Origin of the sequence: Limnohabitans sp. Jir72, assembly GCF_003063575.1 — a bacterium.
GTDB lineage: Bacteria > Pseudomonadota > Gammaproteobacteria > Burkholderiales > Burkholderiaceae_C > Limnohabitans_A.
This window is the reverse complement of the sequence record NZ_NESC01000006.1, coordinates 227,964-278,285: the sequence shown is the minus strand read 5'-3', so window position 1 is coordinate 278,285 and position 50,322 is coordinate 227,964. Positions and strand designations below refer to the sequence as shown.

The window sequence follows — 50,322 nt, the reverse complement described above, 5'->3', positions numbered from 1 at the left end:
ATGAGGAGTTGACTATGATCGAAAACAGATTGAATCACCGACCCAGAAAGCGGCTCGGATTCAAGACGCCCCACGAGGTGTTTCACGCCTCGTTAAACCGTGTTGCACCTCGTACTTGAATCCGCCTGACCAATGCATCATTTTGATGTGCAATCAAATTCCAAAATTTCTCCTTCTTGGACTTGGAGATAATGTTTTAGGAATTTATTGGATTAATAATGAAGAATGCTTTGCCAAAATTTCTCAAGTTAATAGCGCATTTTATAAGTATGAAACCTTCAAGGAGCTTTACCAAGAAGCCTTCGATGAATTTTCAGGTGTTAACAGCATTATTTCAGATATGAGTTACGAAGATGATGTGTTAATGAGTATTTCAGCTGATTTTCAAGATGATTTTTTAGATGTGCTTTCTTTCTCTCGCTTTGAAAAAATTTACTTTGAAGTTCCAAATGTACTCAAACGGATGACGAAGGCTCTTACTAATGCCGGTGAACTCACTCGCCATGATCTGTAAGTCTCGATATACACAAGGATTTCCCATGAGCACTTTTTTATAACAGCCAAAAATCTTAAGCAGCGTACATCAACCCAGCCCTACAGCCAAGCCAATGATCCATCCGGGCTTGAGGCTATTCGTGCCAGTTCACCACCGGCTGTAGGGCTTGTTTTCGGTATCCCGCCAGAGTGCCGGGCTATCGGTTGTCCATAACGCCACTCTGAAAACACACTGTGTCCATAGCAACCAAACAAGGACACCGCAATGGACACGAACACACAGGCCGAACTGATGGCACTTGAAGCAAAGTCGGTACGAGACAAAGCACGCAAACGCCTGCAATCAGCTATTAACACGCTTCAGCGTTCGATGTATGACTTGGAGTGCATTTTGGAAAAACTGGATGAAGCACAAGATGACTCCAAGCGTGCGCGGCATATGAACGCTGCGATCAATCACTTGGTCTGCAACATCCAGCCCAATCTGCGCATTGACCTGCTGGCCAACAGTCAAGCCGAGCTGGCAGTTCTGGCTGTACAGGGAGCAGCGGAATGAAGGATTTTGACCCTGCAGCACTGTCCCAATTTACGGGCACTGAGCGCTACTACCGCATTGCGCCCAAGTTCCTGATAACGGACGGCGTGAAATACTTGGCTGAAAATGCGGGCTGCTACTGGCTGTTGGATGCTGCTGTGAGTCACCTTGCACAGCTGGGCACTGCAGATTGGTTTGTGCTGGTCAGGCTTGAGGTGCAGGATGGTGCTGCGGTGCTGACACTTGAGGATGGGAATGGCCGAGTGCACCGCAAGCAGGCCATCCCTTACACCGACTTCCCTGCACCCCAACAGGTCTTGTATGCCTGCTGGGATGGTCAGCATTGGGTGCTGATGCTGACTGGGGAGTATTGAGGCTTAGTAGCAACTAGGGCAAGTAGGTGCCCAAATATATTTCGTCTCTAACATCCCTGGACGATTAGGCATATGCCCCGACAGATGAATGCTTTTGTAATATGGATCAACTGGGTCGACTACAGAGAAATTTGTTATCCCGGTTCCACTCTTAAGAATCAATTTCCATTCATCACTTAAAGTCGTCAAGCTTGTCGAGTGAATACCCAACTCAGAAACTACACCGCTTCCAGCTACCCATTCAAGACTTGGGTAAGAAATTGCACCAGATAAAATTGAGTAATTAACGACAGATGGCAATACTGCTTGAGAAACCTCCAATTCAGTGTATGCAGGCGCCGTTGATCTAGTATAAATTACTCCAATTGAATTGACATTACCTGACAATGGTGCAACATCACTAGAGAAAAATGTGATTTTTATCGGATTAGAGTTATCTGCAAACAAATTTACATTTGGATTTGGAATCATCTTTAAGTAGTTATTTGCAGAAACCCCATCAATATTGAATATACCTTTAGCAGCACCACCAATATTCGTTAAAGTAGCAAGGTTTTCACAAACATCCGCCAAGTTACATACATCTAAACGAGCCGATTTAATTCTAACTTGTCCTATATCATTATTGGCAAAATTCCAATCGTCATGTGCCCCTACATATATCTCCAATCCAGCAAATTTTGTCACCGCGTTTTGCAATAAAGAATCAACCCTAATTGTTGTTTTAATAGCTGGTTGAATAACTATTTCAAATGGATGCTGATTTCCTACCAATACACATTTATCAAAAAAATTATCCTTCTTCACCGTCAAAGCATAGTCAGTTATATATTCATTAGAATTAGCATTGCCCAACTGTATGCTAAATTGCAAATTTCCATTACTATCCAGACCTGCAAATATTGGCATCGACACACTAAATCCACTTACAGAAATCTGAAGAAATTCATTCATGAATAGATCCTTATTCCTGCCTGACTCCAAAAACTGAGCGTCATATAGAGATGAATTTGTTGTGAGTTGCTGGCTTGTTAATCCGTTTAAGAAATTAGAGCACATAGCAATAGGCAGGGTATTCATCTGTGCAATAGCATTCGAGTCAAAGGGAATAGCTAAAATGGACAACGGATCTACCTGTGTAATGACTCCTGTCATTTTGTTAATAATACTGATTGTTCCAGTGCTTGAAAGCTGAATTCCAATCGAATCCAATACCAAATCTAATCCGGTATGGTCTGTTGAAAATGTCTTAGATAAGAAATCAGTTGCATTGCTTTGACTTGTCGCCGCTAGCAAGGCGCTAAACAGTGTTGCAGTCTGAGTCCTAGCAGTGCTCAACGCAGCATCACTAATTGGAGTTGTGATCGTGGAGGGATGGCCACCTGCTGCCAATGTTAGTAGCGTGGTAGTTATGGGATTAACAGGAATACCGACTTGATCCACAGACTTTATATATCCATAATAAGTCCACTGTTTATTCGCAGATGTAGCTTTAACAACAGCTGGCAGCTTTGTTCCAGAAGGAATCGTAAATTTTCCATCTGTATCTGCAGTAATAATGACTTCTGCATTGCTACCTGATGGTAATGGCTGGATGCTAATCGATGCGTTTGCCATCGCAGCACCAATTGCAGCACTTCCTGCATTTGTGGCAAATACCGCACTGGAGCCATTGGTGGCCCCATTAGTGCTTCCGCCCCCTCCACAGCCCGCCAATGCCAAAATCGAAATTACTATTAGACTTTTGAAGTTCATATCAACTCAATTCAATTAATGATATGAACAGCATAATTGGTATGAAATCCATAAGTCTATCGAAATTAACTGCAAAGATTGCAGGCAATATTGGTAGGAATTTTCGTGCTCTGAAAATAAGCTGCTGCTATCCAGTAGTAGCAGATGAGCAGCAGCACAGATTTAATCAATGCATTCCACTTCCCACATTGCGTCATCAGCATTCGCAATTGGGAGGATGCACATTTGCCGCTCAGTCAAAGCCGCATTGCTTTTGACCTCTTTATGCTGATTGGCCACAGTGCCCACGATGACCAGCCTTTGACCCTCAAACAACTGTTCAACTCACTCAAATACAGTGAACGCGGCATTCGCTATGTGCTCGAACAGTTCATTGACGGGGGCTGGTGTGAGGTTGTTGGTCAGACGGAGGACCGCCGATTTCGGCTCATAGTTGCCACACAAAGGCTCATCGACAAGCTTCGTGAGTACGAGCAAGTTGTCTTGACCAAATACAGCGCGGCACTGATCGAGCAGTCATAGCGACTGCACCTTTATTGTGTTGCGTAATGCATACACAGTGCCCCCAAATCCGGCCATCGCCCACGCTTCAAATCAGCCCTGCAACCCCTCTGACAAGTTTTCCGGGCTTGAGGCTATCCGCGCCAAGTAGTCACTGCTTGTAGGCCTTGCTTTCCTAAAGAAAGGATCAGCTGCGCTGAGCGTCGATTTGATTGACGCTTGTGTTGACGTTTAAAACGACACTTGGTGTGCGGCGCTCAAATCAACCCTACAGCGCGAGATCGCAGCACCTCGCTGGTTCTGGGTGCTGGTTGGCCTGATCGCAGCTTGTAGGGCTTGCTGCAAAGTCTCATTTTGAGAGTTCGATAACGAACATTACCTAGCAACTTGATAGAAACAAGCGTCAAGGCAATCGACACATGACTTGACGTTTTAAACGACACCCATTGCCCAATCCCTCAAGTGCGCTTTCCCTGCAGCAAGTCGATGTTCATCTCGGCGGTCAAGTTGCTGGCATAGAACCGCTCAATCATCTCCACCGAAGTGCGTGCATTACGTGCCAGTGTCAGCAGATCAATCTTCCCCCCATACAACAGCCTGAATGTCATGGCTGTGTGCCGCAGGCTGTAGATGGTTCGTGTTTGGCCGTTGGCCGCATTGGCCTCGATGCCCGCCAGACTTTGCAGATACATGAACTGCCAGCCGTAAGCCACCAACAGCCATTTCCGGTCCTGCAAGTCGGGCAAGAACACGTAGTCATCTGGCATTCCATAGCCCTCTGCCTTTTGCTTGGCCAGCAGCCGTTCATAAACGAACACTGCGGGCTGCAGCGTCACGATGGGTTTGTCGTGCTTCTTGGTTTCGGGCAGGTTCAGTCTCAAGTAGATGTGTCGGCCCCGAACGATGGTCACGTGCTTGTGTTTGAGGAACTTGATGTCACCGGGTCTCATGAAGCCATTGACCATGAAACGGATGAGCCAATGTAAATCCGCATTGATCACGCCGTGCCGTTCAAGAATCTCACTGCTGCTGCGGTATTTTTTGGAAAACGCTTGGGGCACGGGTTGGCCGATGCGCTGCCGAGCCAAACGCACAAGGTCTCTGTATTCGGCAACTGTAAAACTGCCACGAGGCTTGTCGGCGACTTTGATGACCGGGAACTTGGGAAGATTCTGGATGATGTTATTGCCGTGTGCGTGCGCAAACACCTTGCGTATGGCCACCATGTGCTGATGCACTGTTGTGGCAGTCAAATCCCTGTTGCTCATCATCTCCATAAAAGCCGACAACTCTTTGTAGCCAATTTGGTCCATGCTCATATCGCCAAAGTAAGGCAGGATGCTGTTGTGCATGCGTTGCAAAAAGATGGGGATGTTGGCTGCAGCGAACTCGCCTCGCTTGACCCTGCCTTGCAAGCCTTGGACAACGGCTGGCAGGAGGTCGGCAAACTTGGGGCTCCGATCGCTGCGTGCCTGAATCCTGTCGGCATACAGCTCAGCAGTCTTGATGTGGAAGAACTGCTTGGCCTGACTGATGGCCGCTTGCTTGTTTGTTGTCTTGAGGCTTTGTGTGTAGGTCCTGCCTTTTAGAAAACAACGCACTTGCCAATACCTGCTGGCCATGGTCTTGAAAATGCGCAACTTTGAGGGGTAGTTGGCAATGGGCGTGATGGACGCCAAGATGGGCAGTGTGCGATGTCGTGGCGGGAGATACTGGGTGTCGTTTGCTGCCTGCTGTTTTTCCAATTCCTGCATAGCCACAAGCGTAGTTTCGGCCACGCGGTCAGGGCAACCTGAATTTGAAATTTGTAGCTAACCTGGCGGTGTAGCGTGGGGCACGCTGCCAATCAGGCTCTAAAACGGTCCAACACACTGCCGTCAACCAGCCACTGCCCAGCGTCAAAAGTCTTTACGCTTGTGCCATTGCCCAAGCCATTCACCACCCATAAAAAGTAGCACACCGAAAGGTTAGCTACAAATGCGAAAAAACAATGGCTGGTGAATGGCACAGGGACTGGAACACCTGAACTGCGAACACTGGAACGCCCTGCACTACACAATGGCCAAGCTTCAACAGGCATAAACTACCCAGAATGAAGCTACTACGGACGGTGACTGGCACGCTGCGGAATGTTAGAAGCACAGTTTTTTTAATACTTTGATACGCTTAAAACTGGAGCAGCTACTACGCCATGGCGGTGATTGAATTGGCAGAAGCTGTGGCGCGGGAATTCAAGAACACGCCTTGACGAGTCAAAATTCAGCTTAACTTACTCATTTTTCACTTGGCCCAAAGTTTCATTTGACAAGTCAGAGGCAGCATTCATCTATTCCAATTTGCAAATCAAAAATATATCGCCGGTTTAGCACTCCTGAGCATCAGCACACTGGCCTCGGCACAAGAAGTTGACAAAGTGATTTCCTCAGCACAAGTCATTTAGCAAGTATCAGTGCCACGCCAAGTTTTCTCACAAGAGCAAGTGGCCGTCCGACAAAACAAGAACGGCGCTGACGGCGTGTTGGGCAATCAAATTGGCGGAGGAAGTGGCGAGGCGACAGCGACAGCAACAGCACTGGGCATCTTCGGTGGCGCGATTTTGGGCAACAACATTGAGGGTGCACCACCCGCACAAACGCAGACCGTCCAAAACTGCACGACTCAGAACATCATTGAAAACTGGGTGACGGGCTACAACGTCACATACAAGTTCAACGGCAAAGTAATACAACGTGCAGCTGCGACGCGATCATGGCCTGACCATCTGAATTTGAAAGCGATCAGAAAGCCCTTGAATTTGCCATCAGCGAAATCAATGCAATTGGCATTGTGGATTTCATCGAGAGCCCGCCTGCTACTCTTCATATCTGCCATGCATCATCTCAAGTGCTTTAAAAAACTTGCTGTATCAAACGGTGGATGAGCGCGGTCCAGTCCTCTTGGTTCATCTGTTCATTAACGATGTCATCAACAATCATGCCCAAGGTATAGGCTTGAATCAGTACTGCTGCACTGCGAGAGTCGACCCCCTTGAACATCCAGCCACGGTTCTGCGCTTCACGAATAAGGTCTGTGATTGCGTCGGTCAATCTTTGCTGCTCGCAAGCTAGCGCTGCGGCCAACCTAGGGTTGTCCTCGCCAAAGACAATGAGCCTTGCACGCTGGAAACGGATAGCCCGTAATGATTTTTTCTGGGTTGCATCTGTGACCTTGGTCAACTCGCTGAGCATGTCTTCACGGTTGCGGGCGTTTTCGAGGATTTGCGCAAACTTCACCAAGCTTTTGTCGACCAAGGCCGCAAATGACTGCACCAGTGCCACCTCTAGCAATTCAGAGACGTCGTCAAAGTGGTAATAAAGCGAACCACGCGAAATGCCGCTGAGCTCTAGCACCATCTGCGCCGTGATGTTCTGAGGCAAATTTGTGGCCAGCAGTTGCACTGTGGCCGCCAAAAGCTTGTCACGCGTTGGGTGCGAACCACTCTTGGTCGAGACCGTATGAGGTTTGAGTGTGCTGATCTTTTTTGCTGTTGCCATGCTGTAGTTATACAACATAGTTTTTTAATAAATAAATATCCAAAAAAGTAATCTTCATCGTTGGCATGAAAAAATTAGACATCATGTCTATACTAGATGTACAAAATTCAACAGAGATTCGCCATGCCTAGCAGCAACAGAAACAAGACCACCACCAACGGAAACGATGTCTACAGCTCCAGCGATGCTTGGATTGACGGCCTGGCTGGCAATGACTGGCTCGCGGGAGCCGCTACTGCACAAACTCTGATTGGCGGCCTCGGTAACGACACCCTTCGAGGTATGGGCGGTGATGACATCCTTTGGGGCAACACCACCAACCGTGCAGCACCAGCCTCAAGCAAAGGGAACGATGTATTTGTTTTTGAAGCTACGCGCCAAGCAAACGGATTTGACACGTTGATGGACTACCACTGGTCTGACAATAAGAAATCAGAGCGTGATGTGCTAGACCTAAGTCTGGCACTCAAGAACTTCAAGCCGCAAAACGACATCCACCAATACGTTTGGCTGGTTGCCAGCGATAAGGGTGCCGTTCTGTGGATTGATCAGGACGGCCAGGGCAGTGGGGGAGCCCAGTCGTGGGCACGTCTGGAAGGCGTAATCGCAGGTGACAAGGTGCGCATCCAGATCAAGAGCGATCACAGCGAAGGTGACTACACATTGGACGTGCATCCCGGCGGCCCAGTCGCACCGCCGCCCGACAGCACTGCCCCGTCCTTCACATCGGCCACAGAATCACTGAACTACCAAGAAAATCAAAGTGCCGGTGCCACCGTGGCGACCATCACCGCAGCCAGTGACAACCTTGGCGTGACGCAATACATGTTCGTGCACTCGAACACCACCCACTCAGCCACCTCGGAAGACGGGTACTTCAGCATCAACGCTAGCGGCCAGGTTCAGATCACCGCTGCTGGTGCAGCTGCACATGTCAACAATTTTGAAGCAGGCGCATCCAACGCTCATGACTACAACATCGTGGCAGGCGACCTGGCAGGCAACTGGTCAACGGCAGTGGCCGTTACCCTCAATGAAACCAACGACACCAGTGACGACGCATCAGCCTTGTCACTCTGGGTCGCCCAATCGGGTGACAACATCTGGAATGCAGCCGGTACAGCCATCATCACGGCCACCGACTACATCATGATCAACAAATTCCCAGATGGCACCGCATACCACTTCTTTGTGAATGGCACAGAACTAGGCACCCCAACTGAACTGCAATTTGGCCAAAGCAGCACCGTTGCTGTCTGGGATGACGATACTCAGTTCCGAGCTGGCGATGTGGTCAAGGTTGTAGCCACATTCAATGGCATCGACTACAGCTCAGAAGTGATCGCAAGTGGAGACAATGTCGGCGCTCCATTACCCGACAGCACTGCCCCGTCCTTCACATCGGCCACAGAATCACTGGACTACCAAGAAAATCAAAGTGCCGGTGCCACCGTGGCGACCATCACCGCAGCCAGTGACAACCTTGGCGTGACGCAATACATGTTCGTGCACTCGAACACCACCCACTCAGCCACCTCGGAAGACGGGTACTTCAGCATCAACGCTAGCGGCCAGGTTCAGATCACCGCTGCTGGTGCAGCTGCACATGTCAACAATTTTGAAGCAGGCGCATCCAACGCTCATGACTACAACATCGTGGCAGGCGACCTGGCAGGCAACTGGTCAACGGCAGTGGCCGTTACCCTCAATGAAACCAACGACACCAGTGACGACGCATCAGCCTTGTCACTCTGGGTCGCCCAATCGGGTGACAACATCTGGAATGCAGCCGGTACAGCCATCATCACGGCCACCGACTACATCATGATCAACAAATTCCCGGATGGCACCGCATACCACTTCTTTGTGAATGGCACAGAACTAGGCACCCCAACTGAACTGCAATTTGGCCAAAGCAGCACCGTTGCTGTCTGGGATGACGATACTCAGTTCGGCGCTGGCGATTTGGTCACAGTTGTTGCTACCCTCAACGGTATCGATTACACGAGTAGCATCATCGCTAGCGGAGATACTGTGGGCACCCATTCGGTGATACCTGCCTGAATTGCAGCTGTATAAGCCCAGTCTGTACAGCAAGTTGTGAAATATTGATGCGCAGAAAGCGTCAATTCAGCAGGTTCTGGGCACGCTGCCCATAGTGCTATTGAACGGTCCAGCAGACAGCCGTGAATCAGCCACTGCACAGCGTCAAAAATCGTTACGCTTTTGGCACTGCCAAAGCCATTTGCCGACCATTCAAACTAGCACACCGAAAGGTTAGCTACAAATGCGAAAAAACAATGGCTGGCGAATGGCACAGGGAATGGAACACTTGAGCTGCGTGCTGTGGAGTGCCCTGCCCTGTGCAATGGCTAAGCTGCGTGACACTCGAACTACCCAGAACGAAGCTACTACGGACGGTGTCTGGCGCCCTGCGGCATGTTGAGAGAACCGTATTTTTAAACGCTTTAATACGCTTTAAACTGGATTGGTTATTACGCCATGGTGGTCATCGAGCTGGCAGAAGCTGTGGCGCGGGAAATCAAGAACACACCTTGACCTTCAACCCAATACCGATTGAAAGTCGGCATACAGTTGAGGAATGAATTTCACTGTTCGTGCTTCTCAATTTCGGATTGGCTTCATGGCTGGCTTCATGGCTGGCTTACTGGCCATGGCCATGGCCATGTCTGCCCAAACCGCCCATGCGACCAGCTTGTTTGGTGACCATTCTTGCCAGTCCTGGCAGGGCCTTGGCTACGGCGAAAAGCGGGCATGGACGAATGCCTTTTTAGCACCGTTGAGTTTGACGCTCAAGGGGCTTCAAAAAAGCAAAGAAGACAAATACAACGACGATCCCAAGGCCTATGAGCCCGCCATCATCGGCATTGATGCGTTTTGCCAAAAGCATCCGGAGTTGGGCGCAGCCGATGGTGCGGGCCGCTATCTGAAAAAGTTGTTTGACATGCCGCCAACTGGATGATCAGACAGCACACCAGCCTTTGAGTTTCTCCATAATTCAGCTTGATTTCATGCGCATTGAAACTCATCGCGGCGGCATTGCAGAGGTTTTCCAACTGCAGTCGGTCGCCAAGCATGCCCACAAATACCCTAGACAACCATGAACCCCCTGAACCCCCTGAACCCCAAAAAACTGTTGCTGAGCAAATGGACTGCCGTCAAACCTGCGGCCAAGCAAAAGCACTTTTTGATCAGCCGAGTGATTCAGCCTGAACTGCCCACCGACCCCATTGAGTTGGTGGAAATCGAAGCGGTATTTTCCAAGGCGGTGCAGGTGATTGCTTGGCGGGAATTGCAAGATGACAGCGTTTGGAGGCAAGGTTGGGTTTGATTTTTCATCGTCACCACATGTCACGAAGAAATCTGCGCATTGGTGACACCGCCTAGACCAAGGCACTCACAAAATCAAATGCACAAGCAGGAGACAAGCCATGAATCAATCCTTTAGAAAATGGATTTTGTGCGTTGGGCTTTGGGCCTTGTGTAGCGTAGCCACACAAGCGCAACCGACCGTCAGCCCCTCCGTACCCGCCCGAATCGAGGTGCACCCACTCGCAACACAAACACTCACGGGCGATGAGTTTTTAAAAGGAACGAACAAAGGGCAGTCACATCTTTTGGCTGCCGAGTTGCGAATTCCGCAAGGCCAAAAAGCCAAATTTCCCGCTGTTGTCTTGGTTCATGGCAGCGGCGGCATCAGCGGCAGTATGGACTTGTGGGTGCATGCGCTGAACCAGGCGGGCATTGCCACATTCGTCATCGATACCTTTTCAGGGCGGGGCGTCACCAGCACCGTTCAAGACCAAACCTTGCTGCACAGTTTGGCGATGATGGTGGATGCTTATCGCGGCTTGGATTTGCTGGCCAAGCATCCCCGCATTGAACCTTCCAAAATCTCCATCATGGGCTTTTCCAAAGGGGCAGTGGCATCGGTTTTTTCAGCCTCCACTCGTTTCAAAGCGATGTATGGCAGCTCGGCCAAGTTTGCCTCACACATTGGGCTCTACACCCCCTGCAACACGCGCTTCATGGGTGACACAGATTTGACGGGTTCACCCATGCGGTTTTTTCATGGCACCACAGACGACTATGTCAACGTGGTGCCTTGCCGCGCCTATGTGGCAGAGCTCAAGGCCAAGGGGGTCGACATCAGCCTGACCGAGTTTGCCAACACACAACATGGCTACGACAGCCCACTTGCCCCGGAGAAGTTGGCCGTGCCATCAGCGCAAAGCACACGCAATTGCCAGTTCATTGAAAAATCAAAGGGCGAATTGTTCAATGCACAAAGTGGCATCCCTTTCAGCTACAGCGACCCTTGTCTGGCCCTGGGCGCGCACGTAGGTCACAACCCCGACTCCACGGCAAAAACAGTCAAGGGTGTCGTTGAGTTTTTACAGTCTCTTTGATGCACATCTCTGCAGAAAGCACATCATGAAATTTCATCCCATTGCCGCCGCGCTGTTGTCGTCTTCACTTGTGTGCATTGCGCCCGTTGCGCAGGCCGCCACCAGCGTGCTTTTTATTGGCAACAGTTTCACCTACGGTCACGGATCGGCAGTTCGTTTTTACCGTGCCGATACGGTCCGTGATTTGAACCGTGAAGGCCAAGGTGGTGTACCTGCCTTGTTCAAGTCTTTCACGCAACAAGTGGGGCTGGACTATGACGTCGCCATTGAAACCCGAGGCGGGACTGGCATTGACTGGCATGTGCTCAATCGATTGAGTGTGATCACGCAACAACCATGGGACATGGTGGTGGCCCATGGCTTTAGCACTTTGGATGCTAAAAAACCGGGCAATCCAGATCAGTTGGTGAAAACTGCTTTGGAGTTGGCGCAGGCCTTACAAGCCAAAAACCCCAAGGCCGATTTACGTTTAGAGGCGACGTTTCCAAGAGCCGATGAAACTTACGGACCGAAAGGGGCTTGGTATGGCAAGACGATTGGCGACATGGCCAAGGATGTCAGGGCAGGCTATGACTTGGCAGCCAAATCGAGTCCGGTGATCAAAGGTGTGATTCCAGTGGGCGAAGCCTGGGTCCGCGCGATGGACGCAGGGGTGGCTGACAACAACTCCTTGGATGGTATTGACCCAGGCAAGTTGAATTTATGGACCTATGACCACTACCACGCCAGCGTGGCGGGTTACTACCTCAAGGGCTTGGTGGTGTTTGGTGCATTGACTTTGCAAGACCCCCGTGCGTTGGGTGGCAATGAGTGCTCAGGTTTTGAATTGGGATTGTCGGTCCCGCAGATCAAAGCGTTGCAGCAAGTGGCTTATGAACAGTTGAAGTTGTCTTACCCTGTCAAAACGGCACCTCTGGAAAATCTGGCCGTCGAAACACCACAACGTTGTTTGCCTGCCCGCTAAACAGTCGTCCCTGCAAAACCAAATGACGCACGAAGAAAAATCATCACCAACCTACCTCTGTCGCCTTTGCTGTCAGTACGAGCTCCAGAACTTGGCAAGGTCATCATTGCCGATGGCTACCACCGACTTTGCGCTGTATATGCTTTGAACGAAGATGCATTGATCCCATGCAAGATCGTCTGATCAGGTGCTCACGGCACCCTGTGCTTTTTTCATGGCCGATCTTCCTCATCTGCATTTCTTGGATCATGGTTCATCAATTTTCCGATTTTCTGTTCAAGCCAATTCCCCATCAGCAGAGATAGGCCAACTGCAGTCAATGCCATGAAGGGCATGATGAACAAGCCCCGGCCAAAAGCAGCGCCCAACACTGTAGTCGTCCAAATACTGGCGGCCGTGGTTAGGCCTTGAATGCGCTTGCCTCGAGCGTTGTGCATGATCACACCGGCTCCTAAAAAGCCTATACCGGCCAAAATTCCTTGCACCACTCGGCTGCTAGCCTCCAGTGCCGCCGTAACTTGACCATCAAAACCATTACCTGGCAAAACAGCCATGACAGCTGTAGCTGAACCAATAGCCACTAAGGCATGGGTTTTTACACCGGCTGATTTGTGATGCAACCAACGGTTTAGGCCGAGACAAATACCCGCCAGTGCAGCGCATGCCACACGCATCAAAATCTCAACAGGATCGTTCATACGTGCAATCATCTGGGATACAACAAATACTCTCAAGGCTTCAAAGATCATAACGAATCTTGATTACCTCTTGTGAAGCACCAGGCTTCAAGGCTACGAATCGTCATGCGGATGATCTTGCCGCGATAGACGATCTAGAACCCCTAACAGGCTTAACAGCGGGTATGGCTCAGATGGTCAGCATTGGGGCTGATGCTGACCGGGAAGTATTGACGTCTTGACAACAACGTGTGGAGGCAGGTACCCAAATATATGGGGGCTCCGGCATTCCAAGTCGACCGTTGCTGCACCATGGCGGTGATTGACGTGGCCGAGGCGGTGGCGCGTGAGGTCAAGAACACACCTTGATCCTTGAGGCAAACCAACACTGAGCGGCTGTCGCCGGACACTTCATCTGAATCAACTCCACAGATGACCCGTCTTCACAAAAATGGTGCACCCCTCTTTGCTGAAGGGTTGGTGCAAGCTCATGTGGGGACTCCTGATCCATGAGCCGGCCGGATAGCGGCCATGCTCATCTTCAAACACGCCATCGACCACGAAAATCTCTTCGCCTCCATAGTGTCTGTGTGGGTTGAAATAGGTTTGAGGCGCCCACCTGACCAAAGTCGATCCACTGCCTTGTTGCATGAGCGGCATGACGTTCAGTCCTGGCACCAGTCCTTGAAACCACGGCGCTGTTGCCGTGTTCACCACCTCTCGCTCCACTTGATCTGTCCCCAGGTGGCGCAGCTTCACAAAAAGAATGCAGCCTGTTTGGCTATGGGGTGCATGAGAAGAGCTAGGCGGATTCATGATGTAGGTGCCAGCGGGATAGTCGCCCGTCTCATCACTGAAAACCCCATCCAACACCAAGATCTCTTCACCCCACTCATGGGTGTGGGTTTGGAATTGAGATCCGGGTTGATAGCGAACAATGGAAGTAGCTTTGGCGACCTCGTCGCCTGTGCGCTCAAGCATCCGCCGCTCAACCCCTGATGCCGGGCTGGAAATCCAAGGCAAATCATGGTGATTGATCACGACCCTTTGGCTGTAGTCAGCGTTGATATCCATGGATGACATTTCATAAGTTTTGGAAACACACCAAAGCATAACAAGCAAATGTTATGGCGATACTGCCTGACCTGCTGTCACTGAGTCGGGCCAACAAATTGGCCCTAGGTGCTGGTGGCGTGAATCAATTGGAGGGTGCCATTCGAGCCCACGAGAATTTTGTCGAATACGTGCCCCTCGGGTTGATCTTGCCCAGAAGACACCATGGCTTGGAACACGGCTTCGGCTGGCAGGCACACCACTGCGGCCACCGTGGATGCGCAACTGCACATCAGTTTCCAATTCGCCGATCACGCCTGTTCATCATTGGCGACTGGCATGTCTGCAGGACGGCGTTAACTGTGGATGGCCCCGTCAAATCGACCGCTAGGCTGTAGCCTGAACGCCAGAGCCACCACGAAGTTCCTTTGTAAACAACGTCCCATAAATGAGGCGTTTTTTGCAATTGGAACCCTGCTGGCGTCACCAACCAGCTCTGTCCGTCTTGTTGTACCGTGTTTAAAGACTGCACCTCTTGGAGCACTTGACCTGCAAGAGGATCGAAGTCAGCACCTTCAAAAAATATTCGTCGCCAGTCGTCAACTGCGGTCTTTCTTGCAATAGCCCAATCTTGAACAATCAAAATCGGCTGTTGCAAGTTGCTTTCAAACGAAAGGTCGTGAGGGAAGTCTCCAGCGACATAGACGCGATCACCACTGTAGAAATTGCAATGCAGAACATGCGCGACGTCCAAGCTGGCATCCTTCAGACTGTTGTACCGAGCCAGAAAATTGGCACCTACAGCAGTCAATGCACTCAAAGCACAGACAGACCAAAACCAAATCGCGCTTGCTTTTGTGTTTGCCGTGATTCGCTCCCAGCTGTCAACAACCAACAGCGCCACTGGTGGAATGGCGGGCAAAATATATCCCACCAGTTTGGATTGAGGTATTGAAAAGAAAAGCAAAATGACCAGAAACCAAATCCAAGGCAGCGCGGTCCATCGGTCAATTTGGATGCACCGGACATTTTCAAAATTGAACCCGGCTTTTAGTCGATTGATCAAATCCCAGGCAACAAGAAAAAACCATGGAAACATGAAGATGGCAATGACTGGCAGATAAAACCACCAAGGCTGTGGATTGTTGAAATGAGTACCTTTGAAGCGCGCAAAGTGCTGCTCAATGATGAAGTAATTCAAAAAATCCGGAAATTGACTTTGAACCCGGACCAACCAAGGCAGTGCAACACCGAAAAACAATAACAATCCACTGCACCACGGAAAGTCCAACAGCCTGCGAATTTGGCCGGTGACAAGCAACCAAGTGAAAATCACCAGCCCGGGCAAAGCAACGCCGATCAAGCCTTTGCTGAGAAATCCGAAACCACAGGCTACAAACCCCAGTCTGGCCAAGAATAAATTTGTCTTTTCTTGTGACTGAAAAGCCAACGCAAAGAGACCTGTAGCAACAGTCATCCATGTTGCCACTAAGAAATCGTGATTTAGGAACTGGCCCCCAATTAAAAATCCAACACTGCAGCCCAATACAAGAACCACTTTTCGTGCAAAGTTCTCTCCCCTGATTTGTCTTACCCCCAAGTAGAGACAAACCAGCATGACCAAGGCGTGTCCCGCAACGACCAGCCTTGCTGTCCACACGTGAACACCAGTGAAATGGAACACTGCCGCTTGAAGCCAATACAACAAAGGCGGTTTATGAAAAAATGGGATCCCGTTAAGCTTGGGGATGAGCCAGTCACCTGACATGAACATCCAGCGACCCACGTCACCATAACGGCCTTCATCTGGAAGAGACAATGGCCTGATGGCGGCAAGAATCAGTAACACAAGCCAAATACTGCCAATCGCCACCCAAGACTTTTTACGCTCGTCCATAGATCTTTCTGATTTTTAAAGCCCAACCCATCCCATGGGAACAATGTATCGCATGCGTCAAAATCATTTGGCTCGTTGCCTCATGACCGTGCTGGCGCAGGCAACGGTGGTCGCGCAAGAACTCAAAACAATGCACTGAATACACATGCTGTCAGTTCAAGGATAAGGCTTTGCTCAAAGTCAGCTTGAGGTCAACACCCAAACATCACAAAGTCAAATCACCTCCACCCTCGATTCTCATGCCTGAAATGGTGGTGGAGCGCAACGCACCGACCATTGAAATGGCCGTAGTCCCTCCGCATTCAGCTGTCGTGGCCATGCAGGAGTTCAATTTCCGTTATGAGTGAGGCCTCATCTGCTGCAAACGATGTGCGCCGCTCGAGACCTGAGGATTGCGCAACCTGTCATTGGCCGTGCGCTGTCATGGCCTTGCCTACTTCCAGCGTGCCTTGCGCAGCGCCTGACAATGGCACGGTCTCACCTTGCCGATCGGTCACTTGAGCCAAGGCTGCCGCCAGGCGCTCAGGCGTATCAGGGGTCAGGCCCAAGTGCACGCCTTGGGTCAAGGTGATGTGGGCCACTTCAAAGCTGCCTGCGCCTGCACAGATGATGGTGCGGTTGGGCGCGTCCTCGCTGGCCATGACCAGCATGGCGGGCACCACGGCCTGGGGCTCCAGGGCTTTGAGCACGGCTTCGGGCATCAGGCCTTCGGTCATGCGGGTGGCGGCGGTGGGGGCCAGGCAGTTGACGCGGATGTTGTTCTTCTCACCTTCGATCGACAGGGTCTGCATCAGGCCCGCCAGCGCCATCTTGGCCGCGCCGTAATTGGCCTGGCCAAAGTTGCCATACAGGCCGCTGGATGACGTGGTCATGACGATGCGGCCATAGTTTTGTGCCTGCATGATGGGCCAGACGGCCTTGGAGCAATGCACCGCGCCCATCAGGTGCACATCGACCACCAGACGGAAGTCGGCCAAGTCCATCTTGGCAAAGCTCTTGTCGCGCAGGATGCCCGCGTTGTTGACCAGAATGTCGACCCGGCCCCACGTGTCCATGGTCTGCTGGACCATGGCCTGCACGGCAGCAAAGTCGGTCACCGATGCGCCGTTGACGATGGCCTCACCACCGGCAGCGCGGATTTCATCGACCACGGCCTGCGCGGCGGACACCGAGCCGCCCACGCCGTGCACATCACCGCCCAGGTCGTTGACGACGACTTTGGCCCCACGGGCGGCCAGCGCCAGCGCGTGTTGTTTGCCCAAGCCGCCGCCTGCGCCTGTGACGATGGCCACGCGGCCTTTGAAATCGATGTTCATGAAAATCTTCCTTGTGAAATGCTGGGGTTCAGTCGGTGACAGGTCTGCTCACAGCCATCTGCTAATCTGAAGCCATGAACACACGCCTGTTTGCAGACCACTGTAAATCAGCCCGAGCTCTGCCTCTGTTACCCGCTTGACACCCTGCCCCATGGAACTGAACACCGACATCATCACCACGCCCCCTGCAGACGCCGCCACCGTCGTTTTGCTGCGCGACACGGCCAATGGCCTGCAGGTTTTGCTGCTCAGGCGTCATCAGGCCTCCAATGTGTTGGGCGGGGCCTATGTCTTTCCAGGCGGCAAGCTGGACGCAGCCGATCAGCATCCTGATATCTTGTCGCGTTTGAGCCAAGGCAGTGAGCACCTGCATGCGCGGCTGGCAGAGCCCGAATTGCCCCATGCCAAAGCGGGCGGCCTGTTTGTGGCGGCGATGCGCGAAGCCTTTGAAGAATGCCGCGTCTTGCTCGGCCAGACCGAAAATGGCAGCGCCGACTTGAGCGCCCTGCAAACGAGCCTGGCCAGCGGTCAAAGTTGGTCTGAGGCTTTGCAAGCCCACGCCTTGACACTGAAAACCGAAGCCCTGGTGCCTTGGACCCGTTGGATCACGCCCAAGCAGGCCTCGGTGACCAACAAGCGCTTTGACACCCGTTTTTTCATCACGCAAGTGCCTGCGGACCAAACCGCTCGCCACGACGAGCACGAAACCACCGAAACCCTGTGGATCGGCCCGCGCGAAGCCCTGCTGCGTTATTGGAACCATGAGATCGAGCTGGCCCCGCCACAAATCATGAGTCTGGTTCACCTGTCTCGGCATGCCCATGCCCAAAGCGCTCTGGCCGAAGCCCGAAACCGCAAACCGCCGGTGGTGCAGCCCGAGCCTTTTGACCAGGACGGCATCCGGACCATCTGCTACCCAGGCGACCCACGGCACTCGATAGCCGCGCCCGCCTTCCCCGGACCCAGCCGTTTGATGTTCAAAAACAAACGCTTCGAGCCCGAATTGGGACTGGCCGCATTGCTTGACTAGAATACGGACTTCAAACGTTTCATTTTGTAACGTCCATTTAAGCCTTAAAACTTCACCCATCCTGTATGAGCAAGTCTGCCGCCCCCATCTATCTGTCCGTTGAAAGGGCCATGGAATTCATCGGGGACGCCAATGGGGTACTGAGCTTGCTCAAAACCTTGCAGCAAACCCTGAGCACAGATTTGCCCCGAATCATTGAGTTGCTGAACAAAGATGATGTCCATGGTGCCCACCGGGTGTTACACCAGCTCAAAGGTTTTACACCTGTTTTTTGCGTAGACAGCTTGGTGGAACGCGTGGTCGCACTTGAGCAATTGAGCAAGCATGGCGAGCCCGCCGAAGTGCGCAGCGCTTATGGCCAACTGGCCCCGCAACTTGAACAGTTGCGCACCGAAGTGGCCCAGCACTTGGCGCTGAACCCCATCGCCTGAACCTACGGGTGCGGCCTGCAGGCTGCACGCCCCTGTGCATCAAACGGCGGGCGCCATCATTTCCTGACGCGCCAGCCACTGCGCCATCAGCGCAGGATCGTGGATCAGACGCAACGCATCAAACGCCTGCTGCGCCTCGGGGTAAACCTTGCGCAGGTAATTGAGCCACTGCTTGAGGCGCCCTGAGCGGTGTCGGGGTGCCACCCGCAGGCTGACCCCCACCCAAAACAACTGCAGCAAACCAGCGATCACCGGCCAAGGTACGGCGCGGCCTTCTTCGCCCTCGGACAGGCCCGCATCGTGTCTCGCAATGGCCAGCGCCAACCCGGGGTCCGACACCATGCCGCGCCCGATCATCAAACGGTCACACCCGGTCACTTCACGACAGCGCAAAGCGTCGGCCACCGTCCAAATTTCGCCATTGGCCACCATGGGCAAGCGCACATGCTGGCGCAAGTCGGCAATGCGGTCCCAATACGCCGGGGGCCGGTAGCCATGGGCCTTGGTGCGGGCATGCACCACCAGATCGCTGGCGCCAGCCGCCTCGATGGCCTGGGCGCAGTCTTCGGCGCGGCTGTCGTCGTTGAAGCCCAAACGCATCTTGGCCGATACAGGAATGTGCGCGGGCACCGCCTGGCGCACGGCCGCCACGATTTGCCCCACCAGCTCGGGCTCGTCCAGCAAGACCGCCCCACCCCGGTGCTGGTTCACGGTCTTGGCAGGGCAGCCAAAGTTCAGGTCAATGCCATACGGCTCCAGCTCGGCCAAAGCCGCCGCATTGTCGGCCAGGCAGATCGGGTCAGAGCCCAGCAATTGCACCCGCACCGGCACGCCCGCCACGGTGCGGCTGTTGTTGAGCAACTCGGGTGCCACCCGGATGAAGGCCCTGCGCGGCAAAACCGTGTTGGTCACCCGGATGAACTCGGTCACGCACAAGTCCACCCCGCCCACCCGCGTGAGCATGTCGCGCAGCGTGTGGTCAAGCAGGCCCTCCATGGGCGCCAAAAGGAGTCTCATAAGTCGGGAAACCTCAACGGCGCGGCGGCTGAGTGCTTCAGCCCAGCTTGCGCTTGAGGCGGACTTCTTCCACCTTCACGCCGCCCAAGGGCACGGTGCGGGCGGTGTTCATCTCGCGCTTGAAGCCCGCCAATTCGTGAAAGCGCAGGGTCTGCTCGTGCAGCAAAGGCAACCACACGGTCACATCGGTGCAGTCTTCGTCCTGCAGGCCTTCACGGGCGGCATCCCACAGGGCCAGTCCCACGCCTTGGCCGATGCGCTCGGGCGCAGCATAGATGGCCCAGATCTCGCCAGTGGTGTTTTTGGATTTCGGATCGCGCGAGCGGTCAAAGCCCACAAAGCCCACGATGTCCTTGCCGTCCAACGCCACCATCACCTGGGGTTCGCCGTATTCAATGGCTTCTTTCCAGAACGTCACGCGCTTGGCCATGGGCGTGGCGGCCCAATGCTCGTCAGGCACCTGACCGGCATAGGCCATGCGGCAAGCGTTCAGGTGCAGGGCGGCCACTGCGGCAGCGTCTTGTTGGGTGGCAAATCGGACTTGGATATCGGACATGTTCTTGGAATTCGAAAGGGTCACAAAGCGCTTGGCGTGGCCTGCACAACCAAGCGGAAAACCCGATATTGTCGCCGCATCGGTTATCTTCAGTGCATGAGGTTATTTTTTTCACAAATGAAGTCCCCGTTGCGCCTTGTCGCCTGGACACTGAGCGGCATCTTGGGCCTCACGGCCATCGCCGCGCAGGCCCAGACCCCCGCCCGGTTTGCCGACAACATGGCCGAGCGCACCCGCGCCTGCATGGCCTGCCACGGCGACCAAGGCCGCGCCGGGCCCGATGGCTACTACCCCCGCCTGGCCGGCAAGCCAGCCGGGTACCTGCACAACCAACTGCGCAACTTCGCGCAGGGCCGCCGCCACTACGAGCTGATGGCCCGCCTGATCGATCCGCTGACCGACGAGTACCTGGGCGAGATGGCCCGGTATTTCTCATCGCTGGACTTGCCCTACCTTCCCCCCAGCGCCAGCAATGCGATCACGCCCGAGCGCCTGGCCAAAGGTCAACAACTGGTCACGCAAGGCGACGCCAGCCGGGGCCTACCCGCCTGCACGCAGTGCCACGGTGCGCGCCTGACCGGTGTGCAAGCCAACGTGCCCGGCCTGCTGGGCCTGCCCCTGGATTACCTGAACGCCCAGCTGGGTGCCTGGCAAACCGGTCAGCGCAAAGCGTTGGCGCCGGACTGCATGGCCGAGGTGGTCAAACGCATCCCAGCCGAAGACCTGATCGCAGTCTCCAGCTGGCTGGCGCGCCAGCCCTTGCCTGCCGACACCCACCCTGCGGCAAAAGCGCCCCAGGGCAAGCCATTGCCCGAAGCCTTGCGCTGCGGCAGCGCCCCTGAACTGCAGGGTGCTAAACCATGAAAACAGGCACGTCACGCATCGGCATTGGCCTGTTGGGCATCCTGCTGGCCTTGACGGTTTATGTGGCCGTGGACAACTGGGGCAGCCACTGGTTTGGGCGCCCAGACGTAGCCACACCTGCACCCACAACGGCATCTGCGCCCGCATCCACACCCGGCAACGCAGCACCAAACGCAGCGCAGATCGAGCGCGGCCAATACCTGGCGCGGGTGGGCAATTGCATCGCTTGCCACAGCGCCAAAGGTGCCCCCCCCATGGCGGGCGGCAGGCGCATCGACACGCCTTTTGGCGGCGTCTACAGCAGCAACCTCACCCCCGACCCTGCGACCGGTCTGGGCCAGTGGAGCGCAGACGATTTCTGGCAAGCCTTGCACCATGGCCGATCCCAAAACGGTCGCCTCTTGGTCCCGGCATTTCCCTACAACCACACCAGCGTGATCACCCGCGAAGACAGCGATGCGCTGCTGGCCTGGCTGCACAGCCTTGCGCCCGTGCAACAAGCCCCCACGCCCCACACCCTGATGTGGCCCGTGGGCACGCAGCCGGCCTTGGCGGTTTGGCGCAGCTTGTTTTTCAAACCGTCGCCCTTCGTGGCAGATGCCAAGCAAAGCGCCGAGTGGAACCGGGGCGCCTACCTGGTTCAGGGCTTGGGCCACTGCGCGGCCTGCCACAGCCCACGCAATGCCTTGGGCGCCAGTGGCCCAGTCGATGACCTGTCGGGTGGGCTGATGCCCATCGTCAACTGGTATGCCCCTGACCTGACCCGCGACCGTGAGACCGGATTGGCCAGCACGCCGCTGGCCGAGATCGTCCGCCTGCTGGGCACCGGCACCTCGGCCCATGCCCAAACCAGCGGCCCCATGGCCGAGGTGGTGCAGCACGGCACGCAATACACGACCCCGGCCGATTTGCAGGCCATGGCGGTGTACCTCCAGTCACGGGCGCAAAAAGCACCCGCCACTGACACGCCTGCGGCACGTGCCCCTGTGAGCCTGCGCGTGGCCGAGATGGGCCTCAAGACCTACGAGCGGCATTGCGCCCAATGCCACGGCGACCAAGGCCAGGGCGTGCGCACCGCGAACGGCCAAGTGGCCTACCCTGCCCTGGCGGGCAACCGCACCGTGCAGTTGCGCGACCCGACCAACCTGGTGCAGATGGTGCTGCATGGCGGCTACTCACCAGCCACAGCGGGCCACCCCCGCCCCTTTGGCATGCCGCCCTTTGTGCTGGAGCTGGACGACCGCGACATCGCGGCGGTGCTGACGCACCTGCGCACCCAATGGGGCAATCAAGGTGGGGAGGTCACCCCCTTGCAGGTCAACCGTATACGGGCTTCACAAGACCAGTGAGGCACTTCAAGCGCCCAGCACCTCAGCACCCAACACCTGCACCCGCCAGACGCCGTCCTGCAGGAGTTTGGCGTATGGGCCCGGCACATCCGCACGCCACTGCCCCTGGCGAACGGGTGTGTCGTATTGGCAAATCGTTTGTCCTTGCAAATCCTCGATCTTCCAGCGGACACGCTGGCCGTCGGGCAAGGCGCTGTCAGCGCCGATGCTGCTGGACGACAGATTGCAGCCCACATGAAAGTCCAGCCCCAAGTCTTGCGCTTCGTGGGGCGGAAAGTCCTGCCCGCCCATGAAACCAAAGACCGGATCGTGTGACAACAGGCTTTGCTTGACGGTGGGCCAGATGTGCATGCGCAAGAAATGCTGGTCCACCACACGGGCGCCCAGGTACTGGCCTTGAGCGATGTACTGCACCATCTGCTGGCGCACATTTTTGAAAATGCCGCAACAGCCGCCCCACATGCCCGCCAGCAACAACTCGGTGTGAGAGAAATAGTCGCGCATCAGGTGAAAACACTGGCCGCTTTGCAACCAGGCCTCGATGGCGGCCACCTCGCGCCGCGAGATCAAGGAGTCGGCATCCCGGATCAAAAAGCGGTCCACGCCCGCGTCTTCCAACACCAAAAATCGCCACATCAAACCACTGAGTTCTTGCCGGTCCTGTGGGCTGACCTCGTGCACCTGCGCGCCCAGCGCCAGCAAGCCCGAGCGCACTTGTGCGGGCACGGTCTCGTCCACGTAAAAGCGGCAAATCCACTGCGGCAGCAACTGCTGCGCCACCATGGCATTGAGCTTGGCCGTCTCGCCATAGCGGGGGTTGTCACCAAACAGGCTGAAGGCGATCACCTGGCGCAGACGGTCGGCCGTGGGCACGGCAGACTGTGCAGGCACAGGCATGGGGGTTTGGCCCTGCGTCAGGGCATCCTTGAGTTGCAAACTGCGCAGGCCGTGCTCACGCACTTCGGCATGGCGCCCCAGGTGACCACACACCTCCGTCAAACCATCCCACAGGTTCACATCTTGCGGCCCCAAAGCGCAGGCTTGGCGGTACAGCGCATAGGATTTGTTGTATTCGCGCAAACGCAAATGGCACAAAGCCGCATCGCCCAAAATTTGCGGGTGCTCGGGCATCAGGGCGCGGGCCTGCGCATTGACCGCCAAGGCTGCCGCATGATCGCCCTGGGCACAAAGCTGCACAAAACGCTGACCCAAAGCGCTCAGGCTTTGGTTCAAACGGGCAATGTTTGAGGGTGAACGTGGCTTGGCTGGCATGTGTGGTCGCGGCAAAGCGCCAAGCATACCCAAACAAACACTTTGGCATGGATTGAAATCGAAAAGCATTCTCCAAAGAATTAGTGAGCCAAGCAGACCGAGAACCTCGGCTGTCATCTGCGCTACTGCCAAATGGCTTGGGCTTTTGCGCTTGTAGCCCACACCGACTAGCATCTGAGCCTATGCAAAAACACCTCTACATTTTGACTGGTGCCTCGCGCGGCATGGGCTTGGCCATCGCCGAGCAATTGCTGCATCCCGAGCATGTCCTGGTCTGCATCGCACGCCACGCCAACCAAGATCTGGCCGCCAGCGCCAGCCAGGCACAGACTTCCTTGAGCCAATGGCACCATGACTTGAGCGACGGACAAGGTGCCAGTGAACGCTTGGGACTTTGGCTGACGCAACAGGGCCCGGCACCTTGGGCAAGCGCCACCCTCATCAACAACGCGGGGATGATCCCGCCCATCGAACCTTTGAGCCACGCCAAGCCGCAGGCTCTGGCCCAAGCGCTGCGCGTTGGCCTTGAGGCCCCCATGCAACTGTGCGCCGCCTTTCTTGGGGCCACCGAAAGCTGGGGCATGCCACGCAAAGTGCTCAACATTTCATCGGGCCTGGGCCGCTATGCCATGGCCTCGCAAGCGGGCTACTGCGCGGCCAAAGCAGGCATGGACCACTTCACCCGCTGCATGGCCCTGGACGAATCGCTCAAACCCCATGGTGCCAAGGTCTGCTCCTTGGCGCCCGGCGTCATCGACACCGACATGCAGGTGCAGCTGCGCGGTGCAGCAGGCGAGTCCTTTCCAGACCAGTCGAAGTTTTTGCAACTCAAGGCCCAAGGCCAACTCAGCTCGCCCGCACAGGCTGCCGAACTGGTGCTGCGCTTTTTGGCTCGGCCCGACTTCGGGCGCGAACCGGTGGCTGACGTGCGGAGCTGAAAGCCCCGGGTGAGCACCACCGAGTCCAAGCCAGCCACTTGTCAGGCCGTTGTAGCCAACGTGTCTGACACTGATCGGCGTTGTAACCCATCCCCATTTATCAATTTTCTTAATCTGGAGACATCCCATGAGCCGTGAAGTTGTTGTTGTCAGCGGTGTGCGCACCGCCATTGGTACCTATGGCGGCAGCCTCAAAGACATCGCCCCCACCGAGCTGGCCGCACAAGTTGTGCGCGAAGCCCTGTCCCGCGCAGGCACCGACGGCAAGGACGTCGGCCATGTGGTGTTTGGCCATGTGGTCAACACCGAACCCAAAGACATGTACCTGTCGCGCGTGGCCGCCATCAACGGTGGCTGCGCCGAAGGCACGCCCGCCTTCAACGTGAACCGCCTGTGCGGCTCGGGCCTGCAGGCCATCGTGAGTGCCAGCCAGTCCATCTTGCTGGGCGACTGCGACATCGCCATTGGCGGCGGCGCTGAAAACATGAGCCGTGGTCCCTACGCTTCGCTGTCGGCCCGCTGGGGTGCCCGCATGGGTGACACCAAGATGGTTGACATGGTGCTCGGTGCCCTGCACGACCCCTTCCACACCATCCACATGGGCGTGACGGCTGAAAACGTGGCCGCCAAGTACGGCATCACCCGCGAGATGCAAGACGCGCTGGCTGTGGAAAGCCACAACCGCGCCGAACGCGCCACAGCAGCCGGTTACTTCAAAGACCAGATCATGCCGGTCATGCTGAAAAGCAAAAAAGGCGACGTGGCCTACACCACCGACGAGCACTTCCGCCCTGGCTGCAAGCTCGAAGACATGGCCAAACTCAAGCCCGTGTTCGTGAAAGAAAACGGCACGGTGACCGCTGGCAACGCCTCGGGCATCAACGATGCAGCCGCCGCAGTGGTGCTGATGGAAGCAGGTGCTGCCAAAGCCCGTGGTGCCAAGCCCATGGCCCGCTTGGTGGGTTACGCCCACACCGGTCTGGATCCCAAAATCATGGGCGTGGGTCCCATTTCGGCCACGCACGCCGTGCTCAAGAAAACAGGCCTCACGGTGAATGACCTGGACGTGATCGAAGCCAACGAAGCCTTTGCCGCGCAAGCCTGCGCCGTGACCCGCGAGCTGGGCCTGGACCCCGCCAAGGTCAACCCCAATGGCTCGGGCATTTCTCTGGGCCACCCCATCGGTGCGACCGGTGCCCTGATCACCGTCAAAGCCCTGTACGAGTTGCAGCGCGTGAACGGCCGCTACGCACTGGTGACCATGTGCATCGGCGGCGGCCAGGGCATCGCCGCGATTTTTGAGCGCATGTAAATCACGGGGGCGAGCAAGCTGCCTACTAAGGGCTTGCCCACATCGACGCAAGGGCGATGGGGCAGACTCTTTGGAGCTTGGTGGCTTCAGCCCCGACATAGGCCTTTCGGCTATTTTTGTCTTTGTGGGAACCCACCCCTGTGGGCTCCCACAAAAAATGATCCCTTGAATGTTGTTCAAGCCTGCGCGCTGGACTCATCCAAAAAAGCGCCTGATCGCAAAGTGATCACCAGCGTATCGCGCCAGCCACCGTCCTGCTCGGGCTGAATTGGCGTGGTTTCATGGATGACGCGGGTGTCGTCCAAAAGCAAAAGCGACCAAGACTCGCTCAGCGTGAAACGCTGGCCACGCGGGCTGTCCATATCGAACACACGGGTCTCACCGCCCTTGATGCCTTGGCGGTCAATCAAAAACACCGCCACCCAATTGACGCCATCGCGGTGCGCGCCCTCGGGGGTGGGACGGCCAATGCCGTCGGTGGTGTCGATGCGAAATTGATGCGCTTCGGTGAACCAGGTCTGATCACCCTGCGCCGCCGACGCCACGCGGGCCAGCCAGCGCAGCAGCGCAGACCATACCGCTTGTTGAACCACCTCTTGGGTCATGGGCTCAAACCAGCGCTGCATGCCGCCGTGCAAGGCGTTGTAGGACACGGGTTGCCAATGCGCACGGTGCGGCATGGCCTTGAGTTCATCGCCAGTCACTTCAAAACTGGCATGCCGACGGCGGCGGTAGCGTCCGCCGTCTTTGAGGTACTGGTCGGGCGGCAAGTCGTTCCAGCTGGGCTGCAGTGCATGCAAGGCCTGCACAGACACCCCTGCCAAAGCGCAGACACTGTCGGCGCTCAAGACCGCAAAGCCTTGAGAAGACAAAGTGGCATTGAGCTGGTCAGGCGCTGTCAGCGGTGGCGGCAGGGTGTTTTGAGGCATGAAAACGTCCGGGCAATCAGGCAAAGACTGTAAGCATAACGCCCCCAACAAGCTTGACCACGAGCAAGGCCGAATGAAGGGGCTTTCATGGATATGGCTGATGTGGATCAAGCAATACAGGGTCGTCCAAATTTAAGCTCTCTCGCAAGCGGTCGCATCCGGCTGCACTGGAGAAAACCATGACCCGCCTGCAATGGAGCGCTGCCCTGTCGCTGGACATGCCCGCCATCGATGACGGACATCAACGCTTGGTGGAACTGCTGGATTTGGCCCATGAAGCCCGCGACACCTCTTTGGTCGATCGCTGGCGCGATCTGTTCACGCACACGGCGCTAATTTTTGAACGCGAAGACCGGTGGATGAACGCCACCCGATTTTCATCTGGCCCCGTTCACAGCACGCAGCACAAAGTGGTGCTGCAAGTCATGAGCGAAGGGCTGGCGGCCGGTGAGGCGGGCGATTTGGCCACGGTGCGCCAAATGGCCGGCGAACTGGGTCAATGGTTCGCCAACCATTCGCAATCGATGGATGCCGCGCTGGCCCTGCACTTGCGCAAAACCGGCTACGACCCCGCCACCGGCGTGCTCAGCATGCCCGACGACATCGCCCTAGCGGCGCAAGGCCGGGCATCACCTCAGGCGTAGCGCTGACTCGCCAGCTTGGCACCCTCGGCCAGGGCCTTGAGTTTGGCCTCGGCCACGGCGCGGCTCATCGGGGCCAGGCCGCAATTGGTGCAAGCAATCAAGCGGTTCTTGGGCACGAACTGCAAGGCGCGGCCAATCGTGTCGGCGATTTCTTCGGGCGTTTCGATGACGGGGTTGGCCACATCGATCACGCCCACCATCACGTCCTTGCCCTCCAGCAGCTTCATCATCTCCATCGGCACATGCGAGTGCATGCACTCCAGGCTGACTTGCTGGATGCTGCTCTTGGCCAAAGCCGGGAACACCTTTTCGTACTGACGCCACTCGTGGCCCAGGGTTTCTTTCCACTTGTTGTTGGCCTCGATGCCATAGCCATAGCAAATGTGGACAGCCGTGGTGCAGGTCAGGCCCCGCGCGGCCACCTCCAGCGCCTTGACGCCCCAATCGGCGGCGTCGTCCATGTAGACGTTGAAGGCCGGTTCGTCAAACTGGATGATGTCCACGCCATCGGCTTGCAGCGCCAGCGCTTCCTGGTTGAGCAGTTCGGCAAAGGCCATGGCCATCTTGACCTTGTCGCCGTAAAAGCGGTCGGCCACGGTGTCCACGATGGTCATGGGGCCGGGCAAGGTGAATTTGAGTTTTTTCTTCGTGTGGGCGCGGGCCAACTGGGCTTCGAAAGCGTGCACACGGCCTTTGAGGCGCAGGGGTGCGATGACTTGCGGCACCTGCGCGTCGTAGCGGTTGTTGCGGATGCCCATGGTGACTTTGTTCACAAAGTCGATGCCCTCGACCTGCTCGACAAAGCCGTGCACAAAGTGCTGGCGGGCTTGTTCGCCGTCACCGATCACGTCCAGACCTGCGTCTTCCTGGGCCTTGATCCACAGCAGCGTGGCGTCGGCCTTGGCTTGTTGCAGCTCAGGGCCTTGGGTGGTCCACTGGGGCCACAGTTTTTCGGTTTCGGCCAGCCAAGCCGGTTTGGGCAAACTGCCTGCGATTGCGGTGGTGAACATGTCAAAAATCCTTGGGTTAAAAATTCAAAGCGAAGAGTTTGCCGTCAATGCAAATTCTTGGGCGAGCAGCTCGTAAGAACGCATTTGGGCGGCAGGGTCATGTGTCCAAGTGATGACCACCAGTTCATCAACTTCCAGGCGTGCGGCCAGTTGGCGCAGCTTGCGGCCGACGGTGGCGGCCGAGCCGATCAGCGCCCCTTCGCGCAGTCGCTGCAACGCAAACTGCTCTGCCGGGCTGTAATCGCGCGACGCTTCTTCGGGTGGCAAGAGCGCGCCGATGCGGCCCAGGTTGCGGTCCATCTTCCAGCGGGCACGACTTTCAAACAGCCGCAGCGCTTCTTCGTCGGTGTCCGCGGCCAACGCCCACACGCACAGAGCCGCATAAGGCCTGGCCAGACTCGCACTGGGGCGGAAGGTCTCGCGGTAAATCTGCAGCGCTTCGTCAGCGCCCTGACCGTCGGTGATGAAGTAGGCAAACGCATAAGGCAGCCCCAGATGCGCTGCCAGCTGAGCGCCATAGTCAGAACTGCCCAACATCCAGACGTCGGGCGAAGTGTGCGACTGCGGATAGGCGTACACGTTGTGCCCGGGGTGACTGGGCGGCAGGTTCTGGCCCTTGACCCAGGCTTGCAGTTCCATCACTTGCTGCGGAAAACGCTCCGAGGCGTTGCGGTCGGGGTTGAGCAGCTGGGCTGTGCGTCCATCGCTGCCCGGCGCACGGCCCACGCCCAAATCGATGCGGCCCGGGGCCAGGGCATCGAGCACGCGAAACTGCTCGGCCACCTTGAGCGCCGAGTAATGCGGCAGCATCACGCCCGCGCTGCCCAAGCGGATGCGCTGCGTGCGCGCCGCAATGGCGGCCATCAAGACCTCAGGCGACGTGCCCACGATGCTGGGGTGGCTATGGTGCTCGCTCACCCAAAAGCGGTGGTAGCCCCAGGCCTCAGCTTGCTGGGCCAGCGCCAGCGTTTGGCGAATGGTCTCGTCCTGCCCACGTCCGGAGGCGGCAGCAGACTGGTCGAGGATGGAAAGTTTCAGGCTCATTCGCGCGGGATTCCAATCTGACTGAGGACTTCACTCAAGCTTTGGTTTGTGGGTCCAAAATGGCCATTTCAGCCTCTTGGAGCGCCCGCCACATGACTTTTCCGCTACCGCTTTTTGGCAGTGCATCGACAAAACTCACCGCGCGGGGCATTTTGTAAACCGCCATGTTCTCACGACACCAGTCGATGATGTCTTGCTCTGTGATTTGGCCCTTGTGGTCTTGGCGCAAAACCACGACCGCCTTGACGGACTCGCCCCGGTATGCGTCTCGCGTGGCGATGATGCAGGCCTCCTGAATGGCCGGGTGTCGGAACATCAGCGCCTCGACCTCGGCAGGCCAGACTTTGAAACCGCTGGCGTTGATCATGCGCTTCAAGCGGTCGGTCATGAAGAAATATCCCTCTTCGTCCACTCGCCCCATGTCGCCGGTTCGAAAGAACGACAAACCATCACGTTCGAAAAATGCACTCGCGGTGGCATCTGGTCGCTTCCAATAGCCCTTGAAGACTTGGGGCCCACTGGTGACAATCTCACCAGACTCACCAACTGGCAACTCAACCAAGGTTTCGGGGTCCACGATACGCGATGTCACGCTCATGAACGGAATGCCGAGGCATTGCTTCTTGGGCGCATCAGGCGGATTGGTGTGAGAGGGGGCTGCGGTTTCTGTCAGGCCATAGCCTTCAACATAACGCAGCCCAAACTGGTCCAGCAGACGTTGTGCCACAGCCTCGGGCATGGCTGCGCCACCCCCGCCTATATAGGTCAGACTGGTCAGATCGTAATTTTGTAAATTCGAACTGCCCAACAAATCGATGACCATGGTCGGAATATTGGTCCAGTGCGTGACGCCCCATTTGGAAATCAAATGACCAGCCGCATCACGGTCCCACCGAGGCATGATGACCAGACTGGCACCCAAGAATATGCTGGCGTGCATCACACTGACCATGCCTGTGATGTGAAACATAGGAACCACACACAAGGTCACGTTTTCAGGTGTGCCGTTACCCCACAAACCACTGGCCATGGCGTTGTGCATGATCGTGCCATGCGTGTGCATACACCCCTTGGGCAGGCCCGTTGTGCCACTGGTGTAAGGCAGCACTGCCAAATCATCAGGCCCGGCTTTGACTGGCGGTAATGTTGTTGCCAAATCCATGCGCATCAAGGTTTGCCATGCGTGCGCTTGACCCGAAACCAATACCGGCAAATCACGAATAGGCATCAACCATGCGCGCCAAGCCTCTGGCAAATCTTGTGGCGTGAGCGCTTCAGGCTCAAACACGTCAGAAAATTGGGTAACCACCAAGTGTTTCAATTGTTGTTGTGCAGGCAACGCATTGCTGGCCTGCGCCAGATCTGGTGCCAAATCAGCAGTGGTCACGGCTACACAAGTATCGGGGTCAGTGATGTAGTGTTTGAGTTCTTCTGCCTTGTTCATCGGGTTGACGGGCACCACCACCGCATCGAGTCGCAATATGGCGAAATGTGTGATCACCAGTTGTGGACAATTTTGCATGTTGAGCACCACGCGATCGCCCGCTTGCACACCCAACACCGCCAAGGCAGACGCCATTTTTTCTGCCTCGCTCAACAACTGGCGGTATGTGATGACCGTGCCCAGATAAACCAATGCGGGTTTATCAGGGTAACGCAGCGCACTGATGGCCAGATTCATCCACAAGGATGTGGCGGGCGGCGTGATTTTGGCGGGTAGGCGCGCAGGCCATACAGCGTCATGGGCGGACATCAACAATCTCCTGATGGGTAGAAGACATGTTAAACGCCGACCATGCGCTGGGCCCGCAAAACTTTGTCGCGGGCGAGACCATAGAAACTCTATTCAGGCAAGTGGATGTCTTTTTTGTTTCATTTTGTTTTATTTTGACTCAAATACCCATCATTGGAAATATTTAGTATTCCATTTGCCATTTTTATCATTAAAATAGGCCCATGCAAACACACCTACCACACGACACCCTGCAAGACTACTGTGGCACAACCTATGCAGCCAAACTGCTTGGACTGTCAGTGGGAACCATTCAGACCTTGGTCGAAAAAAATGAGCTTCAAGCATGGAAGACCCAAGGCGGACACAGGCGCATCTCCATGCCTTCGATTCGGGAGTATCAGCGCAAACACAATATGCTGATGTCGCCCAACGAAAGCCGGGAAGGCAGACTGAAAGTATTGCTGGTAGAAGACGATGCGGTCACACGTGACATGCTCAAAGATTTCTGCAATCGCTGTGAAACGCCTGTTGATTGCACCGCGATGTCCTCAGGCTTGGAGGCCCTCATCGACATGGCCAGTATCCAGCCTGATGTGCTGATCGCAGATCTGAACATGCCTGGAGTGGATGGTTTTGAACTTCTGCGCACGATCCGGCACACCCCTCAATTCAACCGCATGACTTGTTTGGTGATTTCTGCTTTGTCTCAAGAAGACATTGCCGCGCGGGGCGGTCTGCCAGAAGGTACTATTTTCATGGCCAAACCAGTCAACATGCAATGGTTCAATGGCTTTTTCACTGCCCTGATCGCAGGCCGCCAAGTAGAACTGCATGCTTCCTGATGGTGAGTACCGAGCCTCAGTACTTGTACTTTGCATGCAACGATGCCAAGCCTTTTTATCACGGATACAGTCACAAACATTGCCTTCACCCACTAAAACAATCACTTAGCCATCTTGCGAACGAAGCCTTTGTCGTTTCTCGAGCGAAGTTGCAACGCAACTTTCTGCAAAACTTGTGGGCAATGAGCTGCCGCCTCAGCCTGAAAAATGTGAGTGCTGTGGTCGCTGGACACCGTAGGACTCAAACACGCGCTGAATACGAAAAAAATTCATCCGAGATCAATTCCTGAAATCGTCAAGAAAAAACCCCTGTTAATCATAGATTAACAGGGGTTTATCTTTATGGCGGAGTGGACGGGACTCGAACCCGCGACCCCCGGCGTGACAGGCCGGTATTCTAACCAACTGAACTACCACTCCTGGTAGATAGCTTTGCTTCAACTTGTGTTGAAGCCAAGTGCTACAAACTTGGCGACCCTACGGGGATTCGAACCCCGGTACTCACCGTGAAAGGGTGATGTCCTAGGCCTCTAGACGATAGGGTCATAACCTGGACTGATTCTTGCGAATCTTCTCGACACTTTGGTGGAGGTAAGCGGGATCGAACCGCTGACCTCTTGCATGCCATGCAAGCGCTCTCCCAGCTGAGCTATACCCCCTTTGGTACAACATTTTAGCGTTTCTGCTTATTTGTTATGCCTCGTTGGTGTCGAGACTTGAATTATAGACAGGTTTTTAGGCATTTTGCAAACTGGCGAGAATTTTTTCGCGTTTATTCAAAGAAAGTACAGCATCCAAAGAAGGTGTCTGTGCAGTGCCCATTACCAGCACACGCACCGGCATGGCGATCTGCGGCATTTTGAGGCCCGTTGCCGCCAACACGTCCTTGATCGCGGCTGAAATCGACGCCTTGTCCCATGCGCACACAGCCAACTTTTCAGCAAGCAATGCCAAGGCCGGTTTGACCGCGTCGGTCACATGCTGGGCTTTTTCTTCCGGGTTGGGCACAACTTCTGCATAAAAGGCACTCACCCACTTGGCCAACACCACCAAAGTGTCGCATCGGTCTTTGAACAAACCGCAAATGGCGGTCAGGCGTTCATCGGCTGTCACGCCGAGCTTGGCCAAGAAGGGTTGAACTTTGACTGCCAAAGCGGCATCGTCCATGCCTTTGAGGTGCTGGGCATTGACCCAGGCCAATTTGGCCGCATCCCACTGCGCGGGGCTTTTGGACAAATGGGTGCCGTCGAACCACTGCACCATCTGATCGAGGCTGAACAGTTCGTCATCCCCATGGCTCCAGCCCAGGCGGGCCAGGTAATTGTTCATGGCTTCAGGCAGGTAACCGGCTTCATCGTAGTTGGAGACCGCCACCGCGCCACGACGTTTGGACAGTTTCTGACCGTCATCGCCCAAAATAACAGGCAGGTGACCGAACTGTGGCAGCTCAGCGCCAAGAGCGCGGTACATGTTGATCTGCCACGGCGTGTTGTTGATGTGCTCATCGCCCCGGAAGACGTGACTGATGGCCATGTCCCAATCGTCGATCACCACCGCAAAGTTGTAGGTGGGCACACCTAAGGTGCCCACTGGTGCACCATCTTCAGGCGCACGCTGGATGATCAGGTCATCGATCTCGGTGTTGCTGATGCTGATCGGGCCTTTGACCAGGTCATCCCAAGTCACCACGCTGTCCACCGGATTGGCAAAGCGGATCACCGGCTTGACGCCCGCAGGAATGGGCGGCAAAACCTTGCCCGGTGCGGGACGCCAGGTGCGGTCATACAAACGCTTTTCGCCACGCGCTTCCTGAGCAGCCTTCATCGCCTCCAGGTCTTCGGGCGTGCAGTAGCAGCGGTAGGCCGTACCCGCGGCCAGCATCTGGTCGATCACCGCCTGATAACGCGCCAGGCGCTGCATTTGGTAAATCGGGCCTTCATCGTAGCCCAAGCCCAACCAGTGCATGGACTCCAGAATTTGGTCCACCGAGTCCTGCGTAGAGCGGGCCACATCGGTGTCTTCGATGCGCAGCACAAACTCGCCGCCGTAGTGACGGGCATAAGCCCAAGAATACAAAGCGGTGCGGGCAGTGCCCAAATGCAGAAACCCCGTGGGAGACGGGGCGATGCGGGTGCGGATTTTCGTCATGGTTTCAACTCAAGAAGGGCCCCATCGGGGCCCTGAATACACATCAAAGGGTTTCGAGGCCTCGGGCCAGATCGGCCTGCATGTCGGCCACATGCTCCAAGCCCACCGCCATGCGGATCAAGCCCTGCGTGATGCCCGCGGCCTGGCGCTGGTCTTCGCTGAGCTTGCCGTGCGAAGTGCTGGCCGGGTGCGTGAGCAACGTTTTGGTGTCGCCCAGGTTGGTGCACAGCGACAGGGTTTTCAAACTGTCGAGCACATGGAAGGCCCGTGCACGGGCTGTTTGCGGGTCACCCGCTTTCACATCAAAGGACAGCACCGCACCGCCCATGCCCGACATCTGCTGCATCGACAAAGCGTACTGCGGATGGCTTTCTAAGCCAGGGTAATAGACACGCGCCACAGCAGGGTGACGCTCAAGCCAAAGGGCCATCTCATGCGCGCGGGCGCTTTGTGCCCGCATGCGGATGTCCAGCGTCTCCAGCCCTTTGAGCACCACCCAAGCATTGAAGGGCGACAACACCATGCCACCGTTTTTCATGACGGGCAGAAACTTTTCCCTGACCATCTTGTCGCTCGCGCACAAAGCACCGGCCATGACACGGCCCTGGCCATCGAGGTACTTGGTGCCCGAGTGCATGATGATGTCCGCCCCCATGGCCACTGGGCGCTGCAAGATGGGCGTGGCAAAGCAGTTGTCCACAGCCAGCAGGGCGCCCGCGTTGTGCGCCAGATCGGCCAAGGCAGCAATGTCACACACCTCGGTCAGCGGATTGGTTGGAGTCTCGGCAAACAGGATTTTGGTGTTGGGACGGATCGCCGCTTTCCAGGCCGCCAGGTCGGTTTGCGGCACGGTGGTGGACTCCACGCCAAAACGCGCGAACTCGGAGCCGATCAACTTGATGGTCGAGCCGAACATCGACTGCGAATAGACCACGTGGTCGCCCGACTTGAGCAAGCTGAACAACATCAGCATCACAGACGACATGCCTGACGAAGTGGCCAGGCAGGCCTCCGTGCCTTCCAGCGCCGCCAAACGCATCTCGAAACTGCTGACCGTCGGGTTGCCCGAGCGACCATAGGTGTAGCCCTCTTCTTCACCGGCGAAGCGACGTGCCGAGGCTTCGGCCGAGGGCTGCACATAACCACTGGTCAGGTACAGGGCTTCGGAGTTTTCGCCATACTGGCTGGGCGGCACGGCGGCACGCACGGCCAAGGTTTCCAGATGCAAATCGTCAAATTGCGAACGGTCAACCATGTCTCACCTCACTCGCTGGCGTTGGGCAAAGCCAAACGCGAATTGTCTTCGGCACCCTCTTCTGTCTGAGGACGGGATTCGTTCAGGCGGCTGATGTCGTCGGAAGAAATGTCCCCCGTGACATAGACACCGTCAAAACACGAGGCGTCAAAGGCCGACAAAGCGCCAGCACCAGCACCCGACACACGGGCCTGGGCCACGGCGCTCTTCATGGCGTCCACGTCCTGGTAAATCAAGGCATCGCAGCCAATGATCTGGCGGATTTCTTCGATGCTGCGGCCATGCGCGACCAACTCTTCAGCCGTGGGCATGTCAATGCCGTACACGTTGGGATAACGCACCGGGGGCGCCGCACTGGCCATGTAGACCTTGTTGGCACCGGCGTCTCGCGCCATCTGCACGATCTCGCGGCTGGTGGTGCCGCGCACGATGGAGTCGTCCACCAGCAGCACATTGCGGCCCTTGAACTCGCTCACGATGGTGTTGAGCTTTTGGCGCACGGATTTCTTGCGCACCGACTGGCCGGGCATGATGAAGGTGCGGCCCACGTAGCGGTTTTTCACAAAACCCTCGCGGTACGGGATGCCCAGCAACTGGGCCAGCTGCATGGCGCTGGGGCGGCTGGACTCGGGGATAGGAATCACCACATCGATGTCGCTTGGGGGCACTGTCGAGATCACGCGCTTGGCCAGGGTTTCGCCTAAATTCAAACGGGCCTGGTAGACCGAGATGCCGTCCATGGTCGAATCAGGACGAGCCAGGTACACGTATTCAAAAATGCAAGGGCTTAGCTGCGCTTTGTCGGCGCACATCTGGCTGTGCAACTGACCTTGCAGGTCCACAAATATGGCTTCACCCGGTGCCAAATCGCGCTCGAACTGGTGCATCGTGCCGTCCAAAGCGACCGACTCACTGGCCAGCATGACCGTGCCGTCCGCGCTGCGGCCCATGCACAAAGGGCGAATACCGTGGGGATCACGGAAAGCCAGCAAGCCATGCCCGGCGATCAGGGCGATCACGGCATAAGAGCCTTTGACGCGGCGGTTCACGCCACGCACGGCTTCAAACACATCATTGGGCGTCAGCGGCAAACCACGGGTGGTTTTTTCAAGCTCGTGCGCCAGCACGTTGAGCAAAACCTCGGAGTCGCTCTCGGTGTTGATGTGGCGGTGGTCGTTGGAGAACAACTCGGCCTTCAAGGCGTGGGCGTTGGTCAGGTTGCCGTTGTGCACCAACACCAGGCCAAACGGCGCGTTCACATAAAAAGGCTGCGCTTCTTCTTCGCTGAAGGCATTGCCTGCTGTCGGGTAACGCACCTGACCCAAGCCGCAATTGCCAGGCAGCGCACGCATGTTGCGGGTACGAAAGACATCACGCACCATGCCTTTGGCCTTGTGCATGAAAAACTTGCGATCGAGTTGCGTGACGATGCCTGCCGCATCCTGGCCACGGTGCTGCAAGAGCAGCAAGGCGTCATAAATCAGCTGATTGACCGGTGCGCTGCTTGCAACGCCAACAATTCCACACATAAGTATTTCCGTTAAAAATTAAAATGGCCCGATCAGCGTCAAGGCAAAAATCTCACAATGGACTCAGGCATCAAAGGCTTCAGCCCCAGAACTGTCATGTCCAGAAAGACTGGCCCCTTGGCGTTTTTCCACCAGTCGCTCCTAGACAGGCCTGTCAACTGAAAAACCACGGTCATCGCCAACAACAGCACCAGACCACGAGCCAAGCCAAAAGCGCCACCCAATGCACGGTCCACAGGACGCAAACCCACCGACTCGACCAATTTCTTGACCAGCCATGACAGCAAGGCCGAAGCAAACAATACGGCCACAAATACCACCACGTAAGCCGCCGCATATTGAACCGATGCTGCAGCACCTTGCACAAATGGAATCCAGACAATCACATCGGTCGCCAACCACTGGGCAAGAAAGAATGCAAACACCCAACCAGACAATGACAGCACTTCATAAACCAAACCGCGCCACAAACCGACGAGCATGGATGCGCATAACACCCCCAGCAACAACCAGTCAATGATGGAGAGCGTCATCTCAAATCTTCAACACGGCAGGTGACAAATTCAGCTTGCGGATGCGTGCAAGCACTTTTTCGACCTCATCGCGGCTATCGTATGGCCCCAAGCGAACCCGCGTGGTGGGCTTGCCATCCTTACCGTCCACAATCTGTGTGTAGGTTTTCAAACCAGCATCTTCCAGTTTGCGACGGACATCGCGCACTTTGTTGACATCCGTGAATGCCCCGACTTGAATGATCAAGCGCTCAGAAGAGGCCGCCTTGCCTTCCAGCAAAGCTTTGGCTTTACCACCATCGTCTTTGCTGTGAATCTCCAACACCTTTTCCTTGGCTTTCTCGGTCTGTTTTTCTTTTGGCTTTTCTATGGGTGCTTCCGGCTTGAAATTGGCTTCATTGACAACAGCATTAGGGTGGGCACTGGCCGGTGCCGTCACAACTTCCTCGCTGGGATCCAAAGCCGCCCGCGTTGATAATTCTTGCGGCGTTGTTTTCAAAGGATTGGCCGGTGCCTGCGCTGCAGGTACGGCAGCAGGAGATGTCAAAGGCATCACCGCCTGACGATCCGGAATCACGATAGGTGTATCCACCGCCACAGGGCGAGGTTGAGTATCAAAAACCAGTGGAAAACCTACAACAGCGATCAATACCAAAACCACAGCCCCAATCAAACGATGCCGTGCTCTGCGACGCACAACTTCGAGATTTTGATTGGCCGCCGACGCCACAGCTTCATCAGCAGCGTGATCACCGGTAAAACGGAACTTGAAAAAAGCCATGGCGGGTGCTCAGGAACTGAGGTGTTTGGCTTGCAGGCGCGGGGTGCCGTTTTGCAGCACACCGCCCACGGTGTAGAACGAGCCAAAGACAACAATTCTATCAGTCGGGTCTGCCGCATTGATGGCCGCCTGCAAAGCACTCATGGGGTCGGGATGAACACTCGACGCCACATCATGGCGGATATTTTGCGCAGTCCACGCCTGCTGCAAATCGACCGCTTTGGCCCCCCTGGGAGTGGGCAAATCGGTGAAATACCAGCGGTCAATCAAGGGGTTGACCCGCTGCAGCATGGGCAGCAAGTCCTTGTCGGACATGGCCCCCAGCACCGCATGGGTGGTGGGGTAAAAGCCCATGGCATCGAGGTTCTCGGCCAAAGCCGCCACCGAATGCGGATTGTGCGCCACATCCAGCACCAAAACAGGCTCGCCCGGAACGATCTGGAAACGGCCGGGCAGCTCAACCAAGGCCAGACCATTGCGCACCGCTTGCGCCGTCACCGGAATGCGTGGGCGCAAAGCGTCGAGTGCCGCCAGCACGCCCGAGGCGTTGACCAGCTGGTTGGCCCCGCGCAAAGCCGGGTAAGCCATGCCGGCATAGCGGCGCCCCCGGCCCGCCCAAGCCCACTGCAGCTTGTCGCCTGAAAAATTGAAGTCCTGGCCGAAACGCCACAGGTCTGCGCCGATGGCTACGGCATGGTCGATCACAGTTTGCGGTGGCACGGGGTCACTCACGATGACAGGACGGCCGGCGCGCATGATGCCAGCCTTTTCTAAACCGATACTCTCGCGGTCCTTGCCCAAAATGGCGGTGTGGTCGATGTCGATGCTGGTGATCACAGCACAGTCGGCGTCGATGATGTTGACGGCATCCAGACGGCCGCCCAAACCCACTTCCAAAATGGCCACATCCAGATTCGACTGGGCCATCAGGTGCAGGATGGCCAGGGTGCTGAACTCGAAATAGGTCAGGCTCACATCGCCACGAACCGCCTCGACGGCGGCAAAAGCCTGCGCAAACTGCTCGGCACTGGCCGACTCACCATGCACACGGCAACGCTCTTCAAAATGCACCAAATGCGGCGAGGTATAAACGCCCGTGCGGTAACCGGCCTGCAGCAAGATGGCTTCCAGCATGGCGCAGGTCGACCCTTTACCGTTGGTGCCAGCCACGGTGATGACCGGGCAGTCGAACTTCAATGCCATGCGGTCGGCGACGGTTTTCACACGGTCCAGCCCCATGTCAATGGCCACGGGGTGTAGTTGCTCGCACCAGTCGAGCCATTCCTGTAGAGTCTTCATAGGCGGCGATTGTCGCCCACTACCGACACTTTCACCGACCTACATCCCTCATGAACCTCATTGTTTACGGCATTCCGAATTGCGACAGCGTCAAAAAAGCCCGCGCCTGGCTGAGCGGCCAAGGCATGAACCCCTCATTCCACGATTTCAAGAAGCAAGGCGTGCCTGCCGATGCATTGGACGCCTGGATGGCCGCTTGCGGCTGGGAAACCGTGCTCAACCGCAAAGGCACCACTTGGCGCAAGCTCGACGCCGCCGTGCAAGCGAACGTGACCGATGCCGCCAGCGCCAAAGCCGTCATGCTGGAGCACGCCAGCACCATCAAGCGGCCGGTGATCGCCTGGCCCTCGGGGAAAATCACCGTCGGGTTCACGCCTGAGCAATGGCCTGCTTGATGCCTCAAGCGCCGGGATGGGGCTTGAGGCAACTTTACTTGCCAGCAATGCACAAGCGCCTTGTCCCCCGCTAAACTCGTCATCCACGATTTGACAGAGAGATGCACCATGAAAACATTGGTAACCACACTTTTGTTGGCCACGGCCAGCCTGGTCCAAGCCCAGGAAGTCGGGCAAGTGATTTCACGCGCTGCCGTTTACCAACAAGTCGCCGTGCCTCGCCAAACCTGTAGCCAAACCCCAGTGATGGTGCAAAACCCCACATCGGGTGCGGGAGCCTTGATGGGCGCTATCGCGGGCGGTGCCCTGGGCAGTCAGATTGGCGGCGGTTCAGGTCAAGCCCTGGCCACCATGGTCGGGGTGGTGGGCGGCTCCATCATGGGCGATCGGGTCGAAAACCCCGGCAGCCAAGTACAAAACCAAACCAGCTGCACCACCCAGAACTTCATGGAAAACCGTCTGGTCGGCTACAACGTGGTTTATGAATACGCTGGAAAACAATTCACCGTGCAATTGCCTCAAGACCCCGGTCCGACCATCCAATTGCAAGTCAGCCCGATGGGCATGACCCAAGCGACCGTACCCTCGTCCACTGTGGTCATGCCCGCCCAGACCGTGATGACCCAGCCTGCTGTGGTCTATCTACCAGCGCCCGTCTACCGCAGTTACCCGCCCATTTACACCAACCTCAATTTCGGGTGGGGCTGGGGCGGTGGCTACCGTCACGGCCACTGGCGTTAATGGGCTCAGATGAGTCCGATCTCATCTGACCTAAAATCTCGGGTTGATCGTTTGACCCGCCAAGCAGGGGCCGCATCAGGCCCCTGTTTCATTTTCAGACTCGTTCTACCCGATACACACCATGACCACCCAAACCATCGACGGCGTCTCCGTCAACACCCAAGCCAATGTTTACTTTGACGGCAAATGCGTCAGCCACGGCCTGACCCTGCCAGACGGCACCAAACTGTCGGTGGGCGTGATCTTGCCCGCGACCCTGACCTTCAACACCGGCGCACCTGAGATCATGGAATGCGTGGGCGGCTCCTGCGAATATAAGCTCGACGGCAGCAACGAATGGCTCAAGTCCAGCGCAGGCGAAGAGTTCAGCATCCCCGGCAACTCCAAGTTCGAGATCCGTGTGACGGAGCCCTACCACTACATCTGCCACTTCGGTTGATCCCCTCATGAGCACCATCCTGCAAAACCTGCCCAAAGGGCAAAAAGTTGGTATCGCCTTTTCGGGCGGCCTGGACACGTCTGCTGCCCTGCTGTGGATGAAGCAAAAGGGCGCCCTGCCCTACGCCTACACCGCCAACCTGGGCCAGCCTGACGAGTCCGACTACAACGAGATTCCCCGCAAGGCGATGGAATACGGCGCTGAAAAAGCCCGCCTGGTCGACTGCCGCACCCAGCTGGCCCACGAAGGCATTGCCGCCATCCAGTGCGGTGCTTTCCACATCAGCACCGGTGGCATCACCTACTTCAACACCACCCCGCTGGGTCGCGCGGTGACCGGCACCATGCTGGTGGCCGCCATGAAGGAAGACGACGTCAACATCTGGGGCGACGGCAGCACCTTCAAGGGCAACGACATCGAGCGCTTTTACCGCTACGGCCTGCTGACCAACCCGAGCCTCAAGATCTACAAGCCTTGGCTGGACCAGCTGTTCATCGACGAACTGGGTGGCCGCGCCGAAATGAGCGCCTTCATGACCGCCAACGGCTTTGGCTACAAGATGAGCGCCGAAAAGGCCTACTCCACCGACAGCAACATGCTGGGTGCGACCCACGAAGCCAAAGACCTGGAAAGCCTGCAAAGCGGCATGAAGATCGTCAACCCCATCATGGGCGTGGCGTTCTGGAAACCCGAAGTCGAGGTCAAGGCCGAAGAAGTGAGCGTGCGCTTTGAAGAAGGCATGCCCGTGGCCCTGAACGGCGTGGAATACGCCGACCCGGTCGAACTGTTCCTCAAGGCCAACGAAATCGGCGGACGCCACGGCCTGGGCATGAGCGACCAGATCGAAAACCGCATCATCGAAGCCAAGAGCCGCGGCATCTACGAAGCCCCCGGCATGGCGCTGCTGCACATCGCTTACGAGCGTTTGGTCACCGGCATCCACAACGAAGACACCATCGAGCAGTACCGCATCAACGGCCTGCGCTTGGGCCGCCTGTTGTACCAAGGCCGCTGGTTCGACCCACAGTCCATCATGCTGCGCGAAACCGCCCAGCGCTGGGTGGCCCGCGCCGTGACCGGCACCGTGACGCTGGAGCTGCGCCGTGGCAACGACTACAGCATCCTGAACACCGAGTCGGCCAACCTGACTTACGCCCCAGAGCGTTTGTCGATGGAAAAAGTGGAAGACGCCCCGTTCAGCCCGCTGGACCGCATCGGCCAGCTGACCATGCGCAACCTGGACATCGTGGACACCCGCGCCAAGCTGGGCATTTACGCGCACGCCGGTTTGTTGTCGGTGGGTGAAGGCCCGCACATCTACAAGTTGGATGGCAGCGGCAAGAGGTGATGACGGACTGCTGTCAGCAGCAGCGCTGCTGACAGCAGTCAACTTCTATTCAACTCGAGATTCGGATTTTCATGACCTACCGGTCATTGAGACTGCGTTGCTCGACTCAAGCGCTGAAGTTCAGCTTCTGATATTTCCTCAAACACACGGACCACTTTGGTCACGCCACCAATTGTGCGGGCAACATCCGTGGCACGCTTGGCCTCACGAGGAGTCACGCGCCCCATCAAATAGACAATGCCTCGCTCAGTGACCACCTTGAGGGTGTTGACCTGCAAGTCTTTGGCATCCAGAAATGCAGCCTTCACCTGCCCTGTGATGATGGTGTCTTTGGAGCGCTGAGCCAGGCTGCTGGGCAAAGTCACCGCCAGATCGTTGATGACTTCGCCCACATTCTCCTGGCTTTGAGCCAACTTCTCTGCACGCTGCTTGAGGGCTTGCGTTCGAACTTCACCCGACATCAACACGCGCTTGTTGTAACTGGTCACGTTCAAATGCACGCTGTCACCCAACTCTTGGCGAACGGCGCTGGCCACCTTGATCTCGATGCCTTCGTCCTCGACTTGCGAGCCGGTGGTGCGGCGGTCCGTGGCCACCACACCTGTCATGACCGCGCCGCCCACCAACAAGGGGGCGCATGCGGGCAAGCCCGACAGGGCCACTACAGCCAAAGTGCTGGTCAAGACCAGCGATTGCAAATTGCGTTTCATTTAAACAGGCTCCTGTTCACCCAACAACTGGGTGTCTATTGCATCGCACAAACAGTGCAGCACCAGGTGCTGCACTTCGCGAATTCGCGCCACCCGATCGTGGGGCACGCACACGTGCACATCGGTCTCACGCAATTGGCGGCCCAAACCGCCGCCGTTTTGGCCCGTCAAAGCCAGCACGGTCATCTCGCGCTCATGGGCCGCTTGCACGGCCTCGACCAAGGCACCCTCTTCACCATCGGCGCTGATCAGCACCAGCACATCGCCGGTCTGCCCCAAAGCACGCACTTGAAGCGCCAAGGCCCTGCCATCTGGCCAGGCTGAAGCCATCAACCCATCCGAGGCCAGGGCCATGGCTGCCAGGCCTGGGCGACTGCGCTCAAACCCCCCCACCAACAACAAGGCCAAGTACTGGGCCATGGCCGACGAAGCGCCCATGCCGGCAGTGAGCACTTTGCCGCCGCCGGTCACGCAAGCGAGCACCGCCTGGACGGCCGCATCCACCGGCTTGGCCAAAGCCTCGGCCACTTGGTAGTGCAGGTCGGCACTGTCGATGAAATGCTGTTGAATGCGCTGGTCTAACATGGCTGGGGATGATAACCGCCCCTCCACACTTCACCGGGGCATTTCCCCTGATTTTTGGTGACTTGCCGTACGTCATTCAAGCGGCGTCGAAGGCTGCTGGCAACCACTGAGGTCCTTGTGCCTCAATCGTGACCACATCAAAGCGGGTCGGCGGCAATCGCCGCCAGCGCAGCAGGTAATGGTTTGCCGCAAACACGATGCGCCTTTGCTTTTGAAAACTCACGCTGGCCGCCGCACCGCCGAAATCATTGCGGCTGCGTTTGCGCACCTCGACAAACACCACCGTGCCGTCGGGCGTCTGCATGATCAGGTCAATTTCACCGCCCCCTCGGCCAGGGGTCCGATAATTGCGCTGAAGCAGACGCAAACCGCGTTCTTGCAAATAGGCCAGTGCCTCGTCTTCGCCCGCATCTCCGCGGGCCTTGGTGGTGGTGCTGCGCACCGTGTCTTTTTTGAGGAATTGCATTGACTCCGTCTCCCTTGTCTGCGTCTTTCGCCCCAGCCCTTGCCGCCGCGAATGACGCCGCCGGACAGCAAAACCACCCGGCCAGCACACTGTATGTCGTGGCCACCCCGATTGGCAACCTGGCCGACATCAGCCTGCGCGCCTTGCATGTGCTACAAAAGGTCGACGTCATCGCCTGCGAAGACACCCGCCACACCCAGCAGATGCTGCGCGCCTACGGGATTGACCGCCCGGGCGCCCAACTGCTGGCCGTGCACCAGCACAACGAAGCCGAAGCAGCGCAAGCCGTGATCGCCCGCCTGGCCCAGGGCGAGCGCGTGGCTTATGTGAGCGATGCAGGCACCCCCGCCATCAGCGACCCCGGAGCGCGCCTGGCCGCCGCGGTACGCCAGGCCGGTTACCGCGTGTTGCCCCTGCCCGGCGCCAGCAGCGTGATCACGGTGCTCAGCGCCTCGGGCATGACGGGCGAGCAGGGCTTTGTCTTCACCGGCTTTTTGTCCAGCAAAGCAGGCGAGCGCCAGCAAGCTGTGCAGGCACTGGCGCAAGAAACCCGCGCTGTGGTGCTGCTCGAAGCGCCCCACCGCATAGAGGCCCTGGCCCAAGCCCTGGCGGTGTTGGGCCAGCGGCGCGTGACCATCGGGCGCGAGTTGACCAAGCAGTTTGAACAAATCGAAACCGTGGCCGCACAAAACTTCGCTGCTTGGTTGGCGGAGAAACCCGAACGCCTGCGCGGCGAATTTGCCTTGGTGCTGCACGATGCGCCCGTGGCCGAAACGGCGGGCGAAGGCTTGCGGGTGCTGCAATTGCTGCTGCCCGAGCTGCCCTTGAAAACCGCCGTGAAGTTGGCGGCCGAGATCACGGGCGAATCGAAAAACGCGCTGTACGAGCAGGCTTTGGCACTGAAAAAGTCCTGAAGCGCTCAGCGCTTGCGCAAGCCCAGCCCCATGACGGTGGACACCACCACCAAAGCGCCCACCAGCTGCATTGGCGCGATCGATTGGCCCAGCAATGCCCAAGCCAGTACCAAGGCGAAGACCGGCTCCACGTTCATGATGGCCGAGTTGCCCACCACGCCCAGCTTGGGCAGGACCATGAACATGATGGTGAAGGCCGTGCCGTACAAAAAGCTCAGTAGGCCCAAACCCCACCAACCCGGCGGTGCTGTAGGCAGGTGAAAGCCGCCCTGCGTCATGGCGGCGGTGATCGAAAAAATCGCGACCAGCCCCATGGTCGAAAACGTGCGCAAGCGCCCGTCCAGGCCCCCTGCTTCGTGCTCCATGAGCACCATGGCCAAACCAAAGGTGCCTGAAGCGGCCAGGGCAAATGCAATGCCCACCCCAATCTGGCTCCAGTGCGCCGCCGCGCCCAAGCCCGACGCGGCGCCGAACACATCCAGCGCCAGCGCCAGCCCGATCAGCATCAAGGGCATGGCCATGAGCACAGCGCGTTCGGCCCTGTGGCCATACAAAATCCGGGCCCAAAAAGCCGTGGTCAGTGGGTAGGTGTTGAAAGCCAGCAAAGCCAGCGCCACCGGCAAACGGGCCACCGAGGAATACAGGCACACGCTTTGCACTGCGATCAGCGCGCCAATGGTCAGCAGGAATTTCTTTTGCCGCAGCGTGGTCGTCAAAGACACTTTTTGCTGCCAAAGTACAAAGCCCACCACCAAAGCCGTGACGCTGCTGCGCGCGCTGACGGCGGTGACCACGTCCACGCCGTTATTGAACGCAAAACGGGCCGCCACATGGTTGGCCCCCATCATGAAGGCGATCAAGAGCAGTGTGGCAAAGGCGGTGCCCGTCAGGGCTTTGCGTGCGGTCGTCATGGCTTCATTGTGCGGGGTACAGGCCCAGCCCCTTGGCATGCAGGCGACTCAAACCCAGCAGCGCATCGGTGAAAGGTGTGGCCACCTGCGTCAGCTGACCCAGCTCGCGCACCGCGCTGACCAGGGCATCGAGCTCCACCGGCTTTCCCGCCTGAACATCTTGCAGCATCGAGGTCTTGAATGCGCCCAGCTTGCGGGTCATGGCGTGGCGGTCCTCAGGGGCTTGCGCGATCGGGATGCCGATGCGCTCGCCAATCACTTTGGCCTCCAGCATGACGTTCGAGATGAAGCCCCGCACCAGATCGTCGTCGAGGATGCGGTCGGTGGTCGCTCCGGTGATGGCGCTGACCGGGTTGACGGTCATATTGCCCCAGAGCTTGTACCAAATGTCTTTTTGAATCTGTGGCGACAGCGTGGCATTGAAGCCAGCCTTTTGCAGCAGCGCATGCAAAGCCTGCACACGCGCTGTGGGCTGGCCCGAAGGTTCGCCCACGATGAGCCCGTCGCCAAAGTGGTGGCGGATCACGCCCGGCGCATCAACCGAACAACTGGCGTGCACCACACAACCGATGATGTGCGCGGCGGGCAAGGCTTGGGCAATGGCACCGCGGGGGTCCACCGAGCTGAGGGAGTGGCCTTCGACCGGACCGCCAAAGCCTTGCAAAAACCACCAGGGCACACCGTTCATGGCCGTCAGCACGACGGTGTGCGGGCCGATCAGCGGCCCCACTTGCGCCGCCACCGAAGCCAAAGCAGGCGCTTTGACCGAGATCACCACCAGATCCTGCACGCCCAGTGCCACCGCATCTTGGCTGGCCACCACCGGCACGGTGTGCAGTTCACCGCCCTGGTGCATCTGCAAACCGTTTTTTTGCAAGGCTTGCAAGGTGTCGCCACGCGCCAGCACGCTCACTTGGGCACCGGCACGCGCCAGGTGCACACCCATCCAACCGCCGATGGCGCCTGCGCCCACGATGGCGACTTTGCGAAAGTTGACAGCGTTCATGCGCGCCACCCGGTATCGATGCGGTCCACCTGACGCACCAAGGCGTCAAACACGTCTTGCCCCGCACCGTGGTGGGGGTTGAACTGCAGCGCATCGCGTGTGCAATTGGCGGCCACCGCTTCAGGCACCGGGATGGGCTGGCCCATGCTCTGCGTGGCCAGCTGGATTTCGCAGGCGCGTTGCAGTGTCCAGAGGATCGCAAAGGTCTGGGGCAACGTATGCCCCCAAGTTAAAAGGCCGTGGTTGCGCAGGATCACAGCGGGCTTGTTGCCGATGCTTTGCAAGACACGCGGCCCCTCTTCGGCATGGATGGTGATGCCCTCGAAATCGTGGTACGCCACCATGTCGTGCAGCTGCGCCGAATAAAAGTTGCTTTGCGAGAGGCCGTCTTTGAGGCACGCCACCGCCACACCCGCCGTGGTGTGGGTGTGCATCACGCAATGCGCGCCCTCAATGCCCGCATGCAGCGTGGCATGGACCACGAACCCTGCCGGGTTGACCTTGTGGGACGAGCCGTCCAGCACATCGCCTTGCATGTTGATCTTGACCAAGTTGCTGGCGGTGACTTCGCTGTAGTGCAGGCCAAAGGGGTTGATCAAAAACTGCTTGTCGCCACCGGTCACGCTGTCGGGCAGGCGCAGCGTGATGTGGTTGTAGATCATCTCGGTCCAGCCGAGCATGGCAAACACGCGGTAACAGCTGGCCAGCTGGAGCCGCGCCTGCCATTCATCAGGGTGCATGTGGACCGGTGCAGGCACATCGGTGGGCACAGATTTGAAAATGGTATTCATGGCGCGAACTCCAGACAGGATCAAAAACTCAAGCCTCGGCGGTGAAGCCGATGGTCTTGACGATGGGTGCCCACTTGGCGGTGTCCTTGCGGATCAGCTCGGACAACTCGGCAGGCGTGCTGGACAAGGCTTCCAGACCGAAGGTGGCCAAGCCGTCCACCACATCCTTGGACGCGAGAGCAGCTTTGACGGCAGCGTTCAGGCGTGCCACCACGTCAGGCGTTGCCTTGGCGGGCAGGAAGAAAGCGAACCATTCGCTGTGCACCATGTCCTTGAGGCCTTGCTCGGCATAGGTGGGCACATCGGGCGCAAAACGGTTGCGCTTGGCACCGGACGTGGCCAGGATGCGGACCTTGCCCGTGGGCAGGTGCTGGGTGATGTCGCCGATCGGGCCGCTGACGGCGGCAATCTGGCCGCCCAGCAGGTCCAACATGGCCGGTTGGGTGCCGCGGTAAGCCACGTGCTTGATCTCGACACCCGCATGGCGGCCCAGCAAGGCGCCCACAAAGTGCGGCGTGGACCCTGCGGCGGGCGACCCAAAGTTGGCCTGCGCCGGGTTGGCCTTGGCCCAGGCCATGAAGTCGTTGATGTTCTTGACGCTCTCAGGCACGGCAGGGCCCACGGCAAAGCCGAAATCGAACACACAAGCGATCGACACGGGGCTCAGGTCGGTGGCCGGGTCGTAGCTGAGCTTTTTGTAGATGTGCGGGTAGATCGTCAGCATCGAGGTCGGTGTCTGCAGCATGGTAGCGCCGTCAGCCGGCTGGCTCTTGACGTATTGGATGGCGATCTGGCCGCCCGCGCCGGTCTTGTTTTCGACCACAGCGGCCTTGGCGTAGGTGCCGGTCATGCGCGTGGCCACGCGGCGGCAGGTGGTGTCCGAGGTGCCGCCCGCGGCAAAGCCGGTGACGATCTTGAAGCTCTCAATCTGGGCCTGGGCCATGACCTGTTGGCCCAAGCTGGCCAGCAAAGCACCAGCGCTGGTGGATTGAACGAATTGACGACGGGAAATGCTCATGGAAGTCTCCTGTTGGAAGTTAAAACACACGCACAAAAATCAAGATTCATCGCGCAGCCAATGGACTGCGCCGGAATGGGTGACCGCCCCTTGGTGGCTGGGGCGGACGGTCAAAGCATACTTTTCGAGCAAGCCGCCAAGCGGCGGCGCAGCCACTGCAGGCAGCTGGGCCAGGCGTTGCGCCAGTTCGGCGTCGCTCAGCTGCACGGCAATGCTGCGCGTCTCGGGCCGTGCGTCGATGGTGATGATGTCGCCATCGCGCAGCGCGGCAATTGGGCCCCGGTCTGCCGCTTCAGGGCCTGCATAACCGATGCACAAGCCCCGCGTAGCACCCGAAAACCGTCCGTCGGTGAGCAAAGCCACCTTGTCGCCCATGCCTTGCCCATAGAGCAAAGCGGTGATGCCCAGCATCTCACGCATGCCTGGGCTGCCTTTGGGGCCTTCGTTGCGGATCACCAGCACATCGCCTGGCTGGTAGCGCATGGCCTGCACCGCAGCCTGGGCCTGTTCTTCGGATTCAAACACGCGCGCAGGCCCCTGGTGCACCAGTGTTTTGAGGCCAGCCGTCTTGAGCAACGCACCATCCGGGCACAGATTGCCTTTGAGCACGGCCAGGCCCCCGTCCAGCGACAAGGCCTGCTCGACCGAATGCACCACCTGGCCATCGGGCGCGTTGGCCGTGGCCAGCTCTTGCGCCAGGGTGCGGCCGGTATAGGTGAGCACATCGCCATGCAAATGGCCTGTGCGCAGCAACTCACGCAGCACCACGCCTGCACCACCGATGTAGAACATGTCGCGCGCCAGGTATTGGCCACCGGGCCGCAAGTCGGCAATCAGCGGGGTGCGGGCAAACACCTCGGCCACATCGTCCAAATGAAAGCGGATGCCCGCCTCGTGGGCGATCGCCGGGATGTGCAGCGCCGCATTGGTCGAGCCGCCCGTGGCGGAGACCACGGCGCAAGCGTTTTCAA

51 protein-coding genes and 3 tRNA genes (1 of these 54 cut by a window edge) are annotated in these 50,322 nt (G+C 57.1%); 23 read left to right on the top strand and 31 right to left on the bottom strand.

What is annotated here, in order from left to right:
- Nucleotides 1-115: 115 nt before the first annotated feature.
- The 3 genes from B9Z52_RS10770 (at nt 116) to B9Z52_RS10760 (ending at nt 1,404) form a co-directional block, all read left to right on the top strand.
- Nucleotides 116-514, top strand: coding sequence for a hypothetical protein (locus B9Z52_RS10770; RefSeq protein WP_146182834.1), 399 nt, complete (start codon nt 116-118; stop codon nt 512-514).
- Nucleotides 515-760: 246 nt separating this feature from the next.
- A complete protein-coding gene (locus B9Z52_RS17635; protein WP_146182833.1) occupies nt 761-1,051 on the top strand; it encodes a hypothetical protein in 291 nt (96 codons plus the stop codon).
- Nucleotides 1,048-1,404 (top strand): DUF6876 family protein, encoded by a 357-nt coding sequence (locus B9Z52_RS10760; protein WP_108413829.1) that lies wholly within the window; start codon nt 1,048-1,050, stop codon nt 1,402-1,404. The genes B9Z52_RS17635 and B9Z52_RS10760 overlap by 4 nt, the downstream gene beginning before the upstream one ends.
- A 3-nt stretch (nt 1,405-1,407) precedes the next feature.
- Here B9Z52_RS10760 and B9Z52_RS17630 read toward each other — a convergent pair whose 3' ends face one another.
- On the bottom strand, nt 1,408-3,159 hold the full coding sequence (locus B9Z52_RS17630; protein WP_146182832.1) for a hypothetical protein: 1,752 nt from the start codon (nt 3,157-3,159) through the stop codon (nt 1,408-1,410).
- Nucleotides 3,160-3,303: 144 nt separating this feature from the next.
- On the opposite strand from B9Z52_RS17630, the gene B9Z52_RS10745 reads away from it, so the two are divergent.
- Nucleotides 3,304-3,681 (top strand): hypothetical protein, encoded by a 378-nt coding sequence (locus B9Z52_RS10745; RefSeq protein ID WP_146182831.1) that lies wholly within the window; start codon nt 3,304-3,306, stop codon nt 3,679-3,681.
- Nucleotides 3,682-4,118: 437 nt separating this feature from the next.
- Here the strand turns inward: B9Z52_RS10745 and B9Z52_RS10740 are convergent, their stop codons facing one another.
- On the bottom strand, nt 4,119-5,339 hold the full coding sequence (locus B9Z52_RS10740) for a hypothetical protein (RefSeq protein ID WP_146182830.1): 1,221 nt from the start codon (nt 5,337-5,339) through the stop codon (nt 4,119-4,121).
- Between the two features lie 800 nt (nt 5,340-6,139).
- Here B9Z52_RS10740 and B9Z52_RS17625 point away from each other — a divergent pair.
- The gene (locus B9Z52_RS17625) at nt 6,140-6,580 is read left to right on the top strand and encodes a glycine zipper 2TM domain-containing protein (RefSeq protein WP_146182829.1); all 441 of its coding nucleotides are present in this window, start codon (nt 6,140-6,142) and stop codon (nt 6,578-6,580) included.
- Here the strand turns inward: B9Z52_RS17625 and B9Z52_RS10730 are convergent.
- Nucleotides 6,549-7,193, bottom strand: a complete 645-nt coding sequence (locus B9Z52_RS10730; protein ID WP_158270541.1) for a TetR/AcrR family transcriptional regulator — start codon at nt 7,191-7,193, stop codon at nt 6,549-6,551. The two genes, B9Z52_RS17625 and B9Z52_RS10730, sit on opposite strands and share 32 nt — an antisense overlap.
- 123 nt (nt 7,194-7,316) lie before the next feature.
- Between B9Z52_RS10730 and B9Z52_RS10725 the strand changes: the two genes are divergently transcribed.
- The 5 genes from B9Z52_RS10725 (at nt 7,317) to B9Z52_RS10705 (ending at nt 12,587) form a co-directional block, all read left to right on the top strand.
- A complete protein-coding gene (locus tag B9Z52_RS10725; protein ID WP_108413822.1) occupies nt 7,317-9,257 on the top strand; it encodes a VCBS domain-containing protein in 1,941 nt (646 codons plus the stop codon).
- A gap of 538 nt (nt 9,258-9,795) precedes the next feature.
- Nucleotides 9,796-10,176 carry a hypothetical protein gene (locus B9Z52_RS10720; protein WP_146182827.1) on the top strand — a complete coding sequence of 127 codons (381 nt, stop codon included), beginning with the start codon at nt 9,796-9,798 and terminating at the stop codon, nt 10,174-10,176.
- 147 nt (nt 10,177-10,323) lie between these two features.
- Nucleotides 10,324-10,545: a TIGR02450 family Trp-rich protein gene (locus B9Z52_RS10715; protein WP_108413868.1), complete on the top strand. Its 222-nt coding sequence runs from the start codon at nt 10,324-10,326 to the stop codon at nt 10,543-10,545.
- A gap of 286 nt (nt 10,546-10,831) precedes the next feature.
- On the top strand, nt 10,832-11,623 hold the full coding sequence (locus tag B9Z52_RS10710) for a dienelactone hydrolase family protein (protein ID WP_158270539.1): 792 nt from the start codon (nt 10,832-10,834) through the stop codon (nt 11,621-11,623).
- A gap of 25 nt (nt 11,624-11,648) precedes the next feature.
- Nucleotides 11,649-12,587, top strand: a complete 939-nt coding sequence (locus B9Z52_RS10705) for an SGNH/GDSL hydrolase family protein (RefSeq protein WP_108413819.1) — start codon at nt 11,649-11,651, stop codon at nt 12,585-12,587.
- Nucleotides 12,588-12,799: 212 nt separating this feature from the next.
- Here the strand turns inward: B9Z52_RS10705 and B9Z52_RS10700 are convergent, their stop codons facing one another.
- From B9Z52_RS10700 to B9Z52_RS10685, 4 genes are all read right to left on the bottom strand, one after another.
- Nucleotides 12,800-13,336, bottom strand: a complete 537-nt coding sequence (locus B9Z52_RS10700) for an MgtC/SapB family protein (protein ID WP_233251922.1) — start codon at nt 13,334-13,336, stop codon at nt 12,800-12,802.
- Between the two features lie 348 nt (nt 13,337-13,684).
- A complete protein-coding gene (locus B9Z52_RS10695) occupies nt 13,685-14,338 on the bottom strand; it encodes a cupin domain-containing protein (RefSeq protein WP_108413818.1) in 654 nt (217 codons plus the stop codon).
- Nucleotides 14,339-14,609: 271 nt separating this feature from the next.
- A complete protein-coding gene (locus tag B9Z52_RS10690) occupies nt 14,610-16,214 on the bottom strand; it encodes a glycosyltransferase family 39 protein (RefSeq protein WP_108413817.1) in 1,605 nt (534 codons plus the stop codon).
- 404 nt (nt 16,215-16,618) lie between these two features.
- A complete protein-coding gene (locus B9Z52_RS10685; protein ID WP_108413816.1) occupies nt 16,619-17,530 on the bottom strand; it encodes an SDR family NAD(P)-dependent oxidoreductase in 912 nt (303 codons plus the stop codon).
- Between the two features lie 151 nt (nt 17,531-17,681).
- Between B9Z52_RS10685 and B9Z52_RS10680 the strand changes: the two genes are divergently transcribed.
- Together B9Z52_RS10680 and B9Z52_RS10675 are read left to right on the top strand one after the other, a co-directional pair.
- Complete coding sequence (locus B9Z52_RS10680; RefSeq protein WP_108413815.1) at nt 17,682-18,560, top strand: NUDIX hydrolase; 879 nt, start codon at nt 17,682-17,684, stop codon at nt 18,558-18,560.
- Nucleotides 18,561-18,625: 65 nt separating this feature from the next.
- Nucleotides 18,626-18,991, top strand: a complete 366-nt coding sequence (locus B9Z52_RS10675) for an Hpt domain-containing protein (protein WP_233251921.1) — start codon at nt 18,626-18,628, stop codon at nt 18,989-18,991.
- Between the two features lie 39 nt (nt 18,992-19,030).
- Here the strand turns inward: B9Z52_RS10675 and B9Z52_RS10670 are convergent, their stop codons facing one another.
- A complete protein-coding gene (locus B9Z52_RS10670; RefSeq protein WP_108413814.1) occupies nt 19,031-20,008 on the bottom strand; it encodes a tRNA-dihydrouridine synthase in 978 nt (325 codons plus the stop codon).
- A gap of 37 nt (nt 20,009-20,045) precedes the next feature.
- Nucleotides 20,046-20,564, bottom strand: a complete 519-nt coding sequence (locus B9Z52_RS10665; RefSeq protein ID WP_108413813.1) for a GNAT family N-acetyltransferase — start codon at nt 20,562-20,564, stop codon at nt 20,046-20,048.
- 117 nt (nt 20,565-20,681) lie between these two features.
- Here B9Z52_RS10665 and B9Z52_RS10660 point away from each other — a divergent pair, with 117 nt between their 5' ends.
- Nucleotides 20,682-21,428: a c-type cytochrome gene (locus tag B9Z52_RS10660; protein WP_108413812.1), complete on the top strand. Its 747-nt coding sequence runs from the start codon at nt 20,682-20,684 to the stop codon at nt 21,426-21,428.
- Entirely contained in the window at nt 21,425-22,777 is a 1,353-nt protein-coding gene (locus B9Z52_RS10655) for a cytochrome c (RefSeq protein ID WP_108413811.1), read from the top strand. The genes B9Z52_RS10660 and B9Z52_RS10655 overlap by 4 nt, the downstream gene beginning before the upstream one ends.
- Before the next feature lie 6 nt (nt 22,778-22,783).
- Here B9Z52_RS10655 and B9Z52_RS10650 read toward each other — a convergent pair whose 3' ends face one another.
- Nucleotides 22,784-24,010 carry a tetratricopeptide repeat protein gene (locus B9Z52_RS10650; protein ID WP_146182826.1) on the bottom strand — a complete coding sequence of 409 codons (1,227 nt, stop codon included), beginning with the start codon at nt 24,008-24,010 and terminating at the stop codon, nt 22,784-22,786.
- A gap of 221 nt (nt 24,011-24,231) precedes the next feature.
- Here B9Z52_RS10650 and B9Z52_RS10645 point away from each other — a divergent pair, with 221 nt between their 5' ends.
- Together B9Z52_RS10645 and bktB are read left to right on the top strand one after the other, a co-directional pair.
- Nucleotides 24,232-24,987: an SDR family NAD(P)-dependent oxidoreductase gene (locus B9Z52_RS10645; RefSeq protein WP_108413809.1), complete on the top strand. Its 756-nt coding sequence runs from the start codon at nt 24,232-24,234 to the stop codon at nt 24,985-24,987.
- Between the two features lie 127 nt (nt 24,988-25,114).
- Complete coding sequence (bktB, locus tag B9Z52_RS10640; protein ID WP_108413808.1) at nt 25,115-26,299, top strand: beta-ketothiolase BktB; 1,185 nt, start codon at nt 25,115-25,117, stop codon at nt 26,297-26,299.
- Between the two features lie 176 nt (nt 26,300-26,475).
- Here bktB and B9Z52_RS10635 read toward each other — a convergent pair whose 3' ends face one another.
- Complete coding sequence (locus B9Z52_RS10635) at nt 26,476-27,228, bottom strand: 2OG-Fe dioxygenase family protein (RefSeq protein ID WP_108413807.1); 753 nt, start codon at nt 27,226-27,228, stop codon at nt 26,476-26,478.
- 179 nt (nt 27,229-27,407) lie between these two features.
- Here B9Z52_RS10635 and B9Z52_RS10630 point away from each other — a divergent pair, with 179 nt between their 5' ends.
- Nucleotides 27,408-27,872: a hemerythrin domain-containing protein gene (locus B9Z52_RS10630; protein ID WP_108413806.1), complete on the top strand. Its 465-nt coding sequence runs from the start codon at nt 27,408-27,410 to the stop codon at nt 27,870-27,872.
- Here B9Z52_RS10630 and B9Z52_RS10625 read toward each other — a convergent pair.
- The 3 genes from B9Z52_RS10625 to B9Z52_RS10615 are packed head-to-tail and all read right to left on the bottom strand — an operon-like array spanning nt 27,863 to nt 31,679.
- On the bottom strand, nt 27,863-28,882 hold the full coding sequence (locus B9Z52_RS10625; protein ID WP_089955184.1) for a methionine synthase: 1,020 nt from the start codon (nt 28,880-28,882) through the stop codon (nt 27,863-27,865). The two genes, B9Z52_RS10630 and B9Z52_RS10625, sit on opposite strands and share 10 nt — an antisense overlap.
- A gap of 24 nt (nt 28,883-28,906) precedes the next feature.
- The gene (locus B9Z52_RS10620) at nt 28,907-29,926 is read right to left on the bottom strand and encodes an LLM class flavin-dependent oxidoreductase (RefSeq protein ID WP_199222079.1); all 1,020 of its coding nucleotides are present in this window, start codon (nt 29,924-29,926) and stop codon (nt 28,907-28,909) included.
- Nucleotides 29,927-29,960: 34 nt separating this feature from the next.
- A complete protein-coding gene (locus tag B9Z52_RS10615) occupies nt 29,961-31,679 on the bottom strand; it encodes a long-chain fatty acid--CoA ligase (protein ID WP_108413805.1) in 1,719 nt (572 codons plus the stop codon).
- 203 nt (nt 31,680-31,882) lie between these two features.
- Here B9Z52_RS10615 and B9Z52_RS10610 point away from each other — a divergent pair, with 203 nt between their 5' ends.
- Entirely contained in the window at nt 31,883-32,503 is a 621-nt protein-coding gene (locus tag B9Z52_RS10610) for a response regulator (protein ID WP_108413804.1), read from the top strand.
- A gap of 343 nt (nt 32,504-32,846) precedes the next feature.
- Here the strand turns inward: B9Z52_RS10610 and B9Z52_RS10605 are convergent.
- From B9Z52_RS10605 to folC, 9 genes are all read right to left on the bottom strand, one after another.
- A tRNA-Asp gene (locus B9Z52_RS10605) sits at nt 32,847-32,923 on the bottom strand.
- A gap of 49 nt (nt 32,924-32,972) precedes the next feature.
- A tRNA-Glu gene (locus B9Z52_RS10600) sits at nt 32,973-33,048 on the bottom strand.
- A 38-nt stretch (nt 33,049-33,086) separates the two neighbouring features.
- Nucleotides 33,087-33,162, bottom strand: a tRNA-Ala gene (locus tag B9Z52_RS10595).
- Between the two features lie 76 nt (nt 33,163-33,238).
- Nucleotides 33,239-34,651 carry a glutamate--tRNA ligase gene (gene gltX / locus B9Z52_RS10590; RefSeq protein WP_108413803.1) on the bottom strand — a complete coding sequence of 471 codons (1,413 nt, stop codon included), beginning with the start codon at nt 34,649-34,651 and terminating at the stop codon, nt 33,239-33,241.
- A gap of 43 nt (nt 34,652-34,694) precedes the next feature.
- Entirely contained in the window at nt 34,695-35,906 is a 1,212-nt protein-coding gene (locus tag B9Z52_RS10585; protein WP_108413802.1) for an O-succinylhomoserine sulfhydrylase, read from the bottom strand.
- A gap of 8 nt (nt 35,907-35,914) precedes the next feature.
- Nucleotides 35,915-37,435 (bottom strand): amidophosphoribosyltransferase, encoded by a 1,521-nt coding sequence (gene purF, locus B9Z52_RS10580; protein WP_108413801.1) that lies wholly within the window; start codon nt 37,433-37,435, stop codon nt 35,915-35,917.
- A 38-nt stretch (nt 37,436-37,473) separates the two neighbouring features.
- A complete protein-coding gene (locus B9Z52_RS10575) occupies nt 37,474-37,968 on the bottom strand; it encodes a CvpA family protein (protein WP_108413800.1) in 495 nt (164 codons plus the stop codon).
- Nucleotide 37,969: 1 nt separating this feature from the next.
- Complete coding sequence (locus tag B9Z52_RS10570; RefSeq protein WP_108413799.1) at nt 37,970-38,728, bottom strand: SPOR domain-containing protein; 759 nt, start codon at nt 38,726-38,728, stop codon at nt 37,970-37,972.
- 9 nt (nt 38,729-38,737) lie between these two features.
- Nucleotides 38,738-40,027 carry a bifunctional tetrahydrofolate synthase/dihydrofolate synthase gene (gene folC / locus B9Z52_RS10565; protein WP_108413798.1) on the bottom strand — a complete coding sequence of 430 codons (1,290 nt, stop codon included), beginning with the start codon at nt 40,025-40,027 and terminating at the stop codon, nt 38,738-38,740.
- Between the two features lie 50 nt (nt 40,028-40,077).
- Here folC and B9Z52_RS10560 point away from each other — a divergent pair, with 50 nt between their 5' ends.
- The 4 genes from B9Z52_RS10560 to argG all read left to right on the top strand — a co-directional run bounded on the left by B9Z52_RS10560 (nt 40,078) and on the right by argG (nt 42,950).
- Entirely contained in the window at nt 40,078-40,422 is a 345-nt protein-coding gene (locus tag B9Z52_RS10560; RefSeq protein WP_108413797.1) for an arsenate reductase, read from the top strand.
- 108 nt (nt 40,423-40,530) lie between these two features.
- The gene (locus tag B9Z52_RS10555; protein WP_108413796.1) at nt 40,531-41,163 is read left to right on the top strand and encodes a glycine zipper 2TM domain-containing protein; all 633 of its coding nucleotides are present in this window, start codon (nt 40,531-40,533) and stop codon (nt 41,161-41,163) included.
- 121 nt (nt 41,164-41,284) lie between these two features.
- Complete coding sequence (locus B9Z52_RS10550) at nt 41,285-41,602, top strand: pyrimidine/purine nucleoside phosphorylase (protein WP_108413795.1); 318 nt, start codon at nt 41,285-41,287, stop codon at nt 41,600-41,602.
- 7 nt (nt 41,603-41,609) lie between these two features.
- A complete protein-coding gene (gene argG, locus B9Z52_RS10545; protein WP_108413794.1) occupies nt 41,610-42,950 on the top strand; it encodes an argininosuccinate synthase in 1,341 nt (446 codons plus the stop codon).
- Between the two features lie 83 nt (nt 42,951-43,033).
- Here argG and B9Z52_RS10540 read toward each other — a convergent pair whose 3' ends face one another.
- The 3 genes from B9Z52_RS10540 to B9Z52_RS10530 all read right to left on the bottom strand — a co-directional run bounded on the left by B9Z52_RS10540 (nt 43,034) and on the right by B9Z52_RS10530 (nt 44,711).
- On the bottom strand, nt 43,034-43,660 hold the full coding sequence (locus B9Z52_RS10540) for a BON domain-containing protein (protein WP_108413793.1): 627 nt from the start codon (nt 43,658-43,660) through the stop codon (nt 43,034-43,036).
- A complete protein-coding gene (locus B9Z52_RS10535) occupies nt 43,661-44,245 on the bottom strand; it encodes an SIS domain-containing protein (RefSeq protein WP_108413792.1) in 585 nt (194 codons plus the stop codon).
- A gap of 76 nt (nt 44,246-44,321) precedes the next feature.
- Nucleotides 44,322-44,711, bottom strand: coding sequence for a YraN family protein (locus B9Z52_RS10530; RefSeq protein WP_108413791.1), 390 nt, complete (start codon nt 44,709-44,711; stop codon nt 44,322-44,324).
- A gap of 14 nt (nt 44,712-44,725) precedes the next feature.
- On the opposite strand from B9Z52_RS10530, the gene rsmI reads away from it, so the two are divergent.
- Entirely contained in the window at nt 44,726-45,625 is a 900-nt protein-coding gene (gene rsmI / locus B9Z52_RS10525; RefSeq protein WP_108413790.1) for a 16S rRNA (cytidine(1402)-2'-O)-methyltransferase, read from the top strand.
- Between the two features lie 5 nt (nt 45,626-45,630).
- Here rsmI and B9Z52_RS10520 read toward each other — a convergent pair whose 3' ends face one another.
- The 5 genes in view from B9Z52_RS10520 to ilvD are tightly spaced (at most 39 nt apart) and all read right to left on the bottom strand, a layout consistent with a single transcriptional unit that may run on beyond the window.
- A complete protein-coding gene (locus tag B9Z52_RS10520; RefSeq protein ID WP_108413789.1) occupies nt 45,631-46,536 on the bottom strand; it encodes an EamA family transporter in 906 nt (301 codons plus the stop codon).
- 4 nt (nt 46,537-46,540) lie between these two features.
- Complete coding sequence (locus tag B9Z52_RS10515; protein ID WP_108413864.1) at nt 46,541-47,542, bottom strand: 2-dehydropantoate 2-reductase; 1,002 nt, start codon at nt 47,540-47,542, stop codon at nt 46,541-46,543.
- Nucleotides 47,539-48,333: a class II aldolase/adducin family protein gene (locus B9Z52_RS10510; RefSeq protein ID WP_108413788.1), complete on the bottom strand. Its 795-nt coding sequence runs from the start codon at nt 48,331-48,333 to the stop codon at nt 47,539-47,541. Before B9Z52_RS10510 ends, B9Z52_RS10515 begins: the two co-directional genes overlap by 4 nt.
- A gap of 28 nt (nt 48,334-48,361) precedes the next feature.
- Nucleotides 48,362-49,351, bottom strand: coding sequence for a Bug family tripartite tricarboxylate transporter substrate binding protein (locus B9Z52_RS10505; RefSeq protein WP_108413787.1), 990 nt, complete (start codon nt 49,349-49,351; stop codon nt 48,362-48,364).
- A 39-nt stretch (nt 49,352-49,390) separates the two neighbouring features.
- Nucleotides 49,391-50,322, bottom strand: the 3' portion of a protein-coding gene (gene ilvD / locus B9Z52_RS10500; RefSeq protein ID WP_108413786.1) for a dihydroxy-acid dehydratase. It continues 799 nt past the right edge of the window; 932 of the gene's 1,731 nt are visible here — the last part of the coding sequence; its start codon lies beyond the right edge, outside the window; the stop codon is at nt 49,391-49,393.

Coding starts and splice junctions, on each gene's coding strand:
- folC (WP_108413798.1), bottom strand. CDS start 40,027: ATGAAGACTCTACAGGAATGGCTCGACTGGTGCGAGCAACTACACCCC.
- B9Z52_RS10695 (WP_108413818.1), bottom strand. CDS start 14,338: ATGGATATCAACGCTGACTACAGCCAAAGGGTCGTGATCAATCACCAT.
- B9Z52_RS10730 (WP_158270541.1), bottom strand. CDS start 7,193: ATGGCAACAGCAAAAAAGATCAGCACACTCAAACCTCATACGGTCTCG.
- purF (WP_108413801.1), bottom strand. CDS start 37,435: ATGTGTGGAATTGTTGGCGTTGCAAGCAGCGCACCGGTCAATCAGCTG.
- B9Z52_RS10705 (WP_108413819.1), top strand. CDS start 11,649: ATGAAATTTCATCCCATTGCCGCCGCGCTGTTGTCGTCTTCACTTGTG.
- B9Z52_RS10535 (WP_108413792.1), bottom strand. CDS start 44,245: ATGTTAGACCAGCGCATTCAACAGCATTTCATCGACAGTGCCGACCTG.
- B9Z52_RS10550 (WP_108413795.1), top strand. CDS start 41,285: ATGACCACCCAAACCATCGACGGCGTCTCCGTCAACACCCAAGCCAAT.
- B9Z52_RS10685 (WP_108413816.1), bottom strand. CDS start 17,530: ATGAACATCGATTTCAAAGGCCGCGTGGCCATCGTCACAGGCGCAGGC.
- B9Z52_RS10570 (WP_108413799.1), bottom strand. CDS start 38,728: ATGGCTTTTTTCAAGTTCCGTTTTACCGGTGATCACGCTGCTGATGAA.
- B9Z52_RS10635 (WP_108413807.1), bottom strand. CDS start 27,228: ATGCCTCAAAACACCCTGCCGCCACCGCTGACAGCGCCTGACCAGCTC.
- B9Z52_RS10700 (WP_233251922.1), bottom strand. CDS start 13,336: ATGATCTTTGAAGCCTTGAGAGTATTTGTTGTATCCCAGATGATTGCA.
- gltX (WP_108413803.1), bottom strand. CDS start 34,651: ATGACGAAAATCCGCACCCGCATCGCCCCGTCTCCCACGGGGTTTCTG.
- B9Z52_RS10560 (WP_108413797.1), top strand. CDS start 40,078: ATGAACCTCATTGTTTACGGCATTCCGAATTGCGACAGCGTCAAAAAA.
- B9Z52_RS10575 (WP_108413800.1), bottom strand. CDS start 37,968: ATGACGCTCTCCATCATTGACTGGTTGTTGCTGGGGGTGTTATGCGCA.
- B9Z52_RS10670 (WP_108413814.1), bottom strand. CDS start 20,008: ATGAGACTCCTTTTGGCGCCCATGGAGGGCCTGCTTGACCACACGCTG.
- B9Z52_RS10660 (WP_108413812.1), top strand. CDS start 20,682: ATGAAGTCCCCGTTGCGCCTTGTCGCCTGGACACTGAGCGGCATCTTG.
- B9Z52_RS10675 (WP_233251921.1), top strand. CDS start 18,626: ATGAGCAAGTCTGCCGCCCCCATCTATCTGTCCGTTGAAAGGGCCATG.
- B9Z52_RS10630 (WP_108413806.1), top strand. CDS start 27,408: ATGACCCGCCTGCAATGGAGCGCTGCCCTGTCGCTGGACATGCCCGCC.
- B9Z52_RS17635 (WP_146182833.1), top strand. CDS start 761: ATGGACACGAACACACAGGCCGAACTGATGGCACTTGAAGCAAAGTCG.
- B9Z52_RS10645 (WP_108413809.1), top strand. CDS start 24,232: ATGCAAAAACACCTCTACATTTTGACTGGTGCCTCGCGCGGCATGGGC.
- B9Z52_RS10655 (WP_108413811.1), top strand. CDS start 21,425: ATGAAAACAGGCACGTCACGCATCGGCATTGGCCTGTTGGGCATCCTG.
- B9Z52_RS10555 (WP_108413796.1), top strand. CDS start 40,531: ATGAAAACATTGGTAACCACACTTTTGTTGGCCACGGCCAGCCTGGTC.
- B9Z52_RS17630 (WP_146182832.1), bottom strand. CDS start 3,159: ATGAACTTCAAAAGTCTAATAGTAATTTCGATTTTGGCATTGGCGGGC.
- B9Z52_RS10610 (WP_108413804.1), top strand. CDS start 31,883: ATGCAAACACACCTACCACACGACACCCTGCAAGACTACTGTGGCACA.
- B9Z52_RS10760 (WP_108413829.1), top strand. CDS start 1,048: ATGAAGGATTTTGACCCTGCAGCACTGTCCCAATTTACGGGCACTGAG.
- bktB (WP_108413808.1), top strand. CDS start 25,115: ATGAGCCGTGAAGTTGTTGTTGTCAGCGGTGTGCGCACCGCCATTGGT.
- B9Z52_RS10665 (WP_108413813.1), bottom strand. CDS start 20,564: ATGTCCGATATCCAAGTCCGATTTGCCACCCAACAAGACGCTGCCGCA.
- B9Z52_RS10585 (WP_108413802.1), bottom strand. CDS start 35,906: ATGGTTGACCGTTCGCAATTTGACGATTTGCATCTGGAAACCTTGGCC.
- B9Z52_RS10625 (WP_089955184.1), bottom strand. CDS start 28,882: ATGTTCACCACCGCAATCGCAGGCAGTTTGCCCAAACCGGCTTGGCTG.
- B9Z52_RS10725 (WP_108413822.1), top strand. CDS start 7,317: ATGCCTAGCAGCAACAGAAACAAGACCACCACCAACGGAAACGATGTC.
- B9Z52_RS10690 (WP_108413817.1), bottom strand. CDS start 16,214: ATGGACGAGCGTAAAAAGTCTTGGGTGGCGATTGGCAGTATTTGGCTT.
- B9Z52_RS10620 (WP_199222079.1), bottom strand. CDS start 29,926: ATGAGCCTGAAACTTTCCATCCTCGACCAGTCTGCTGCCGCCTCCGGA.
- B9Z52_RS10510 (WP_108413788.1), bottom strand. CDS start 48,333: ATGAATACCATTTTCAAATCTGTGCCCACCGATGTGCCTGCACCGGTC.
- B9Z52_RS10615 (WP_108413805.1), bottom strand. CDS start 31,679: ATGTCCGCCCATGACGCTGTATGGCCTGCGCGCCTACCCGCCAAAATC.
- B9Z52_RS10540 (WP_108413793.1), bottom strand. CDS start 43,660: ATGAAACGCAATTTGCAATCGCTGGTCTTGACCAGCACTTTGGCTGTA.
- B9Z52_RS10515 (WP_108413864.1), bottom strand. CDS start 47,542: ATGAACGCTGTCAACTTTCGCAAAGTCGCCATCGTGGGCGCAGGCGCC.
- B9Z52_RS10520 (WP_108413789.1), bottom strand. CDS start 46,536: ATGACGACCGCACGCAAAGCCCTGACGGGCACCGCCTTTGCCACACTG.
- B9Z52_RS10745 (WP_146182831.1), top strand. CDS start 3,304: ATGAGCAGCAGCACAGATTTAATCAATGCATTCCACTTCCCACATTGC.
- B9Z52_RS10530 (WP_108413791.1), bottom strand. CDS start 44,711: ATGCAATTCCTCAAAAAAGACACGGTGCGCAGCACCACCACCAAGGCC.
- B9Z52_RS10680 (WP_108413815.1), top strand. CDS start 17,682: ATGGAACTGAACACCGACATCATCACCACGCCCCCTGCAGACGCCGCC.
- argG (WP_108413794.1), top strand. CDS start 41,610: ATGAGCACCATCCTGCAAAACCTGCCCAAAGGGCAAAAAGTTGGTATC.
- B9Z52_RS10720 (WP_146182827.1), top strand. CDS start 9,796: ATGAATTTCACTGTTCGTGCTTCTCAATTTCGGATTGGCTTCATGGCT.
- B9Z52_RS10505 (WP_108413787.1), bottom strand. CDS start 49,351: ATGAGCATTTCCCGTCGTCAATTCGTTCAATCCACCAGCGCTGGTGCT.